Origin of the sequence: Campylobacter concisus (genome assembly GCF_002913545.1) — a bacterium.
GTDB classification, from domain to species: Bacteria; Campylobacterota; Campylobacteria; order Campylobacterales; family Campylobacteraceae; genus Campylobacter_A; species Campylobacter_A concisus_AV.
The window spans coordinates 1-43,268 of sequence record NZ_PPBR01000110.1 but is presented as its reverse complement, the minus strand read 5'-3'; the positions used below and the strand labels follow the sequence as shown (position 1 = coordinate 43,268).

43 protein-coding genes and 1 tRNA gene are annotated in these 43,268 nt (G+C 40.4%); 19 read left to right on the top strand and 25 right to left on the bottom strand.

Features of this window, described 5'->3' with window-relative positions; genetic code table 11:
- Positions 1-123: 123 nt before the first annotated feature.
- The 5 genes from CYP05_RS07520 to yedE form a co-directional block, all read right to left on the bottom strand.
- Positions 124-669 (bottom strand): hypothetical protein, encoded by a 546-nt coding sequence (locus tag CYP05_RS07520; protein WP_103642491.1) that lies wholly within the window; start codon positions 667-669, stop codon positions 124-126.
- The gene (locus CYP05_RS07515; RefSeq protein WP_103602643.1) at positions 647-949 is read right to left on the bottom strand and encodes a hypothetical protein; all 303 of its coding nucleotides are present in this window, start codon (positions 947-949) and stop codon (positions 647-649) included. The genes CYP05_RS07520 and CYP05_RS07515 overlap by 23 nt, the downstream gene beginning before the upstream one ends.
- A gap of 535 nt (positions 950-1,484) precedes the next feature.
- Complete coding sequence (locus tag CYP05_RS10195; RefSeq protein ID WP_223232641.1) at positions 1,485-1,709, bottom strand: hypothetical protein; 225 nt, start codon at positions 1,707-1,709, stop codon at positions 1,485-1,487.
- A 257-nt stretch (positions 1,710-1,966) separates the two neighbouring features.
- A tRNA-Met gene (locus CYP05_RS07505) sits at positions 1,967-2,043 on the bottom strand.
- Positions 2,044-2,158: 115 nt separating this feature from the next.
- Entirely contained in the window at positions 2,159-3,217 is a 1,059-nt protein-coding gene (gene yedE, locus CYP05_RS07500; protein ID WP_103642490.1) for a YedE family putative selenium transporter, read from the bottom strand.
- Between the two features lie 136 nt (positions 3,218-3,353).
- Between yedE and CYP05_RS07495 the strand changes: the two genes are divergently transcribed.
- The gene (locus tag CYP05_RS07495) at positions 3,354-4,553 is read left to right on the top strand and encodes a molybdopterin molybdotransferase MoeA (RefSeq protein WP_103642489.1); all 1,200 of its coding nucleotides are present in this window, start codon (positions 3,354-3,356) and stop codon (positions 4,551-4,553) included.
- 72 nt (positions 4,554-4,625) lie between these two features.
- On the opposite strand, the gene CYP05_RS07490 is transcribed toward CYP05_RS07495, so the two are convergent.
- Positions 4,626-5,687 carry a TRAP transporter substrate-binding protein gene (locus CYP05_RS07490; protein ID WP_103574330.1) on the bottom strand — a complete coding sequence of 354 codons (1,062 nt, stop codon included), beginning with the start codon at positions 5,685-5,687 and terminating at the stop codon, positions 4,626-4,628.
- Between the two features lie 92 nt (positions 5,688-5,779).
- Here CYP05_RS07490 and pyk point away from each other — a divergent pair, with 92 nt between their 5' ends.
- A complete protein-coding gene (gene pyk / locus CYP05_RS07485; protein WP_103642488.1) occupies positions 5,780-7,231 on the top strand; it encodes a pyruvate kinase in 1,452 nt (483 codons plus the stop codon).
- Between the two features lie 774 nt (positions 7,232-8,005).
- Here pyk and dnaJ read toward each other — a convergent pair.
- Positions 8,006-9,154 carry a molecular chaperone DnaJ gene (gene dnaJ / locus CYP05_RS07480; RefSeq protein WP_103642487.1) on the bottom strand — a complete coding sequence of 383 codons (1,149 nt, stop codon included), beginning with the start codon at positions 9,152-9,154 and terminating at the stop codon, positions 8,006-8,008.
- 123 nt (positions 9,155-9,277) lie between these two features.
- Between dnaJ and CYP05_RS07475 the strand changes: the two genes are divergently transcribed.
- From CYP05_RS07475 to CYP05_RS07430, 10 genes are all read left to right on the top strand, one after another.
- Positions 9,278-9,949 (top strand): response regulator transcription factor, encoded by a 672-nt coding sequence (locus CYP05_RS07475; protein WP_021084939.1) that lies wholly within the window; start codon positions 9,278-9,280, stop codon positions 9,947-9,949.
- Entirely contained in the window at positions 9,946-11,202 is a 1,257-nt protein-coding gene (locus CYP05_RS07470) for an ArsS family sensor histidine kinase (RefSeq protein ID WP_103642486.1), read from the top strand. Before CYP05_RS07475 ends, CYP05_RS07470 begins: the two co-directional genes overlap by 4 nt.
- Positions 11,199-11,771 (top strand): recombination mediator RecR, encoded by a 573-nt coding sequence (gene recR / locus CYP05_RS07465; RefSeq protein WP_009294391.1) that lies wholly within the window; start codon positions 11,199-11,201, stop codon positions 11,769-11,771. Before CYP05_RS07470 ends, recR begins: the two co-directional genes overlap by 4 nt.
- An 83-nt stretch (positions 11,772-11,854) precedes the next feature.
- Positions 11,855-13,471 carry an anthranilate phosphoribosyltransferase gene (gene trpD, locus CYP05_RS07460; protein WP_103642485.1) on the top strand — a complete coding sequence of 539 codons (1,617 nt, stop codon included), beginning with the start codon at positions 11,855-11,857 and terminating at the stop codon, positions 13,469-13,471.
- A complete protein-coding gene (locus tag CYP05_RS07455; RefSeq protein WP_103642484.1) occupies positions 13,458-14,069 on the top strand; it encodes a phosphoribosylanthranilate isomerase in 612 nt (203 codons plus the stop codon). The genes trpD and CYP05_RS07455 overlap by 14 nt, the downstream gene beginning before the upstream one ends.
- A complete protein-coding gene (gene trpB, locus CYP05_RS07450; RefSeq protein WP_103642483.1) occupies positions 14,062-15,243 on the top strand; it encodes a tryptophan synthase subunit beta in 1,182 nt (393 codons plus the stop codon). Before CYP05_RS07455 ends, trpB begins: the two co-directional genes overlap by 8 nt.
- The gene (trpA, locus tag CYP05_RS07445) at positions 15,236-15,985 is read left to right on the top strand and encodes a tryptophan synthase subunit alpha (protein WP_103642482.1); all 750 of its coding nucleotides are present in this window, start codon (positions 15,236-15,238) and stop codon (positions 15,983-15,985) included. The genes trpB and trpA overlap by 8 nt, the downstream gene beginning before the upstream one ends.
- Before the next feature lie 77 nt (positions 15,986-16,062).
- Positions 16,063-16,482 carry a chemotaxis protein CheX gene (locus CYP05_RS07440; protein WP_002942548.1) on the top strand — a complete coding sequence of 140 codons (420 nt, stop codon included), beginning with the start codon at positions 16,063-16,065 and terminating at the stop codon, positions 16,480-16,482.
- A complete protein-coding gene (gene fliN, locus CYP05_RS07435) occupies positions 16,479-16,796 on the top strand; it encodes a flagellar motor switch protein FliN (protein WP_002942551.1) in 318 nt (105 codons plus the stop codon). Before CYP05_RS07440 ends, fliN begins: the two co-directional genes overlap by 4 nt.
- Positions 16,793-17,671: an excinuclease ABC subunit A gene (locus tag CYP05_RS07430; RefSeq protein WP_103642481.1), complete on the top strand. Its 879-nt coding sequence runs from the start codon at positions 16,793-16,795 to the stop codon at positions 17,669-17,671. Before fliN ends, CYP05_RS07430 begins: the two co-directional genes overlap by 4 nt.
- A 1,173-nt stretch (positions 17,672-18,844) precedes the next feature.
- On the opposite strand, the gene CYP05_RS07425 is transcribed toward CYP05_RS07430, so the two are convergent.
- The 14 genes from CYP05_RS07425 to CYP05_RS07360 form a co-directional block, all read right to left on the bottom strand.
- Positions 18,845-20,293 carry a Ppx/GppA phosphatase family protein gene (locus CYP05_RS07425; RefSeq protein WP_103642480.1) on the bottom strand — a complete coding sequence of 483 codons (1,449 nt, stop codon included), beginning with the start codon at positions 20,291-20,293 and terminating at the stop codon, positions 18,845-18,847.
- Between the two features lie 3 nt (positions 20,294-20,296).
- A complete protein-coding gene (locus CYP05_RS07420) occupies positions 20,297-21,514 on the bottom strand; it encodes a sensor histidine kinase (protein ID WP_181001192.1) in 1,218 nt (405 codons plus the stop codon).
- 38 nt (positions 21,515-21,552) lie between these two features.
- Positions 21,553-22,224, bottom strand: a complete 672-nt coding sequence (gene hsrA / locus CYP05_RS07415; RefSeq protein ID WP_002942555.1) for a homeostatic response regulator transcription factor HsrA — start codon at positions 22,222-22,224, stop codon at positions 21,553-21,555.
- Positions 22,225-22,300: 76 nt separating this feature from the next.
- Positions 22,301-22,627: a dihydroneopterin aldolase gene (locus CYP05_RS07410; RefSeq protein WP_002942574.1), complete on the bottom strand. Its 327-nt coding sequence runs from the start codon at positions 22,625-22,627 to the stop codon at positions 22,301-22,303.
- Positions 22,624-23,235 carry a glycerol-3-phosphate 1-O-acyltransferase PlsY gene (plsY, locus tag CYP05_RS07405; RefSeq protein WP_103571452.1) on the bottom strand — a complete coding sequence of 204 codons (612 nt, stop codon included), beginning with the start codon at positions 23,233-23,235 and terminating at the stop codon, positions 22,624-22,626. The genes CYP05_RS07410 and plsY overlap by 4 nt, the downstream gene beginning before the upstream one ends.
- Before the next feature lie 59 nt (positions 23,236-23,294).
- Entirely contained in the window at positions 23,295-25,583 is a 2,289-nt protein-coding gene (locus tag CYP05_RS07400) for an ATP-binding protein (RefSeq protein ID WP_103642479.1), read from the bottom strand.
- A gap of 8 nt (positions 25,584-25,591) precedes the next feature.
- Complete coding sequence (locus CYP05_RS07395) at positions 25,592-26,674, bottom strand: PilZ domain-containing protein (protein WP_009294380.1); 1,083 nt, start codon at positions 26,672-26,674, stop codon at positions 25,592-25,594.
- A gap of 122 nt (positions 26,675-26,796) precedes the next feature.
- The gene (locus CYP05_RS07390; RefSeq protein WP_002942572.1) at positions 26,797-27,396 is read right to left on the bottom strand and encodes a peroxiredoxin; all 600 of its coding nucleotides are present in this window, start codon (positions 27,394-27,396) and stop codon (positions 26,797-26,799) included.
- 197 nt (positions 27,397-27,593) lie between these two features.
- A complete protein-coding gene (locus CYP05_RS07385; protein WP_103642478.1) occupies positions 27,594-28,598 on the bottom strand; it encodes a beta-ketoacyl-ACP synthase III in 1,005 nt (334 codons plus the stop codon).
- A 3-nt stretch (positions 28,599-28,601) separates the two neighbouring features.
- Complete coding sequence (gene plsX / locus CYP05_RS07380) at positions 28,602-29,591, bottom strand: phosphate acyltransferase PlsX (protein ID WP_009294377.1); 990 nt, start codon at positions 29,589-29,591, stop codon at positions 28,602-28,604.
- Positions 29,592-29,594: 3 nt separating this feature from the next.
- The gene (gene rpmF, locus CYP05_RS07375; RefSeq protein ID WP_002942540.1) at positions 29,595-29,741 is read right to left on the bottom strand and encodes a 50S ribosomal protein L32; all 147 of its coding nucleotides are present in this window, start codon (positions 29,739-29,741) and stop codon (positions 29,595-29,597) included.
- 11 nt (positions 29,742-29,752) lie between these two features.
- The gene (locus CYP05_RS07370; RefSeq protein ID WP_103571456.1) at positions 29,753-30,112 is read right to left on the bottom strand and encodes a hypothetical protein; all 360 of its coding nucleotides are present in this window, start codon (positions 30,110-30,112) and stop codon (positions 29,753-29,755) included.
- Positions 30,113-30,126: 14 nt separating this feature from the next.
- Positions 30,127-30,540: a nucleoside-diphosphate kinase gene (ndk, locus tag CYP05_RS07365; RefSeq protein ID WP_002942517.1), complete on the bottom strand. Its 414-nt coding sequence runs from the start codon at positions 30,538-30,540 to the stop codon at positions 30,127-30,129.
- Positions 30,541-30,642: 102 nt separating this feature from the next.
- Complete coding sequence (locus CYP05_RS07360) at positions 30,643-30,927, bottom strand: NADH-quinone oxidoreductase subunit I (RefSeq protein ID WP_002942606.1); 285 nt, start codon at positions 30,925-30,927, stop codon at positions 30,643-30,645.
- A gap of 173 nt (positions 30,928-31,100) precedes the next feature.
- Here CYP05_RS07360 and uvrA point away from each other — a divergent pair, with 173 nt between their 5' ends.
- Positions 31,101-33,929: an excinuclease ABC subunit UvrA gene (gene uvrA, locus CYP05_RS07355; RefSeq protein ID WP_103642477.1), complete on the top strand. Its 2,829-nt coding sequence runs from the start codon at positions 31,101-31,103 to the stop codon at positions 33,927-33,929.
- Between the two features lie 119 nt (positions 33,930-34,048).
- Here the strand turns inward: uvrA and rpmA are convergent, their stop codons facing one another.
- The 3 genes from rpmA to CYP05_RS07340 all read right to left on the bottom strand — a co-directional run bounded on the left by rpmA (position 34,049) and on the right by CYP05_RS07340 (position 35,702).
- Positions 34,049-34,306, bottom strand: coding sequence for a 50S ribosomal protein L27 (gene rpmA, locus CYP05_RS07350; RefSeq protein WP_002942569.1), 258 nt, complete (start codon positions 34,304-34,306; stop codon positions 34,049-34,051).
- 11 nt (positions 34,307-34,317) lie between these two features.
- A complete protein-coding gene (gene rplU / locus CYP05_RS07345) occupies positions 34,318-34,632 on the bottom strand; it encodes a 50S ribosomal protein L21 (RefSeq protein ID WP_002942523.1) in 315 nt (104 codons plus the stop codon).
- 107 nt (positions 34,633-34,739) lie between these two features.
- A complete protein-coding gene (locus tag CYP05_RS07340) occupies positions 34,740-35,702 on the bottom strand; it encodes a hypothetical protein (protein ID WP_103642476.1) in 963 nt (320 codons plus the stop codon).
- A gap of 143 nt (positions 35,703-35,845) precedes the next feature.
- On the opposite strand from CYP05_RS07340, the gene flhB reads away from it, so the two are divergent.
- Positions 35,846-36,919, top strand: coding sequence for a flagellar biosynthesis protein FlhB (gene flhB, locus CYP05_RS07335; RefSeq protein WP_103642493.1), 1,074 nt, complete (start codon positions 35,846-35,848; stop codon positions 36,917-36,919).
- A 92-nt stretch (positions 36,920-37,011) separates the two neighbouring features.
- Here flhB and CYP05_RS07330 read toward each other — a convergent pair whose 3' ends face one another.
- Positions 37,012-38,691 (bottom strand): anaerobic C4-dicarboxylate transporter, encoded by a 1,680-nt coding sequence (locus CYP05_RS07330; protein WP_103642475.1) that lies wholly within the window; start codon positions 38,689-38,691, stop codon positions 37,012-37,014.
- A 205-nt stretch (positions 38,692-38,896) separates the two neighbouring features.
- Here CYP05_RS07330 and larA point away from each other — a divergent pair, with 205 nt between their 5' ends.
- The 5 genes from larA to CYP05_RS07305 form a co-directional block, all read left to right on the top strand.
- On the top strand, positions 38,897-40,147 hold the full coding sequence (gene larA, locus CYP05_RS07325) for a nickel-dependent lactate racemase (protein WP_103642474.1): 1,251 nt from the start codon (positions 38,897-38,899) through the stop codon (positions 40,145-40,147).
- Between the two features lie 2 nt (positions 40,148-40,149).
- The gene (gene larC, locus CYP05_RS07320; RefSeq protein WP_103642473.1) at positions 40,150-41,340 is read left to right on the top strand and encodes a nickel pincer cofactor biosynthesis protein LarC; all 1,191 of its coding nucleotides are present in this window, start codon (positions 40,150-40,152) and stop codon (positions 41,338-41,340) included.
- Positions 41,312-42,085, top strand: a complete 774-nt coding sequence (gene larE / locus CYP05_RS07315; RefSeq protein WP_103642472.1) for an ATP-dependent sacrificial sulfur transferase LarE — start codon at positions 41,312-41,314, stop codon at positions 42,083-42,085. Before larC ends, larE begins: the two co-directional genes overlap by 29 nt.
- Complete coding sequence (larB, locus tag CYP05_RS07310) at positions 42,082-42,828, top strand: nickel pincer cofactor biosynthesis protein LarB (RefSeq protein ID WP_103642471.1); 747 nt, start codon at positions 42,082-42,084, stop codon at positions 42,826-42,828. The genes larE and larB overlap by 4 nt, the downstream gene beginning before the upstream one ends.
- Before the next feature lie 103 nt (positions 42,829-42,931).
- Positions 42,932-43,268, top strand: a 337-nt coding sequence (locus tag CYP05_RS07305) for a DUF2809 domain-containing protein (RefSeq protein ID WP_258031541.1), incomplete at its 3' end; no start/stop codon positions are given.

The window sequence follows — 43,268 nt, the reverse complement described above, 5'->3', positions numbered from 1 at the left end:
GATGAAGCGCTTTTAACGCTTCTTATATCTCGCATTGTAGCCCTCGGCAGAGCAAGATTATACAAGGTATGAAAACGAAGTGTCATACATTGTATGTGTCTTGCTATTAGAAAAATTTGCTTACTACTGAACATTACCACCACCATTTTTGTTTAGCCATTTAGTAAAATCTTCACTAGCTTTTTGACTATCTTGGTTGTAGATATGGATGATAAAGCCTTTAAGGTTAGACATATCATAAAGTGCTTTATCTAGCCTGCTTTGTAGTGCAGATTTGGTTTCGTTTGTCTTATGGCTATCATAAAACAAGTAGCCAAAAAAGAAGATCACTTCTATAAATACAAAGGCAATTAATGCAGATACTATCTTCTTCATCAAAGAGCTAAAATATGAGTTGATCTTCGATATAGTTTTATCTGCACCTTTTAGAGTGTTATGAAAGTCGTTTTGAATATCTTCTGTCGCATTTATAAGTTCAGCACCTCCTTGCTCTATAAGCTCTATTTTTTCTTTAAAGCTTTTATCAAAGATATCTGCGGTTTGATTAAAAAGTTCAATATTATTTCTAATATTTTCACTAGTCTTATTGCCCATTTCGATATATTCTTGTAGAGCAATTACGGCATTTGCCGCAACTGCTGTATCGCTACTCTTGGTTATTAGTGCCATTGCTTAGCTCCTCGTCTTCTTTTTTGCCTTCTTTGGGTACGAGAATATGACATGCATCAGTGGGTTGATTGGCTTTTGTTGCCTCATACTCTTTTCTCCATTTGGAAAACTCCTTATTTGATAGCTTTACGCTAAAATTTTTTTCGATTAGTAACTTGCACTCTTTGAGTGTTGCTTGTTGTGGAAACAAGACTTCAATACACGCTTGTTTAATCTCATCCTTTTTCTTGTTTTTTCTAATGATTTTTAAATCATTTAAAAGTGTATTTTTGCTTGCCATATTTTTCTCTTTCTATTTTTTAAATTTTTATAAAGATAGTGATAACTATCTCACCAAATAGGCATACTTATAGTGTGCCTTTTATTCTGATATGGTAGATGTTGATAGGTTTTTATTTAAGTAGTTTAAAAGTAGAGAACTATTACAATAGGAGTCCTAACAACCTATCGTAGAGGTTCTCTTTTAAATACTTAAATAGAGCCTCTACTTTTAACTGGTTTTAATCATCTTAACCTCCTTGAGTAAAATATTTTTTTAAATTTGCGTGTATTATAGGATATTTTGGTGGCTAAATCGTTTAAAGTGGTAAATAATTGTTGACTTTTATTTCAGAAGCACGATATACTAGGGTTTTCCTGGCTTTATAGCATAAAAATACTTATAAATTACTTAATGCTAGTATATATATTAGGAATCGAAACAAATATCTTAAAATTATAGACCATGAATGGCCTTATTTTCAAGTAACAAAGATAAAAATGTTTTATTAATAACATGTATTTCTTTAAAAAGATAAACGAAAAATATTACATAATTATAAACTGCATTCTAGATAGTCCCTAAGCAATTTCTCAAATTTCACCCTTAGATACTCAGGCTCTTTTATCTTGATAAATGGTAGCCAGTATTTGACCACGCGCAGGATCTCGTAATGCTTATGTAGTCTATCTCTATTTTGTGTGTTATTGCTAGGAAATATGAATGAATCATAATCATCAAAAATATTTTTTAGCCCATGTTCAATAGCTATAAACGCCATTTTTACTACACATCTATACTCATTTTATTTAAGTTATGGTAAAAATTTAACCCGGTAGAGTGACAGATTATATCATAGTAGATGATTCGTCAAAAAATTTTACTTGTTTTTTAAAATTTTACAAAAAAACGTGTTAAAATTACTGCAAGCTTAAAAATTTGCTACATAAAATTTTATTTTGCTACAAACTTTAAGCTATATTTTATGAAAGGTGACTGCAATATAATATTGTAGAAACATCGTAGTTTAGGTATTTATGGTGTCACGGGGGAGACTTGAACTCCCGACCTCCGGCTTATGAGAGCAGCGCTCTAACCAGCTGAGCTACCGTGACAACTTAAAATAAGTTTTGGATTATACAACCTAAGAACTTATTTTTAGCTAAAATTTATCTCACACAAATTTTATAGATAAAAAGCAAATTTGACTGCAAAAGCAGCCAAATTTATTTAAGCTTTTTTAGTGAAAAATCCAACGTAAATAGCGTAGATAAAGCCGATCACTACGGCATACGGGGCAAAAGGTGTGATGCCAGCTCCTGAGCTCGCTAAGATAAAGTTGTGACTTATAGCAGCTCCTGCGCCCATGCCTAAAACAAATACAGCTGAGCTTAAATTTCCAGCTCCCATTTGCACTAGATGCTTGCCAGGGCAGCCGTAGCTTAGACTAAAGCAAAGGCCAGCGAGCGTCATACCTAAGAAATTCCAAAGCATATCATTGTGAGCGATAGGTTGTCCTTCAAAGCCAAATTTGTATTGATTTAGCACTAAATTTGTGATGCTTGCGCAGACGATGATAGAGATGACGCCATAAAACATCGAGAAGTCACGCTCAAAAATTTTGCTGATAGCTCCCACTGAGCAAAATTTACTTCTTTGCATAAATGCGCCTATTATGATCGCACAAATAAGCGAGATAAATAAATTTGCATGCTGTGAGCCTGGGCCTTTTTCTGAGCTAAACAATGCGCCATTTTCGCCAAGTTTTAGACCAAAGACAAGTGCCAGTAAAAGCAAAATAGCGATGATCAGTGGCAAAAATCCGATAGCTTTTGCAGTGGTTTCGCTCTCAGGTAAAATGTAGCCATTTTTCTTAAAAGCACGTCCCACAAAGACGCCAGCAAACAAGCCAACAAGCCCCGCAATAGCGGTCATATCACCGCCTCCAAGACGCAAAAAAGCTCTCCAAGGGCAGCCTAAAAATATGAGGCAGCCTATCATCGCAAACACGCCTAAGAAAAACCTAGAAAATGCCGCGCTACCAGATACTGGAGTGAAATTTCTACTCCAAAGCATGCTAGCTAGAAAGCCTCCGATGATAAGCCCTAAAATTTCAGGCCTTAGATACTGCACGACTTTGGCCTGGTGAAAGCCAAGCGCACCCATGCTATCTCGTAAAAAGCAAGCCGCACAAACGCCCATATTTGCTGGGTTGCCAAAATGAACGAGCACCGGACCAAGTATGCCAAGGCTCGCACCTGCGATGATGTAAAGTAGTGTTTTGTTCATGTAAATTCCTGTGTAAGGGTAAAACCAGACTGGTTTCTTAAACGACATTTTAATAATCATTAAATAAAACAAAGATTAATTTTTTGTAAAACAGAAGTGGCTAAAATATGCAAAAATTTCATAAAAAGGACAAAAAATGAAAGATTTTATGAGCTATGCAGATAGCTTAAAAATTCTAAAAGATACGATAAATGCGTGGGAAAAGGTCGAAAAAGTAGCTATCACAGATGCGCTTGATAGAAATATCGCCTACGATGTCACAGCCGCTGAAAACTACCCAGCAAAGCCAGTTTCGGCGATGGACGGCTACGCTTTTGCCTTTAAAGATGGACTAAACGAGCTTGAGCTCATCACAGACCTTCCAGCAGGTAGTGACAAAGGGCTACATATAGAGGGCAGCAAATGCGTCAAAACCTTCACCGGCTCACTAATGAGCGAAGGTACCAACACTCTTGTGCCAGTTGAAAATGTCGAGGTAAGCGGCTCAAAAATAATCATCAAAAAGAGCGTGCCAAAGGGCTTTGCCGTGCGTGCAGTGGGTGAGAGCTACAAAAAAGGCGAAATTTTAATAAAAAAAGGCACACGTCTAACCTACGCTGAGATAGCACTTCTTGCGGAGCTTGGCGTCTTTCACGTAAGCGTCTTTATCCGTCCAAGGGTGGCGATACTTGCAACTGGCAGCGAGATAAAAGACCTTGGCGAGCCGCTTGATAGTCCAGCACAAATTCACAGCTCAAATCACGTAGGCATCGCTATGCAGATACGCAAAATGGGCGCGGAGCCGATCCTTTGTGAGATCGTAAGAGATAAGGCCGAGCTTGTCGAAAAAGCGATCATAAATGCACTAAAATCAGCCGATATCTTGGTGACGACTGGTGGTATCAGCATGGGAGACTATGACTTTGTAAAGGGTGCTTTAAATGAAAACTTTAAGCTCATCATCGAGGGCGCTGCGATAAAACCAGGCCGCCACATCAGAGTGGCAAAATCAGGCGACAAATACATCTTTGCGCTGCCGGGATTCCCTTACTCGGCGATGGTTATGTGCGTGCTTTATGTAAGAGTGCTTATAAACACTTGGTTTAGCCAAGAAGAGCCAAAGATCACGGCGATAATGGACGAAGACTACAAAAAACGCTCGCCATTTTTGGAATTTACAGCGGTAAATTTAGAAAACAGAGATGGCAAGATCTTTGTAAATTTAAACGGTAAAAAGCTTGGTAGCTCAGCGATCGTAAATAACCTAACTAACGAAGCGGCACTGCTTATCATCCCAAAAGAGACAGAATTTATCGCAAAAGGTGAAGTGGTAGAAGTTTTAAAGATGCCTTGCTAAGGGTAAAATTAAATTTGCCAAAGTTGCTTTGGCAAATTTAGAGTAAAAAGCAGGGAGAGCTCCCTGCTGTGGTTATTTCTCTTCGTTTGTTTTGATGTAAGCGTAGTCAGAAATTTTAGTCCATTCTCTTGCTTTTTTGAGGAAAGCTCTTTGAGACTCGACGATTTCTTTAAATAGTGGATCTTTTGCGCTCTCTTCATCAAGTAGCTCATTTGTAGCCTTTTTAAGAGCTGCGATGACCTCTGGTGGGAAAGATTTTACTTGGATGTCTGGATACTCGGCCTTCATCTTGTCCCAGTACTCTACATTTGCGTAAAATACCTTAGTATTCACATCTCTTGCTACTTCAGCAGCAGCCGCTTCAAAGATCGCTTTTAGATCATCTGGAAGTTTTTCATACGCATTTTTGTTGAAGAAAAACTGAGTTTCGCCGTTTGGCTCTTGCCAGCCTGTGTAGTAGTATTTTGCCACTTTGTGGAAGCCAAGTGCCATGTCATAAGCTGGGCTGACCCACTCGACTGAGTCGATCGTACCCATCTCAAGTGCCATGTAAAGCTCGCCAGTTGGGATAGTGTTGATATTTGCGCCAAGTTTAGCGTAAATTTCACCGCCAAAGCCTGGAATTCTGATCTTTAAGCCTTTTATATCATCAACTGACTTGATCTCTTTTTTAAACCAGCCGCCCATTTGCATGCCAGTGTTGCCAGCTCTAAAAATTTTGATGTTATATGGATCAAAAACTTTCGCCTCTAGCTCTTTGCCGCCACCAAATTCATACCAAGCTGTTTGCTCGTCGGTATTCATCATAAATGGTGTTGCTGTAAAGAACATTGTCTTAGGGTCTTTGCCCTTGTAGTAGTAGCTAGCTGTGTAGCCGATGTCGTACTGACCACTCTTTGCAAAGTCAAGCATCGCAAAAGGTGACTTGTGCTTTGATGGGTAGTCAATCCTGATCTCGATGCGGCCGTTACTCATCTTTTCGACCTTCTCTTTTAGCTCTTTTGGCACGTCACCAAGCACTGGCATAGTGCTCTCCCATGAGGTTGCAAGTTTGAGCTTATAGACTTTGTCATCTCCCATGGCAGCGCAGGCAAGAGCCGCTAGGCCAAGAGATGCTAATAAAAATTTATTCATACTCTCTCCTTTAAAAATTTTGCATATTATACAAAAAATTTACATTATTAAAATGTGTTATAATCGCAAAAATCAAATTACAGGGCATAAAAATGATAAAAAAGACGAAAATTGTAGCGACTTTAGGGCCAGCAAGTGACAACGAAGAGACGATGGAAGCGATGGTTAAAGCAGGGGTTAATGTTTTTCGTTTAAATTTTAGCCACGGAACACACGAATACCACAAATCAAACATCGACAAGATAAGAAACATCGAAAAAAGACTAAACAAACGCATAGGCATCTTGCAAGATATCTGTGGTCCAAAGATCAGAGTTGGCAAGCTTAGCGAGCCATTTTACTTAAAAGCTGGCGACGAGCTTAGCATTTATGCCGAGGATATCGTGGGCGAAAAGATCGAAAAGGGCGTTTATAGAGTGAGCCTAAATCAGCCTCAAATTTTACCTATGCTAAAGGCTGGCGAGTACGTCTATCTCTACGATGGCTCGATCAGAGCAAGAGTTACAGGTGAGGGCAAAGATGTGGTAAAAACCATCATCGAAAATGACGGAATTTTAAACTCAAACAAAGGGGTAAATTTCCCAAATACCGCACTTGGCATCGACATCATCACGCCAAAAGATAAAGAAGATATGGAATTTGGCGCAAAACACGGGGTAAATTTCGTTGCCATTAGCTTTGTGCAAGACGCAAATGACGTGATAAAAGCAAGAAATATCTTAAAAGAATTTGGCTCCAAAGCTGCTATCTTATCTAAGATCGAGAAATTTGACGCGGTCGAAAACATAGACGACATCATCGCAAAGAGTGATGGTATCATGGTAGCTCGTGGCGATCTTGGCATAGAGGTGCCATTTTATAAGGTGCCAACGATACAAAAACTCATTATCAAAAAGGCAAATGCAGCCAGCAAGCCAGTCATCACAGCGACTCAGATGATGCTAAGCATGGCAGAGCATGAAACTGCCACAAGAGCGGAGATCAGTGATGTGGCAAATGCCGTGCTAGACGGCACTGACGCAGTTATGCTAAGCGAGGAGAGCGCGATCGGCAAAAACCCAGTCGCAGTCGTAGAGGCGATGAGCAAAACGATCATCCAGACGCAAAGCATCTATCCATACAATAAATTTGACGAATTTGACTTTTTTGACGAGACAGACATGGTCGCAAATAGCGCAGCTTCGCTAGCCGTGCGTATCAAGGCAAATGCGATACTCTCTATCACAGGCTCAGGCAAATCAGCCATAAAGCTAGCTAGAAACCGCACAAACATCGGCATCATCGCCATCGCGCACGACGAGCAGACAGCTCATATGCTGACCCTTGCTTGGGGCGTGACGCCAGCGCTTGTGCTTGAAAAGACAAAGCTAAATGTCCTACTTGCAAATGTCATCAAAAAGGCTTATGACGCTGGATACGTCGAGCATGACAAGACCTATCTCGTCACAGCTGGCCACCCAACAGGCGTAGAGGGCAGCACAAACCTTATACGTATCATCAGACGCGACCAGCTTGATTATTACCTAGACCTTGCAACTGAGTAAATTTATGGATTTTAGTGCCTGATATTTTGGCACTAAAATTTCTTTTAAATTTATGCGCTTTTATGCACTCGTTTTAATTTATATTTATACATTTTTAGCACTAAATTTATAAGCGTGATATGCCGGATCTAATTTTAAAATTTGCACGAGTTTTTTAACCGCATGCAGTGCTTTAGCACTGACGCATGCCACCTCTAACGTGCGAGGGGTTTGGGGGATTTAAAAAGGGGGATAAGGGGACGGACTTCGTGTCTGCCCTGCAGTTGCGAGCCTACGAAGCAAAATTCAAGTCCCCCTTGTCTACATTTTTGAATAAAAAGAAATTTACAAATTTAATAAAGCTTTTTGCAAATTTTAAAACTTTACTCACTCGCCTTAGCAGACTACTAAATTTAGGGCCGTGATATGCTCGCTAATAAATTTTAAAATTTGTCAGAATTTTCTAAAAATGAACCGCATGCAGTGCGAAGCACTGAAGCATGCACTTCTAACGTTGTCGGAGTTAGGGGATTATTAAGGGGGAAGCTTCTTTGCTTCGCAAGCTCGCAACTGCAAGCAGACCGTAATTCAAGCCTCTTCCCCCTTAACAAAGAAATAAAACTTTAAATTTTTAAAAACTTTAATTTACAAATTTAAAAATTCCATTCACTTACAAGAATTGGCTACTAAAATTACTCGCTCATAAATTTCAAAATTTGTGTGAATTTTACTTGTAAAAATTAGGATATAAAATTTATTTTAAAGAATTTGTGACGCCAAATTTAGCGTCACAAATCAAATTTGTTTTTTCTTTTTGCCTTTTGGCTCGTCGCCTTTAAACCAGCTTTTTATCTTATCAAAGACGCTCTCATCGGTGCTTGATTTGCCTGAAACTATGCCAAAGCTAGCTTGAAGCTTGTTTAAAAGCTCTTTTTGCTCGTCGCTTAGCTTATCAGGCGTTTGGATAGAAATTTGAGCTATAAGTCTGCCTTTTTTGCGTGAATTTACGCCCTTGATGCCCTCATTTTCAAAGATAAATTGCTGCTTATCTTTCGCGCCAACTGGTAGTTTTAGCTCGGCTTCACCGCGAAGTGTTGGGATTTTTATGCTCTCGCCAAGAACAGCTTGAGTAAAAAATACTGGAATTTCTATATAAACATCGTCATTGTGGCGGATGAAGTGTTTGTCCTCTTTTACATTTATGCTCACATAAAGATCGCCTTGAACGCCGTTTGCACCGATGTTGCCTTTGCCAGCGACCCTCATCCTCATGCCACTATCAACGCCCTCTGGGATCGTGATCTTGACGCTTTGTTGCTGGATTTTATAGGCTTTTGCGTTGCAGTCAGGACATGGCTCGCTTATCACTTCGCCAGATCCGTGGCAGTATGGGCACTCTTGAACGATATTCATAAAGCCATTTCCACGTGTGATCCTGCCGCTTCCGCCGCAGTGCTGGCAAGTTTTGTTTTTGCCATCTTTGCTACCTGTTGCGTTGCATGTTGGGCAAGGCACTTTTTGATCAAATTTGATCTCTTTTTCGCAGCCAAAAACAGCTTCGTTAAACTCTAAATTTATAGGAATTTCAAGGTCGGCTGAGTATTTTTCGCTTCGTCTTTTTCTCTGTCTAGATCCACCGCCAAAACCGCCACCAAAAAACGAGTCAAAAATGTCTGAAAGGTCAAAATCAGCGCTAAATCCGCCCCCGCTGCCAAATCTACCCTCAAGCCCTTCTTTGCCGTATCTGTCGTATATTGAGCGCTTTTGCTCATCGCTTAAGACCTGATAGGCTTCGTTTATCTGTTTAAATTTCTGCTCAGCCTCTTTGTCGCCAGCGTTTCTGTCTGGATGGTATTTTAAAGCGAGCTTTCTAAAGGCTTTTTTTATCTCGTCGCCACTTGCATTTCTTGAAATTTCAAGGATCTCGTAATAATCAAACTCCACATTTTTCCTTGTTTATTAAGCTTATTTTAAATGTGAGATTTTATCCAAAAAAGTTTAAATTTAAAAAAAATTTTACATTTTTGCCGTATAATCTCTACTATTTTTCAATGAAAAGGATGATTTATGATTAACGTTTTAATGATAGAAGACGATCCAGAATTTGCACAAATTTTATCTGAATATCTTGATAGTTTTAATATAAAAGTGACTAACTTTGAAGACCCATATCTAGGGCTAAGCGCAGGGATAAAAAACTATGATCTGCTCATACTTGACCTTACATTACCTGGCATTGATGGTCTTGAAGTTTGCAAAGAAATTCGCCAAAAATACGACATTCCTATCATCATAAGCTCAGCTCGCAGTGACATCAGCGACAAGGTCGTTGGACTTCAGCTTGGAGCGGATGATTATTTGCCAAAACCATACGATCCAAAAGAGATGTATGCTCGTATCACAAGTCTTATTAGAAGATATAAAAAGACAAACGAAGTTCAAGAAGAGGTCCTTGATAGCGCATTTAGGATAGACGACAAGCGCCATGAAATTTACTTTAATAATGAAGCCCTTGCTCTAACACCAGCTGAGTATGAAATTTTAACCTATCTCATCAAACAGCACAGCTTTTCAGTGTCTCGCGAGCAGCTAGTTTATAACTGCAAGAGCCTAAAAGATAAGGACTCAAAGAGCCTAGATGTCATCATTGGACGCCTTAGAACAAAGATCGGCGATAGCTCAAAAGCGCCAAAACATATATTTTCAGTTAGAGGCATAGGATATAAGCTTATCGGATGAAATACTCCATAACCACCAAGATAACTATCATCTTTGCCATCGCTTTCTCGCTGATGTGCTTGCTCTTTGTGACATTTGCAAATATTCAGCAAGAAAGTGCGCTTGAGAAGCTAAAAGATAAGCAAATAAGCGCTATGAACTATCTTGTGGCGCTTTACGAGCGTGGCAATCCTCCAAGAGATTTGGAGCACTACTTTAAAAATTTCAACCTAGAATATGTCGGCAACAAAAATTTAGCCACCTCTGTTACTACAAGCGGAAACGCCATTTTCACGCAGCACACGCCTCTTGGCATGATGCAGTCGGTTAATTACAAAGGTGATTTGTATCTGCTCATCAAAAATCCATCTTTCATGCTGCTACTTGAGAGTAACGACGCAAGACACGTAAATGACCCGCTTTGGGTGGCATTTTTGATCATCTCGGCTCTGCTTATCTCGCTTTATGTCTCGGTGCTTAGAAGCCTTTTGCCGCTTAGAAGACTTAGCAAAGATATCAGAAAATTTGCCAGCGGAAACATGGAGATGGCGATGACTGCTAGGCTAAATGAAAACGAGCAAGACGAGATCGGACAAGTCGCTGTTGAATTTGACAACGCCGTTTGCAAGATTAGAGAGCTCATTCGCTCAAGGCAGCTATTTTTACGTGCGATCATGCATGAGCTAAAGACGCCTATAGGCAAGGGTAGGATCGTATCTGAGATGGTGGCAAACGACACCCAAAAGATGAGGCTCATAAACGTTTTTGAGCGCCTAGATATGCTTATAAATGAATTTAGCAAGGTCGAGCAGCTCCTTTCAAAAAGCTACGCGCTAAACTATCAAGAGTGCCATTTTTCACTCATTTTAGAGCAGGTGCAAGATATGCTCATGCTTGATAAATTTGAAGAGCGAGTGAGCTGTGATATCAGAGATGACGTCATACTAAGAGTGGATTTTCAGCTTTTTAGTTTGGCGATTAAAAATTTGATAGATAATGCCCTAAAATACGCGGAGGACAAGAAAGCCATTTTGATCTGCGATAGCGAATTTATAGCGGTTAAAAATTTAGGCAAAAAGCTAAATCACCCTATCGACTACTACAAACAAGCCTTTGTTAGGGGCGACAAGGTTAGTGCGGGAAGTGGCATGGGGCTTGGACTTTACATCATCGAGCAAATTTGCCAGATGCAAAAATTTGAGCTTGCTTATGACTACGAGGACGGCTATCACGTCTTTAAAATTTTACTTCGAGTAAAGGCAAAACGCGCATGAAAAGGGGTTTAGAGAAATTTAACGAGCTAACTGAGTCTTTTGCTAAGCTCCCAGGTGTCGGTAAAAAATCAGCCGCAAGATTTGCCTACTTTGTCTGCATGCAAGATAGCTTTGCAGGGCTAAGACTCGCGCAAAATATAGAAGACGCGGTGAGGTTTATCAAGCGCTGTGAGCGTTGCGGTGGGCTAAGCGAAAATGAAATTTGCGACATTTGCAGCGACGAGAGCAGGGATAGCGAGGTCATCTTGCTGGTTGAGAGCCCAAAAGATATCTTGGTTTTTGAGCAAAATGGCATCTACAACGGCCTTTACTTCGTGCTTGACGAGATCGACGAGGACGCCATAGAGAGGCTAAGAAGTGCTATTAAGCAAAATGGCTCAAAAGAGGTCGTCTTTGCCTTTACGCCAGGGCTAAATTCAGACGCGCTCATGCTTTACGTCGAGGATAAGCTTGGCATGAGTGAAATTTCATTTAGCAAGATCGCTCAGGGCGTACCAACTGGCGTAAATTTAGAAAACGTCGATATGCTCTCACTCTTAAAAGCCTACGAGAGCCGCACAAAAGCCTAATTAAAATTTCTTTTAGTTATAATCTCACCTAAATTTATAATATTTAGTCCGCGCAGCAGCCGCTAAATTTAAAAGGATAGAGATTGATTTTACTTATAGATAACTACGATAGTTTTGTCTTCAACGTCGAGCAGTACGTAAAAGAGCTCACAAATGAAGAGGTTAGATGCGTTAGGAACGACAAGATAACGCTTGAAGAGATCAAAAAACTAAATCCAAGTAAGATCATCCTAAGCCCAGGGCCAAAACACCCAAAAGATAGCGGAGTTTGCTTAGAGATTTTGCAGGCAGACCTTGGCGTGCCAGTGCTTGGCATTTGCCTTGGACACCAAGCCATAGGGCTTAGTTTTGGCGCAAAGATAAAAAGGCTAGACGACCCGCTTCACGGCAAGACCTCGTTTATCAACGTAAAAAACAAAGAGCCGCTCTTTGCAGGGTTGCCTGAACGCTTTGAGGTTATGCGCTACCACTCGCTCTATGTCGATGAGCTACCAGCTAGCTTAAGTGCTGATGCGGTGAGCGATGATGGCGTAGTCATGGCACTTAGCGTAAAAGATAAGCCGATATTTGGCATCCAGTTTCACCCTGAGAGCTACTTCACGCAATACGGCAAAAAGATCGTTGAAAATTTTGTAAATTACAAAGCAAAAGAAGAGGTAAAAGAGCCAAAAATTCGCTCACTCAAGCCATATCTTATCAAGCTTCAAGAAAACATCCCACTTGATGATAGCGACTTTGAGCAAATTTGCGAGATAATAGCCAGCAAAGAGTATGAGATCGTGCAGCTTTCAGCCCTTTTAGTGCTAATTAGCGAAAAGAGCCTCTACCCAAAAAGCCTCGCTGCGCTTGCAAAAAATATCCTAAAATACTCGCAAACTTACCGCGATGATACGCCTATGATCGATCTTTGTGGCACTGGCGGCGATGGCTTTAAGACGATAAATATCTCAACTACAGTGGCATTTATCCTCGCAAGCCTTGGCATAAAGGTCGCAAAACACGGTAACAAGGCAGTTTCAAGCAAGTCAGGCAGCTCTGATGTGCTTGAAATTTTAGGCGTAAAAAGTGAAAAATCACTGGCAAAACAGCGTGAAAATTTAGCAAATAAAAATTTGGCCTTCTTTCACGCGCCATTTTTCCATCCGCTAGTTGGTGAGGTGAGAGAAGTGCGCCAAAGACTTGGCATAAGAACCGTCTTTAACGTGCTTGGACCGCTTTTAAATCCAAATTTAAACCTTACAAATCAGCTAGTTGGCGTCTATCACAAACCAGTGCTAAAACTCTACGCCCAGACTCTTAAGATCCTTGGCAGAAAGCACGCTTTGGTCGTTCGCGGCGATGACGGACTAGATGAGATCACGCTTTGTAGTGAAACAAGCGTTGTGGAGCTAAAAAATGGCGAAATTTTTGAATACAGCATCACGCCAGAGCAGTTTGGCTTTAAAAGAGCGCTTCACAGCGACATCGAGGGCGGCACACCTGAAGAAAACGCCAAAACCTTGATCCGCACGCTAAAAGGCGAGGAGCAGGGGGCAAAATTTGACATAGTGGTCTTTAATGCGATGTTTGCACTCTACGCGGCTGATGGCGCAAAGAGCCCAGACGAGGCCAAAAAAATGGTACTTGAAGCGATAAATTCAGGCAAAGCGTATAAATTTTATGAAGAGTTTATAAAGGCTGGGGCTAATGGCGCTAGTTAAAATTTGCGGTATCAAAACGCTAGATGAGGCAAGTGCGGTTTGCGCTTTGGATGTTGATTTTATCGGGTTAATATTTGCTAAAAGCAAAAGAAAGGTCGAGCTAAATTTAGCTAGACAGATAGCGAAATTTGCTCACAGCAAGGGCAAAAAAGTGGTTGGTGTTTTTGCGGAGCAAAGTGATTGCGAGATAATGGAAATTTGCCAGTTTGCTGGCCTTGACGTGGCTCAAGTGCATGGAGTGGTGAGTGAAAATTTAGAGGCAAATTTGAAAGATATGGGGCTTGAGATTTGGCAGGTTTTTAGTGTGAAAGATAGCTTGCCAGAGGTTGGTTTTAAGCATTTTGACATGGCGCTTTTTGACTGCAAGGGCGAAAATGCTGGCGGAAACGGCACTAGCTTTGAGTGGGAAATTTTAAAAGAGGTTAAATTTAAATTTGGCATGGCTGGAGGCATAGGCGAGCACAACATAAAAGAGGCGCTGAAATTTAAGCCATATCTAGTCGATATCAACTCAAAAGTCGAGGACGAAAACGGCATAAAAGATGCGCAAAAGATAGAGAGAATTTTAAAGATCATAGGTGAGGTAGAAGATGAATAGTAAGGCGTATTTTGGAAAATTTGGCGGGCAGTTCGTGCCTGAGACGGTGATGTTTGCCCTTGATGAGCTAGAAAATGCTTATGAGAGCATCGCAAAGACAAAAGAGTTTAAAGACGAGCTTGATGATCTTTTGAAAAACTACGTTGGTAGGCCTAGTCCGCTCTTTTTTGCAAAGCGTCTGAGCGAGCACTATGGACATGAAATTTACCTAAAAAGAGAGGATCTAAACCACACGGGCGCGCATAAGATAAATAACGCCCTAGCTCAAGCTCTGCTTGCTAAAAAAATGGGTAAAAAGAAAATTTTAGCTGAGACTGGAGCTGGTCAGCACGGCGTGGCAACAGCGACTGCAGCGGCACTTTTGGGCTTAGAGTGTGATGTCTATATGGGAGCTACAGACGTGGCTAGACAGCAGCTAAATGCCTTTCGTATGCAGCTTCTTGGCGCAAAGGTGGTGAGCGTAGAAGATGGCTTAAAAACGCTAAAAGAGGCTACCACAGCGGCCATACAAGCGTGGGTAAATGAGATAGAAAGCGCGTTTTATGTCATTGGCTCAGCCGTTGGCCCACATCCATATCCAAAGATCGTGCGTGATTTTCAAAGCGTGATCGGCACAGAGGCAAAAGCTCAGCTTGCAGACTACGGCAAAAAGGCCGACTACGTCATCGCCTGCGTTGGCGGCGGCAGTAATGCTATTGGCATTTTTGGCGCGTTTTTGGACGATAAGAGCGTAAATTTAGTAGGTATAGAAGCTGGCGGTCTTGGCATAGATACCCCTTATCACGCAGCTACGCTTAGCAAAGGCAAAACTGGCATCATCCACGGCATGAAAACGACTGTGTTGCAAGATGAGTACGGTATGATCTCGCCAGTGCATAGCATCTCAGCGGGTCTTGACTACCCAGGCATCGGCCCAGAGCATGCCCACCTAAACGACATCAAAAGGGTAAGATACGAGGCCGTGACTGACGATGAGTGCATAAATGCCTTGTATTTTCTAAGCAAGATGGAGGGCATCATCCCAGCCATCGAGAGCGCGCATGCGGTGGCGTATCTGGAGAAACTTTGCCCAAAACTCGATAAAAAAAGCATCATCGTCGTAAATATCTCAGGCAGGGGCGATAAGGACATAAACACAGTCATCGGCTACGAAAAAGGAAAAATTTATGGATAAGGTAAGAAGCGCATTTAACGGCAAAAAGGCAAACATCGGCTACATCGTGGCTGGATATCCAAGCTTAGAGAAAACTAAGGAATTTTTAGAAAATTTAGATGAAAGCACGCTTGATCTACTTGAGATCGGCATCCCGTACTCTGACCCGCTGGCTGATGGCAAGCTCATCGCGCAAGCTAGCTTTGAGACGGTGCAAAATGGCGTAAACACTGACGTTGTCTTTGATATGCTTGAGGGCTGCAAAGCAAAAGTGACAAAGCCACTTGTTTTTCTAGTTTATTACAACATCATCTTTGCTTACGGCGTGGATAAATTTCTAAAAAGATCACGTGAAGCTGGAGTTAGCGGCTTTATCGTGCCTGATCTGCCTTGTGAGGAGTGCGAGGAATTTGCTCTAAAATGCAAAGAGTTAAATTTAAGTCTGATACCACTTATTAGTGTCACTTCTGGGGGCAGGGCAGATGGAATTTTAAAATTTGGCTCAGGATTTATTTACGCTCTTGGTGCGATTGGCGTTAGCGGTTCAAAAAGGGCTGATGAAGATAGGATAAAAAATTTGGTCCTAGAGCTTAAAAAAAAGAGCGATCTGCCAGTGGCTGTGGGCTTTGGTATAAAAAACAAAGATGATGTTAATGAAGTAAAAAAATATGCTGACGGAGCAATCATAGGCACGCAAATAGTCAAGCTTTGTGCTAAATTTAGCGCAAAAGAGCTAGTTAAAGAGGTCGATAAACTCTTTTAAAATACTTAATAAATTTATAGCTAATTTAGTAAAGCCAAAGTATAATTAACGCGCATTTCAAGTCTTAAGGAAGAGATATGAGAAAAGTTATAGATGAAGCCACGAGCTATCTTTGCAAGGATACTTTGGGGTTGGATTTAGAGTTTGGCAAGAGCCTTGGTAAGGGATTTTACGGGGCAAGCATACCAGTTTATAAGGGCAAAAGCGAGTATCAGTTTTATCTGTTTTTTAAAAAAGATACTCTAAAAATTTTCATGAATGCCTTTTTTGGTCACGAAGATGTCGATGGTGGCGATCTGGACGATCTTTGCAAAGAGATAGCTAATCAGATCATCGGCAAGGCTAAAAATCTGCTAAATGAAAAAGAGCCAAATGCTTATAAACTCGGAACGCCTGAATTTTTGGGCGAGGTTGAGAATTTTGGCATAAAGCTAAAAGAGAAATTTATATATAAGATAAAAAATAGAACATTTCAAATAGGCTACAAGATACAATGAACGACGAAGGTGCGATAGAGACACTAGAACAGCTAGGGCTTTTTAAGAGCTATGATGAGCTTATGGATATAAGCGTTGATTTTATAGCTGAGCTAGGAACTACCACAGTTAGCATAAATGAGCTTTTGAAATTTGAAGCTGGCTCGGTCATAGACCTCGAAAAACCAGCTGGCGAGAGCGTGGAGCTATATATAAATAATAGAATTTTTGGAAAAGGCGAAGTAATGGTTTATGAGAAAAATTTAGCCATCAGGATAAATGAAATTTTGGACTCAAAGTCAGTTATTCAGTACTTCAAAAAAGAACTTTTATGAAATTTATACTATTTTTTGTGCTTTTTGCTACGCAAATTTTAGCTTCTAATCTGCTAACATACAACATCTATGAGCGCACCGACAGGGTCGATATCATGCTTAGCTTTGATGCGCCTTACGAGGGCAACATCTTTCAAAAGCGTGAAAAAGATACGACCTCTTTGATACTAAATTCACTAAGCTACGATCAAAGCGCGAGCAAGGACATAAATTCAAAGATCATTCAAGAGCTTGAGATAGAGCCAAAGCAAAACTCTTTGGTCTTAAATTTACGCTCAAACGATGCGATCATCGTAAATGCATCAAAGACAACAGATAGCTTCGGACTTCGCATCCGCGTAACACTAAAAAACACAAAAACGCAAGTGCAAAATATGCCTCAAGCTAGCGCAAAGATAGAAACTGCTAGCACGCCAAAGACAGAAAATGAACCTATGGTTAATATTGATTCAAGATACTTCATAGTCCTAAGTGTGCTCATCGCGCTTCTTATATTTTTATATGTTTTTAAAAGATATATCACTTCAAAAAGTAGTGACTTTAGTGGATTTAAAACGCCGCAAAATCAGCCGCAAAATGACACAAAGTCGATGAACTGGCTACTTAAAAATCAAAATAGCGGTGTCAATATCATCTACGAAAAATACCTTGACCGCATAAACAAGCTAATGCTTCTAAGCTACGAAAATAGGCGCTATCTAGTGATAGTTGGCAGCTCAAACGTCATGCTTGATAGCTTTGGCGAGGACAAGATCCAAAATGAGCAGGACTTTGCGGTATTTTTTGAAGAAAATAAGAAAAAACTTGGCTCATTTTTGCAAGAGCGTCAAAATAGTCTAAATAACTACAAAGATAAAATGAGCGGAGAATTTTAACTCCGCTTCGCTACTAAATTTAAAAATTTAGAAGAGTGTTTTCATAAATTTTAAAAGTGGCTTCGTATCCGCCATGAAGTTGCTAGCCTGTGAAGTAAAATTTGAGACCTTTCTCGCCTTTTTGGATAAAACAAATTTACAAATTTAATAAAGATCTTTTGCAAATTTTAAAATCTTACTCACTCGCCTTAGTAGACTACTAAATTTAGGCTGCACTTCATTTAGCACTAAATTTAGAGCCGTGATATGCTCGCTCATAAATTTTAAAATTTGCCTGACACTTGCCAGATAATAAACCGCATGCGACGCAAAGCGCTATCGCATGCACCTTGAAACGTGCTAGGGGTTTTTACTTCGGCTTCGTCTCGTAACTGCAAGCAGACCGTAATTCAAGCCTCTTCCCCCTTAACAAAGAAAAAACTTTAAATTTCTAAAAATATATTTTGCAAATTTTAAAATTCCATTCACTCGCAAGAATTGACTACTGATTTTAGGTCTCGCAAAGCTTGCCACTAAAATCAGAGCCGAAATTACTCGTTCATGAAATTTTAAAATTTGCCTGACGCTTGTCTGATTTGACAAAGTAAATTTACAAATTTTAAAATCTTACTCACTCGCCACTAAATTTAGAGCCGTGATATGCTCGTTCATAAATTTTAAAATTTGCTTGACACTTGCATGATGATAAAACGCATGCGGCGCAAAACGCTATCGCATGCCCCTTGAACGTGCGAGGAAAAAGGGGGATAAGGGGACGGACTTCGTGTCTGCCCTACAGTTGCGAGCCTGCGAAGCAAAATTCAAGTCCCCTTGTCTCCCTTCTGAATAAAAAGAAATTTACAAATTTAGTCAAGCTGTCTTTGCAAATTTTAAAATTTCACTCACTCACAAGAATTGACTACTAAAATTTGGCTTCGCTTACCGCTTAGCTCAAATTTTAGAGCCGAAATGACTCGTTCATGAAATTTTAAAATTTGTTTCACACTAAGAACATGGCACTTTGACACTATTGCATACTTTGAACGTGTGCTGAAGGATAAAAAGAGTGGGGGGGGGGGACTTCGTATCTGACTTGCATTGCGAGCCTACAAAGTAAAATAGAAGCCTTTACCCCCCCCCTTTTTTTTTATTTTTAGAAAATAAATTTATAAATTTGACCACTAGCTTTTTGATTTACACAAACGAAATGGCAAAAATTTCAGGTTTTGCGATCTTTTTTATTTCTTCTTTTGCCATGGCAAATTCTTTTGCACCCTCTATTTTTAGCGTGTGGCCGCTAAACTCAAAGCTTAAATTTAGCTTCTCACAGGTTATATCAAGTGCCTTGGCTAGCGCAAGGATGAAGCTTAGCCACCTTATACACTCAGCCTTTGGTAATAAATTTTTATACTTTTCAAACTCATAAATATTTTTCTTGCCATTTGTGCCGATGACTGCGGCTATTAGTGCCTTTTGCTCATGCGAGAAGCCGTAGTTTAGGGAATTTAGTATGATATAGGCCGAGTTTTTGTGATCGCCGTAAAAGCCTATCTCTTGACCGACGTTGTGGAGCTTTGCAGCAATTAGCAGCGTCTCAAGATAGCTATCATTTAGTCCATGAAGCTTTTTAAGTGCCACAAAGATGTCCTTTGCATATCTTGCCACGGCTCTGTTGCAAGAGAGGATGAAGCGATCTTGTAGGCTTTTAACGCTTGGGTTAAAATTTTCTGGAAATTTAAGACTTGGACGCAAAAAGTCTTTTAAAAAGACGCCCTCTCTTACTCCAACGCCACTTGTGATGATGTTTTTGGCATTTAGCGCCTTGGCAAGGGCTAAAAATATATGCGCACCCTCTCTGATGGTGTCATATCTATCTTTTTTTATAGGGAATTTATTTAGTTCAAGCACGCTAACGTTTGCAATGCTCTCGATGTAGGCTTGCTCGTCGCTAAGCTTGTAGCAAAAGCCATGCAGTGATGAGAGCGGATATAAATTTTTGCTCATTATGGCCGATGAGATCGCTCTTAAAGAGCCGCCGATCGCTATTAAATTTGGACACTTAAATCGCTCATCTATCTGCGCCGTGATCTGCGATAGAAACTTTGGTAGTTTGTTTAAATTTTTCTTATCAAAAAATAGCTCTTTTAGTCTCACTGTGCCTATATCAAGCGAGAGGACATCGACAATTTTGCCGTTGCTTATCCTGGCAAGCTCGGTTGAGCCTCCGCCGATGTCGATAGTGACGCACTCGGCTAGATCGTGAAGTAAATTTTTAGCCGCTATCGCTCCAAAAGTAGCCTCTTCTTTGCCGTCAATCACTTTTAAATTTATGCCAAGTTTTTTTCTTAAAAGAGAGATCAAAACGCCTGAGTTTGGTGCATCTCTAAGCGCTGAAGTGCCGACACATAGGACTTTGGAGCATTTGTAGCTTTTTATGATGTTATCAAATTCGCCAAAAGCTTTGATGGCTTTTTGCATTGAAGCTTCTGAAATTTCGTTGTTTGAACCGTATCCGCCTTCGCCTAGTCGCACTTTGGTTTTGTATTCAGCTAGTATAAAAAATGCTAAGCGTGACGTGCGCTCAAATATCGCCATACGCATAGAATTTGAGCCAAGATCGATCACTGCGGTTCTCTTTGCCATTTTTTATCCTTTTAAATTTAAAACGAGGCTTGCAACTGCTCCGCTTGCACCCTCTCTATTTTTGATAGATATCTCAGCGCCAAGCGCCTGTGCTGCGCCCTTTGCGAGAAATAGTCCAAGTCCAGCACCACCTTTGTTGCCGTATCTTTTAAATGGAGCAAACAAGTCCTTGCTCTCGTCTATGCCCACTCCCTCGTCGGTTACTTCAATGATAAATTTGCTCTTTTCAAGCCTTGAGCTAATCGTAATTGTGCTATTTTTTGGAGAAAATTTGATAGCATTTTGGACGAAATTTTGCACGATGTGAGTTAGCAAGCTGGTTTGGATATTTAGGTTAAAAATTTCAGGTTTTAGATCGAGTGCGAGATTTTTTTCTTCACCTTTTGCGAGCACCTCGTAGTTTTTGCCTAGTTTTTTCAAAAATGCGATCACGTCGGTATTTACCGGCTCTTCAAACTGCGCGCCCTCTTGACGACCTATCTCAAGGACAGAGCCTATCATAGCGTTCATGCCGTTGATCGCTTCGTTGTTTGATTTTAGCGCTTCTATATATTTTTCGCTCTCGCGTGGTTTTAAAAGCGTAACTTCGTTTTTGGTTTTCATGACAGCAAGTGGAGTTTTTAGCTCGTGTGCAACGCCTACAAAGAGCTCTTTTTGGTATAAGACAAAAGTTTGTATGCGAGAAATTAGCCTATTTATGCTATTACCAAGTGGCAAAAACTCGTCTGGCAAGCTTTTGATATCGATCTCTTTTAGAAATTTCTCATCTAAATTTGTAAGCTTGTGACTTAAAATTTTTATAGGTATTAAAAGCATTCTTGATAAAAATAGTGCATAAAATAGCACCAAAAGTATCGCTGTGACGTTTACGATTATAATATCTATAAAAATTTCTTCGACTATCTGGCTTTGAAGCGTCGTCTCTTTTTCTAGGACTAAGTAGCTGCTGTCATCTAGCCTTGTTGTTAGAGTGGTTATGCTCTCATTTTTTATCTTTTGCATCACAAGGTAGGGCTTTTCACCTTTAAGCTCGCCCGCTTTTACGGTGGCTAGAGTTTTGTTTGGGATTTCTATAGTAAAAGTTTTTAGATTGTTAGGATTGAAATTTTGTGGATTGTTTTTGTAAGCTGTGGCTTGCTGGTTTAGCTCACTAACTACGCTTTGAAAAACGGTGACTCTTATGTAGTGATAGAGCATCACCGAAACAACTGCAATTAGCATCATCGCACCAGATGCTAATTGCAGTATAAATCTATTTCTTAAGCTTTTTTGGGAAAGCAAAATCTATATCCGCGTCTTCTAACAGTTTCTATTGTCGAAATATTTAGCGGTTTGTCCATTTTTTGGCGGATTTGGTTGATAGCAACCTCGATAACGTTTGGAGTTACGAGCTCTGGCTCTTCCCAGATAGCGTCAAGTAGTTGCTCTTTTGATACGATCTGATCTGAGTGTCTTGCAAGGTGAGTTAGTACCTCAAATGGCTTGCCTTTTAGCTCGATGTCGCGGCCAAGATATGTGATCTTCTCTTCGTCAGGGTTGATGATAAGCTCGTCTATCTTGATGATATTTGTGCCACCAAAGCGTAGTCTAGCCTCTAGTCTGGCTACTAAAATGTCAAAATCAAATGGTTTTTTGATGTAGTCATCAGCGCCAGCTCTAAGTGCTTTTATCTCGCTCTCTTTGTCGTCTTTTGCAGAAAGAACTACAACTGAAGTGCGTGGAGATTTATGTTTTATGATGTTTATAAGATCAACGCCGTCACCATCTTGAAGCATCCAGTCAGTTAAAACTAAGTCGTAGTTTCTGATGCCGATGTAGTACTCAGCGTCTTTGAAATTTTCAGAGCTATCTGTCTGATAACCAAACTCTTGCAACCCCTCAGCAATAGTCTTATTTAGCGTTACTTCGTCTTCTACTATTAAAATACGCATTTCTTTTCCTTAAACTAAAATTTATGGTCGATTGTATCATAAATTAAGAAATATTTCAAGATACTTTAATAAATTTTTAAAAAACAGTGCTGATTTTTGCACCGACAATTGCATTTGGTAAAATTTCGGTTTTTAAAATCTCCATATCCAAACTAGTAAGCGAGCTAAACCTCTCTTTTAGCGCTTTGCAGGTAGCTTCTAGCGACTCTTCTACGCTTTGAAATTTCATCTCATTGTAAAATTCTTTTATAAAATCCGCCACCAAAACATAATCAATCAAGCTAGTTGAGCGAAATTCTAAGCTTACTTTTACCTCTTGCTTTGCAACTCGCTCAAAGTCAAACATCCCGATAACAGTTTGAAATTTATAATCTTTAATGATCGTTGTTATTTCACTTTTCATACGACTTTTTGCTCCTTGCCTGAAAGCAGGCGAACGATATTTGGTATGTGTTTATAAACTACCAAAAATGCAATGATAAGTATCGGCGCGTGAGTGTAAATTTCATCAAGCTCTGGGTGGATGATAAAGCTTGATGCGATGAGAGCTATCAGCGCGCATAGCGATGCTAGAGAGCTTATCTTTAAAAATTTACCGACCAAAAACCAAACGACAAGAGCGATTATGATCTCAACTGGCAAGAAAAATGCTAGCACGCCAGCTCCAGTTGCCACGCCCTTGCCTCCTTGAAAACCTAAAAATATAGAAAAACAATGTCCCGCAACGCTTAAAACTGCCATCGTCCAAAGCACGCTTTGGCTAGCTCCAAGAGATGAGGCTATGATGAGTGGCAAAACGCCTTTTAAAACGTCACAAACTACGGTTAAAATGGCTAGTTTTTTGGCTAGTTTTGGGTTTGTTTGCTTTAAAACCCTTAAAACATTTGTCGCGCCTATGCTTTTGCTGCCCTCTTTTTTTATATCAACATGTCCAAAAATTTTTGCTAGTATGAGCCCTGATGGGATGCTACCAAGCAGGTAGCTAACGGCATAAAGTATTAAATTTTGCATATTTTACCTTTTAAATTTAAAGAGAAATGATATTAAAAAAATACTAATTTTTTTATAAATCATCTCCACAGAAGCACGATTTTTTCGTCGTAGATGTCGCTTTTCTTTGGCGAAATTTGCGTTTCGTTTATCGTGATGTTCTTAACATCATTTGCCTCTTTTAGCGCGTCGCACTCTTGTGCAAATTTCTCCTCAAGCTCGCTTATGGCTAAATTTATATCATTTACGCTTTGCTCACTAAGCTTGACGTCGCTTCGCTCTTTTAAGACCTTATTTGCACTTCTTGCACTTGATGCAATCTTGCCCGCGTTTTGGCGAGACAAGAGCTTATTGCCAAATATCGCTCCAAATATGCTTGCGCCTATATTTATAGCTGCGTCAAGGCCGCTTGTAGTCATCTCTTTTTGCTCTTTATCAAGCTTTGCAAGGGTTTTATTTAGCTTATCTTGCAAGCTCTTTTGCTCTTTTTCAAATTTAGCCGTGAGTTTTGCGGTTTGCTCCTCTAAAATTTCGTTGCACTTATCCTGAAGCCTTATAAAAAACTCCTCTTTTGACTCGTTTTCTTTTGAGTAAATTCCCATCGCCTCAAAGGTGTTAAATTTGAAATTTCTATACAAAAACTCTTTAAAATCTTTCTCTAAAGCGTCAAAATTTTTAGCGCTCGTTATGAAATTTGGCACAGCAGCAAAGCTTGCGCCGTTTGGTTCATTGCCGCTCGCATCAACGTGCATGCCTTCGCTAGCCTCGCTCCAGTTTGGCTCTTTGTCATTTTCACTAAGCTCGTAAAGATAGTTTGCCTCACAAACGCTGTCTATGCCCTTTTTAGCGTCGTAAATTCTCACTTTTGCGCTTGCTAGTAAATTTGGTGTGAGGCTTTTTGAGTTAGCATAAAGCTGCGTGATCGCACTTGAGATGATAGGTTTTGCGCTAAATTTCATCTCGCTTTTATCTACGTCTTGGCTTCTTAAATTTTCTTTTTTATCTTTCATCAAATTTGAAATTTGCTCGCGGCTTAGCGGACCTTTTAGATAGCTAAGTGCCCAGCGCGTGGAGATGACGTTTAGGCCGTCCTCGTTTATATTTTTGAGTAAGAAATTTCTTTTGGCTAAATTTGATATGAGATTTTCAAGTGAGGCTTTGTCTAAGCTTGAGCCTGCGATGCCGCTTAGCCCGTCGATCACGCGTGCTTTGTCCTGCGCTGTTTGGAGGCGGCCGATGAACCAAGTGCCAATGTTGCTAAGGCCTTTGTAGTCAAGATCGACTGGGTTTTGCGTGCTTAATACGCAGCCCAAACCAAATGCACGGGCTTGTTTTAAAAGTGTGAGCATAGGTGTTTTTGACGGCGGATTTGCGTTTGGCGGAAAGAAGCCAAAAATTTCATCCATGTATAGGATCGCTCTAAGTGAGCTAGTGCCCTCAGTGTCTCGCATCCACGCGATGATCTCGTTTAGTAAAAGGGTGACAAAAAACATCCTCTCAGCGTCATTTAGGTGCGAGATCGTAAAGATATTGCACTTTGCTTTGCCATTTTCGTCAAAAAGCATCTTTGAAATTTCAAGTCTAACGCCCTGTGTCCAGCCCTTAAAGCTTGGGCTTGCGATGAGCGCGTTTATCTTCATAGCAAGCTTTAGGCGCTCACTGCTTGGATAGAAGGTATCCACGTCAAAAACGCCTATCTTTTTAAACGGCGGATTTGCTATGAAATTGATAAGCTCTTCGATGCTGACGTCTTTTTGCTCTTTAAATTTGCTCTCAAATATAGTGGAGATAAGCAGCTGCTCTTTTGAGCTCATATCCTCAGAGCTCATGCCAATGAGTGATAGCACCGACGCTGCGAGTGAGTTTATATAGTTGCTAAAAATTTCTTCGTCACTAATATTTGGGCAGGCAAAGTCGCTAAGTAACGCCACACCTATGCCAGCTGAGCTTTTTGGCGTATAGATATTAAAGCTAGCACTATCTTTTAAAATTTTTACTCGCTCGAGGTCTTGAAAGCTCGACTCTATGCCGTTTCTCCAAAGCTCGGCCTGAGCGGCGGCAAATTCCTCTACGCTTTGACCTTTGTTTGCCGCTTCTGCTTCATCGACATAAGGTAAAAAATCCTCCGCTCTCATCTGTGGAAAGGTGAGGGCTAAATTTGTGATATCGCCCTTTGGATCGATGATGATAGATGGGATGTTGTCTATGCAGGACTCTTCTAAAAGCGTGATGCCAAGACCTGTTTTGCCGCTTCCAGTCATACCGATAATGGCTGCGTGGGTGGTCAGGTCTTTGTTTTTGTAAAAAAATGGCTCTTTATCTTTTAGTCCGATGTAAAAAAGTTTTAAATTTTCTTGTACGGTTTTCACTAATTGCCTTATTCGTATAAATTTATGCGTGAGCGAAGCTCGTCAAGTGTCTCTTTGACGCGCTTTTGTGTGAAGTCTTTTATCGTTTTGTCATCATCAACTAGCTGCATGCAGTATCTGATGTAGCCCTTGTATGCTAGCTCAGTAACGAGCCTTAGCTTTAAAGATACGTTTTTTACTTCATCTGGTGAGAGCATGATGTCAAAATTTGCCTCCAACTCTTCGCCGTCTTTAAAATTTGTAGCTTGTGAGCTTAATATGCTCATGCCGCCCTCTGAGATGTCATAAAGGCTACCAACAAGCTCGCCTTGCTCTCCTTTTAGAGAAATTTTGGTAAAGCGGTTTGGCAAGACGCGTTGAAATTTTCTCTTATTTGCATGCATGGTCGCTGTGCGTGAGAAATTTGAAAGAGTGACGCTTTTATCGGCGATATTGTAGTCGATGATGTCGGCGCGAAGTTGCTTTGAGAAGAAGCTATTTGGCAGGATAAAGCCCTTGCCATCTTGTTTCATGGCTAAAATTTGCATCATATCTACGCGAAAAACGACGCTATCTTCTTTAACCTCTAAAATTTCAGCTTCGTATTTTATATTTAGTCCATCGTATAAATTTAAAAACTCAGGGCGGACCTTGGCATTTTTCATGCGTGTAAATGTGTTGATCGGATCTTCATAAAAAAATGAGCCAGTATCGATCATCGTTTTTACCGTGGCTTCTTGGTGATCCTGCGTGTTATATAAAATTTCTTTCATCCTTGAGACGGCATTTACAAAATAGCCCACATATACTGCATCGTCGCAGGCGTGACTAAAATTTAGTGTCAAATTTAAGAGCAAAAAATTTACTAGCTCATCTTTTGCATTTAGTTTTGGTATTAGGCTGTTTAAGTCGTCGCGAATTTGTGTGGCATTTGGCTTTTGGATGAGTAGCGCATCAAAGATACTCTCAAGGCAAATTTTCATCTGCTCGTGTGGCACTACAAGGGTTAGTTGTCTGCAAAATTTGATGCCCTCATCTATAAATTTAGCTCTTAAACCAAGTATGCAATCCTCGCAATTTTCGACAAGTTCTTGCCTGCCCTTAAACTCCATGGGGTCTCCAAAAAAGGTTGTTTATTAAAACATCGCTATCATATATAAAGTTATATTAAAAAAATATTTAAATTTGTGTAGAGAGGAAATTTCTAGGCAAAGCTGCCTAGAAATTTGAATAATTATAGTTTGCTTTCGTTGTGTGAAAGGTAGTCGGCAACGCCTTCTGTGCTTGGTTTCATACCAGCGTCACCTTTGTGCCAGCCAGCTGGGCAAACTTCGCCGTGCTCATTTGTAAATAGCATAGTGTCTACCATTCTAATCATCTCGTCGATGTTTCTGCCAAGTGGTAGGTCGTTTATAACTGCGTGGCGAACTGTGCCATCTTTGTCAAGTAGGAATGATCCGCGAAGTGCTACGCCAGCGTCTTCTAGAAGTACGTCAAAGCCACGAGCGATTGATTTTGTCATGTCAGCTACGATCGGGAAGCGAACTTTGCCGATACCGCCTTTGTTTACTGGAGTCTCTTTCCATGCGAAGTGTGAGAACTGGTTGTCGCAAGAAACTGCGATAACTTCGATACCGCGTGACTTGAACTCGTCATATCTTTTGTCAAACGCGATGATCTCGCTTGGGCAAACGAATGTAAAGTCCATTGGATAGAAGAATACAACAGCGCCTTTTTCGCCGATGTTTTTGTAAAGGTTGAAATCATTTACAATTTGATTGTTTCCTAAAACTGCTGCAGCTGTAAAGTCAGGTGCTTTTTTTGTTACTAACATTTTTTCTCCTTAATAATAAATTTTATTGATTGCGAAATTATATCCATAAAAATTTAAATTCTAATTAAATAGATCTAAAAATTTAAAACAGTGTAATTTTAATATGCATTTGAAAATGAATGGAAATTTTTAAAAATTTATAGAAGATGTTGTAGAAATTTTATTAAATTTAGAGTTTTGGGTGCAGAAGCGGTTAATTACAGGTCGCTAAAATTTCTTCCGCCAAATTTTAGTATCGCCGAACCCCAAGTAAAGCCACCGCCAAATGCATCAAGAAGCAAAACAGAGCCATTTTTGATGCGCCCATCTTCGTAAGCATCATTCATCGCCATTGGGATCGAAGCAGAGCTTGTGTTACCGTATTTTGCAACCGTCAAAACGCACTGCTCGTCAGTGAAATTTAGTCTATTTTTTACGGCGTCTATTATCCTGATATTTGCTTGATGAGGTATGAAAAAGTCGATATCTTCGCTTTGCATTTTGTTTGCGTGTAAAATTTCTATCACGCTTTTGCTAAGCGTTTGAACCGCTATCTTAAAGACCTCATTTCCGCTCATGTGGATGAAATTTAGTCTATTTTTTAGCGTCTCATCGCTAGCTGGAAATGCACTGCCACATCCTGGAGTTATCAAAAGCTCAGCCTGTCTGCCATCGCTTGCAGTGTGGATGTCGATGATCTCGTTTTCTTCGCTAGCACTTATTACAGCAGCACCAGCTCCGTCGCCAAAAAGTATGCATGTGCTTCTGTCTGTGTAGTCGATTATCGAGCTTAGTTTTTCAGCTCCTATGATCAAGACATTTTTCTTAGCACCACTTACGATAAGAGAATTTGCAAGCTCTAAAAGATAGATAAATCCTGTACAAGCTGCACTTATATCAAAAGCTGTAATGCCAAAATTTAAGCCTAAATTTGAAGCTATCTTGCAAGCAGTTGAAGGCATGCAAAGATGATCTGGAGATATCGTAGCGCAGATTACCGCGTCGATTTGTGATTTTTCAAGCCCTGAGCGCTTTATAGCTAGCTCGGCAGCTTTTGTACCAAGATCGCTTGTTATCTCAGTCGTTGCGATATGTCTTTGCTCTATACCGGTTCGCTTCACTATCCACTCATCGCTCGTGTCAACCATTTTTTCAAAATCAAAATTTGTTAAAATTTTTTCTGGGACATATGACGCAATGGAGATCAATGAAGCTTTTGGCATATTTTACCTTGCAAAGTGTGAAAGTTCTTCTTCTATAACTTTATTTATATTTGAGTTAGCAAATTTAATTGCTTGAAAGATTGCATTTTTTATAGCTTTTGAGTTGCTTTTGCCATGACTTATGATGACGCAGCCATTTACACCAAGAAGCGGAGCACCGCCGTACTCATCGTAGCTGACCTGTTTTTTTAGGGTTTTAAAGACTTTCCTCATAAGCACTGATCCAGCCATAGCAAGGGGCGATTTTTTGACTTGTTTTTTGATGATCTTGCCTATGGCATCAGCGACACCTTCGCTTGTTTTTAGCAGGATATTTCCCATAAAACCGTCGCAAACCATGACATCAATGCTGCCATCAAAAATTTGATTGCCCTCTGCATTGCCAACAAAGCTATCAAGCCTAGAAACTAGTTTAAAGGCCTCTTTACTGACTTCATTGCCTTTGCTCTCTTCTTCGCCGTTTGATAAAAGACCTACTTTTGGCTCTTTTCTGCCTAAAATTTCTTTTGCATAGGCTTCGCCCATTATGGCAAACTGAAAAAGGTGCTCGCTTCTGCAATCAACATTTGCACCAACGTCCAAAACCAAAGTAGCTGTCTCTTTTGAATTAGGCATAAGTGTTGCGATCGCTGGACGAGATACATTTTTTAATCTACCAACTCTTAACGTAGCTAAACTCATAGTAGCACCGCTGTGACCAGCAGAAACGACAGCATCGACTTCTTTTTCTTTTAAAAGCTCAACAGCTTTGTAGATCGTGCTATCTTTTCTTTTTAGTGCGTCTGTCGCTCCGTCAGCCATAGAGATGACTTCAGTAGCTTCTATAAATTCTATATTTTTTAAATAGGGTTGTGGGATGAGTGGTTTTATGGCATTGCTATCGCCAACTAATACAGCTTTAAATTCTGTCTCTTTTAGTGCTTCAATAACGCCAGATATTATAGGATCTGCACCAAAATCACCACCCATAGCATCAATAGCAATGCGAATCATATTTTAGTATTCACCTGTTGTTTTGTTTATGCGGTGAGGCATTTTCCAAGAACCATCTTTGTCTTTTACAGGCACTGGAAGTGTAACTTTGTAATGTGTTCTACGTTTTGCTGCACGAGAATGACTCACTCTTCGCTTTGGTACTGCCATTTTACTCTCCTTTATAAATTTTTACATTTTTCACAATAAAAATAATCGCTCTTAAAAGCTTCTAGCTCGCTTTCAAAAACTTCTTTTAAATCAATATTGCCATCAAAAAATTCAACCGTATCGCTAAGCTCATTTTCTCTGTCTTTATAGACACCGTCACTTAAATTTAGCTCTACGTCTTGATCGATAGGTAGCATAAATTCATCACCACATCGATCACAAATATATTTTATCTCACCCTTTATAGTGCCTTGGCATTTTACCAAAAAAGGGTCTTTTCTTTTTAAAATTCCACTAAAAATTAGATCATTATTTCTTACTAGCTCAAAGTTTATCTCTTTGTTTGCTATTTTAGAAAACGGAATAATCAAATTCTAGTCCAAAATTAGCAAATTTCTCTTGAAGCAAAGAAGAAATTTATCTCATTTACAGCGTTTTCTAGGCTATCGCTTCCGTGAACTGCATTTGCGTCAATGCTATCAGCAAAATCGGCTCTAATAGTGCCAGGAGCTGCTTCTTTTGGGTTAGTTGCACCCATTAGCTCGCGGTTTTTAGCAACTGCATTTTCGCCCTCTAAAACCATAACTACGACTGGTCCGCTTACCATAAAATCAACTAGATCGTTGAAAAAAGGTCTATCTTTATGAACTGCATAAAATGCTTTTGCATCGCATTTGCTAAGTTTGATTTTCTTTGCAGCTGCGATTCTTAAGCCATTGCTTTCAAATCTATCTATAATCTTTCCAACAACATTTTTCTTAACAGCGTCAGGCTTAATAATAGAAAGTGTTCTTTGCATAAATTTTCCTTAAAATTTAGGTTATTTAAATGAAGTTGGCAATTATATCAAATAAAGCTTAAAAATAAAATAGGCTCAAATTTGAGCCTAAATTTTGTAAATTTATTGGATAACTGGAGTGCTGCCAGTGCGAGCGTCAGCACCGATTTGATCACGTGAAGGTTGTCCTGCTACTACGGCATCCCAAACGATGCAACCATCAGTTGGACAGGCAGATGCACAGGCTGGCTCGTCGTTGTAACCTACGCACTCAACGCATTTGTTTGAATAAACATAGTATGTATCTGCTCCAGTTGGGTTGTCGCTATCATCAACAATAGCTGAAACTGGGCACTCATCGATGCATGAACCACAGCTTATACATATATCGGTTATTTTTACAGACATTTTTTCTCCTTAAATAAAATTTTGGCGTAGAATATCAAAAAAAACTGAAAATGATATAAATATACTCTTAAATTTTCACAGCACACTTAATTTCTCTAAACTACTTTATAAAGTTTTTATCACTTTTAGACTAAATTTACAGATTAAAATTTTAAAAAGGTCGTATAAATTTAATGAATGATACTATAAAAATAACTGGCGCACGTGAGCACAATCTTAAAAATTTAAACCTTGAAATCCCAAAAAACAAACTAGTAGTTTTTACCGGTCTTAGCGGCAGTGGCAAGAGCACACTAGCCTTTGACACGCTCTACGCCGAGGGGCAGCGCAGGTATATGGAGAGCCTTAGCAGCTATGCTAGGCAGTTTTTAGACCGCGTGGGCAAGCCTGATGTTGATAAGATCGAGGGTTTAACGCCTGCAATCGCGATCGATCAAAAGACAACTTCAAAAAATCCTCGCTCAACGGTTGGCACGATCACTGAAATTTATGATTATCTAAGGCTTTTATACGCAAGGGTTGGCGTGCAGCACTGCCATAAATGCGGCAAACCTATCTCAAAAATGAGTGCGAGCGACATCATAAATGAAATTTCAAAGCTCCCACTTGGCACAAAAGTGATCATCTATGCGCCGCTAGTTCGTGAGAAAAAGGGAACATGGGCGGATCTGATCGAAAATTTACGTCAAAAAGGCTTTGTTAGAGCACATATAGATGGCGTGGTGGTGAGGCTTGATGAGGAGATTGAGCTTGCAAAAACGAAAAAACACACGATCAAAGTTATCGTTGATAGGATCGCCATCGACGAGCAAAATCACGAACGTCTTGCAAGCGACGTCGAAAAGGCGCTAAATGAGAGCTTTGGTGAGGTCGAGATAGAGATCGCAAATGCTGACGAGCTGGGCTTAAAAGAGAGTTTTATACATTATAGCGAGCACATGGCTTGTTTTGACTGCAAAATTTCATTTACGCCGCTTGAGCCGCTAAGCTTTAGCTTCAACTCACCAAAGGGCGCTTGCGAGCACTGCGACGGACTTGGCATAAGATATAGCCTAGATATGAGCAAGATCATCGACGAGGAAAAGTCGATAGAAAACGGCGCTATCAAGCTACTTTATGGCTATAACATGAGTTATTACTATAAATTTTTACTTGCTTTTTGCGAGCAAAACGGCATCGATATCAAAAAGCCATATTATGAGCTTAGCGAAGATGAAAAGAGGCTCGTTTTATATGGCAACGTCAAGGATGTTGAGTTCTTTTGGAAGCGAAATAAGCTGCTTAGAAAATTTGATGGCGTGGTTAAAATTTCACACGGGCTTTTGAAGGATTATAAAGATTTTGATGAGTATATGAGTGAGAAAATTTGTGACGCTTGTAATGGCCACAGGCTAAAGCCTCAAAGCCTAGCGGTCAAGGTCGCTGGCCTTGGGCTTGGTGAAATTTTGGATATGAGCATAGAAAACTGCACCACATTTTTTTCAAATGAGAAAAATTTTGCCTATCTTAGCGACTACGACAAGGCGATCGCAAAGCCTATCTTAAAAGAGATCAACGAGAGGCTTTTCTTTTTGTATGATGTGGGACTTGGCTACTTGTCGCTTGGGCGTGATGCTAGGACGATCAGCGGTGGCGAGGCACAGCGCATCAGGATAGCTAGCCAGATAGGAAGTGGGCTAAGTGGCGTCATGTATGTGCTTGATGAGCCAAGCATCGGCCTTCACGAGCGAGATACGTTAAAACTCATAAAAACACTTAGAAATTTGCAAGCCAAAGGCAACTCCGTGATTGTCGTCGAGCATGATAAAAAGACGATAGAGGAGGCTGACTATATAGTAGATATCGGCCCTGGAGCTGGTAAATTTGGCGGTAGTGTGGTTTTTGCAGGCACGGCAAAAGAGCTTTTAAACTCAGACACTCAGACTGCACAATACATAAATGGTAAGAAAAAGATCGACTATCAAAAAAATAGAAAGGCTGAGAAGTGGCTCGAAATTTCAAATGTAAATATCAACAATATCTCAAATTTAACCGCTAAATTTCCGCTTAGAAACCTTGTGGGTATCACTGGCGTTTCAGGATCTGGCAAGAGCTCGCTAGTGCTTCAGACCTTGCTCCCAGAGGCGCAGGAGCAGCTAAATAGAGCTAAAAAAGTGAAAAAGATAGCTGGGGTAAATTTAAGCGGACTTGAGAATTTAGACAAGGTCATATACCTCGATCAAAGCCCGATCGGCCGCACTCCACGCTCAAATCCAGCAACTTACACTGGCGTTATGGATGAGATAAGAAATTTATTTGCGCAGACTAAAGAGGCAAAGCTTAGAGGCTATAAAATAGGACGTTTTAGTTTCAACGTCAAAGGTGGGCGCTGCGAGAAGTGCCAAGGCGAGGGTGAGATCACGATCGAGATGCACTTTTTGCCTGATATAAACGTGGTTTGTGACGTTTGTAATGGCGCTAGATATAACGCTCAGACCTTGGAAATTTTATATAAAGGCAAAAATATCGCCGAGGTGCTAAATATGAGTATAGATGAGGCGGTTGAGTTTTTTAAGGCTGTGCCAAAGATCGCTTCAAAGCTCACCACGCTGCAGGACGTAGGGCTTGGCTACATCACACTTGGACAAAATGCAGTCACACTTAGTGGCGGCGAGGCGCAGCGCGTGAAGCTAGCAAAAGAGCTTAGTAGAAGTGACACTGGAAATACGCTTTACATCCTTGATGAGCCAACGACAGGACTTCATTTTGCAGATGTTGATAGGCTGGTAAAGGTACTAAATCACCTAGTTGATCTTGGAAATTCAGTCTTTGTGATCGAGCATAATATGGATGTTATCAAAAACTGCGACTATATCGTAGATATGGGACCAGAAGGCGGTGCAAAAGGCGGTAAAGTGATAGCTTGTGGCAGCGTTAAAGATGTAGCTAAAAATTACAAAAAAACTGGCAGCTACACAGGGGAATTTCTAGCGCAAGAGCTTGCTTTGTTAAAAGCGAAATAAAATAAATTTAGTAGTTTGGTATTTGTCTAAAATGCCAAACTATATATAATAAGTAAGATAAATTAAAATTGCTAAATTTTAAGTGGATTTAAAAAGAGAAGGGGCGAATGCCCCTGGGGTTATGCAGCTGGATAAACAGATACTTTTTTTCTGTTTTTATCAAGTCTTTCAAATTTTACAAAGCCATCGACTAATGCAAAAATAGTGTGATCTTTGCCAAGACCTACGTTATTTCCAGCGTGAGTAGCTGTTCCTCTTTGGCGGATGATTATATTTCCAGCACGAACGAACTCGCCACCAAATTTCTTAACACCTAATCGGCGTCCGATACTATCACGGTTATTCTGGGTTGAACCTTGACCTTTTTTGTGTGCCATATCTTATCTCCTTAAGCTGCGATACTTACGACTTTTACACGTGTGAATTGTCTTCTAAAGCCGCGTTTTAGTTTTGAGTCTTTACGTCTGCGTTTTTTGTAGATAACTACTTTTTTGTCTTTGCCTTCATTAACGACCTCAAGAACAACTTTTGCACCCTTAACAAATGGCGCACCTACCTTTACTTCGCCGTCATTTACAGCTAAAACTTCTGTAATCTCAACGGTTGATTTAGCTTCAGCACTAAAGTGATCTAGCTTAAGGAACTCGCCTTCGCTAACACGATATTGCTTACCGCCATGCTTAAATATAGCGTATTTTGACATACTCTACCTTTCTAAAATTTGGTAAGACCAAAAAGCACTTTTTTGCAAAAGATTTATGGAGCTTTGTTGGTTGTAAGGTGTGAATATTAGCCAAAAGTTTATAAATTCTACTTTAATGCCCCTGATCTTATGATCTCATCAGCTAAATTTCTTATCATAGATGTGTGATCTAATAAAAATGTTTTATCACTTGGCAAATGTGGCTGATATATCAGCGTTTTAGCTACTGGCGCGTTTAAGATCACATTTATCAGTTTAAATTCAGGCGGAAAAGTAAAATAAAGTTTTGGCTTGGGAATTTCATTTTGAAAGAGCCTATTTGCGTAAAATTTACTGAAATTTTCATTTTTTGGTAGCTTTATCTCTTTAAAGAGTTCAAGCGGTAAAAAGTAGCGCGCCAAGGCGTGAAGTCCGTGCGCAAAAATGTAAAGTCGTTTTTCAAATTTAGGCGCATCTGTCCTACCAAAAGTGGAGCAAAATTTCTGCAAATGCTCGCTCATAGCAGCCGTATCTTTTTCATGCAAGGCAAGCACAAATTTAACCGCCTCTCTTTCATTTGCTGGCTTTTTAGACTCTGCAAAAGTGCGAGCTTTTTCTAGGGCAGGGGCAAGTAAATTTTCATCTTGCCAAAGCATCGCCGTGAGCAGATCATGCATAACGCATAGAAATTTATAGCCGTTTTTGCTAGGTGGCAGGCCTTTTGGAAAGATGCTTGCCATACTATCTGTGTCGCCACAAGCGATAGCAAAAAACGCTGGTATGAGCTTCTCGCACTGATCATATCCGCCGCTGCATCCTGGGAGTAAATTTAGCTTAGCGTATTGAAAGATGAGATCATTTAGCGCCTCGGCGTCGCCATCAGCTAGGCACTTTTCAAGACAAAAGTCGTAGCGTCTAGCTCTTGAAAAAGAGAGCAATCGTATGAGCTCACATAAAAAGTCGTATTCGTTTAAATTTTTCTCTTTTATCTGGGCGTAAATGCTTGCGTACTCGTCTAAAAGTAGCTCTTCATCGCTTTTTGGTGGTTTTTTGGTTTTGAAAATGTTAAATAAGCCTTCTAAAAATGACATTTTACGTCTCCTTATTTTTGCTAATTTTAGCCAAAAACGCCTAAAATAGCTTATTTTTTTGAATTGCAAAATTTAAATTTAGCGGATAGTTTAACCGCATTTTGGCTATAATCGCCCCAAATTTAAGCGAGCTTAGGACAAAGATGGCAGGCGAAGATCAGGAAAAAACCGAAGAAGCGACCCCCAAAAAGATAGAAGACGCCAAAAAGGACGGCAACGTCCCAAAAAGCCAGGACCTATCAGGCTTCGTGACCTTAGTCATTGCTATTGGTGTGCTGCTTGCGATGCTAAATTTTATGAAAGATCAGGTCATCTCGCTTTACATCTATTACTCTAAATTTATAGGTCAGCCACTGACTTTGCCAACGGTAAAAATGATCGTTGCAAATACCTTTGGCAGGGCTCTTTTGATGATCCTGCCAGTTTGTATCTGCGTCGCGGTAGCCGGCATAATCGCAAATGTAATGCAGTTTGGTTTTATATTTACCACAAAGCCTATAACGCCAAATTTTGGCAAGATAAATCCACTAAAAGGGCTAAAAAACCTCTTTTCAATGAAAAAGGCGATCGAGAGCGTCAAGATCGTCGTTAAGGTAAGCATCGTCTTTGGCGTTGGATTTTACTTTTTCTTGCAGTTTATAAAAGAGCTTCCGCACACGCTCTTTTTTTCTATGTTTGATCAGCTCGCGTGGCTAAAAGAGAAGCTCATCATCCTAGTTAGCGTCATGCTTTTTATACTTTTTGTGATCGGCCTTGCTGACCTGCTTATCGTGCGTTTTCAGTATTTTAAGGACCTTCGTATGAGCAAGCAAGAGATCAAGGACGAATACAAGCAGATGGAGGGTGACCCGCAGGTTAAGGGCAGGATCCGCCAAGCGCAAATGCGTGCAGCCAAGCGCCGAATGATGCAAAATATCCCGCAAGCTGACGTCGTCATCACAAACCCAACTCACTATGCCGTGGCGATCAGATATGACAAAAGCCGTGACGAAGCACCGATAATACTAGCTAAGGGGGTTGATTTCTTAGCGCTTCAGATAAAGAAAGTGGCTGTTGAAAACGGAGTGCAAATTTATGAAAATCCACCTCTTGCAAGGGAGCTTTATAGAGTTTGCGAGGTCGATGATACGATACCAGCGCACCTTTTTAGGGCTGTGGCTGAAGTGCTAAGCTTTGTTTATATGAGTAATAAGCAGAAATTTCAAGATAAACTTTGAGAGCATTAAGCCAAAAAATTTTATAAAAATAGTAGTAAATTTTGTATAAAAAAGACAAGCTGCCTTTAAAACAGCTTGTCAGAAATAAAATCTTAGTTAAGATATCCGTATATATTTGCTAGCACCCAGCCAACAGCACAAGAGCTAAATACACCTATGAAACCAGGGATGATAAAGCTGTGGTTGATTACATATTTACCAATATGTGTTGTGCCTGAGCGGTCAAACTGCACGGCTGCAAGGTCGCTTGGATATGTTGGAAGGATGAAGTATCCATAGCAAGCAGTGGCAAATGCAACAATAACGCCTGGGTGAACGCCTATTTGAACAGCGAGTGGCACGAAAGTCGCAGCTGCAGCAGCTTGAGAGTTTAGGAATTTTGATATAAGCATACCAACTACTATATACATCCAAGGATATGCTTTCATAACCTCGCCAAGTGAGCCTTTAAGCATATCAATGTGAGAGTGGAACATTGTCTCAGCCATCCAACTAATGCCATAAATCGCAACAAGTGCAACCATACCGCTGTGGAAGATTTCATTTTGACCGATCTTGGCTGCTTTGATGCCTGAGTAGATCATCATGATAGATGCTGCTAAAAGCATGAAAATTTGGATCGTATCAACCATGCCAAGTGGTGCAGTCTTTTTCATGGTATCTTTTACTACAATGCTCGCATTTGCGATAGTTTCGCTTTTATCGCCTGCAGTGATAACAACATCAGCGCCGTTTGAAACAATGCTTTGTGTTACTTTATTGTCTTTATCTAGCACTTGAACGCTTGTAAATTTAGTAGCGTCTTTTACTTTATTGTCTTTTACGTTTGAAACGATTTTGCTATCGCCAACCATAGAAACAACTTGTCCGTCTTTAACAGTGATGTTTTTAACTGTTTTTTTATCTACGATTATTTCTATTGATTTACCAGGAACATTGCTTGTCCAGCTTGGGCGAAGTTGTTTGTAATAGCCTAGAACCGCAACAACAGCAATCGTAGCAAGGAATATCCACATAACATTCCATTGTTTTTTTGGCAAATGAACACCGATTAATGAATGTGCCTCATCAGAACCATATATATATTTTCTTTGCTCTGGATCAGCTATTTTTGCTTGGAATTCTGGATCTTTATCAAGATCTTTACCTCTAAATACTGAGTAAGTTCCTATACAAAGCACGCCCAAAAATGTAGAAGGAATGGTAACTTTTAATAGATCAACATAGCTTGTAAAGCCCTCAATATGAACTGTGCCAGTACCAAGAAGAACAGCAACCATAGACACACCAGCAACTGAAACTGGGCTTGCGATAATAGCAAGTTGTGATGAGATCGTAGTAGCTGCCATCGGACGTTCTGGACGGATACCACTTTTCATTGATACGTCATAGATGATCGGTAAAAGTGTATAAACTGTGTGACCTGTACCGCAAAGCACTGTTAGTGTCCAGCCACAAATCGGTGCAAGATAACAAACTGTTCTTGGATGTTTTCTAAGCGCTCTTTCAGCGATCTGAAGCATAACATCAAGACCACCAGCTGCTTGAAGTGTAGCACTTGCTACAACAACTGCGAGAATAGTTAATATAACATCAATAGCAGGCTTACCTGGTTTTAAATCAAATGCAAACACCAAAATAACAAGACCGATGCCGCCAAGGACACCAAGTGCCATACCACCTTTTTTTGCTCCGTAGAACAAACAGCCGAGCACGACAATCAATTGTAAGAAAAACTGCGTACTCTCAGACAAACTTGTAAGAAATTCCATGATTTCTCCCTTTTCGAAAATTACACGCGGAGTATATAAATATTAAAATTAAATACTAATTAAAAAAGATATGTAGAATTTAATATTACATTTAATTCTTGTTATCTTATCTATATTTTTGTGGAAACATTAAATATATTTAAAAGAAAGATTGAGATAAAATCCTAAAAGCAAACAACTAATAGTTACATTTAAGGAGAGAAGCATGCAAATCCCTATCGCTTATGGCAAAGATGACCATATAAATTTAAAAATAGACGAAAAAAATCTGCTTGGTGTTTTTGACCCAAACAAGGTCGCTAAATTTGACGAAGTAGCGCTTATCGCAAAGGCTTTAGCAAATCCGATAAATCAAAAGAGCTTTGATGAGTTTATCGCTGGCGATGAAAAGATCGTTATTATCGTAAATGACGGCACAAGACCTACGCCAACTGCTAAAATTTTAAAGCAAATTTACCCAAAGCTTCGCGATAAAAATAAAATTTTCATCATCGCCACTGGCTGTCACAGAGAGGGCACGCTAGATGAATACAATATGATATTTTCTAAAGAAATTTACCCAGAGATCAGAGCTAAAAACGAGGTTCACGACCACGACTCAAAGCACGATGAGATGGTCTTTTTAGGCGAGAGCAAAAACGGCACACAGATGTATCTAAATAAGATCGTAGCTGAAGCTAAAAAGGTGATCGTTATAGGTTCAGTCGAACCCCACTATTTCGCAGGCTACACCGGCGGTAGAAAGGCCTTTTTGCCAGGCACTGCCTCATACGAAAGCATCACGCAAAACCACAAACTAGCACTTAGTCCTGACGCTCAGGCACTGCGCCTAGAGGGCAACCCTGTGCATGAAGATATGATCGATGCGATGAAAGTTCTTTCAAATATCGATGTATTTTCTATACAGACTGTGCTTGATAGCGAGGACGGCGTCTATTATGCGAGTGCTGGCGATCTGAACGATAGCTTTTATGACTGCGTGAAAAAGGCTGATGAGGTTTTCTGCGTAAATATCCCACAAAAGGCTGACATCGTGATCTCGGTGGCACCATATCCTATGGATGTCGATCTTTATCAGGCGCAAAAAGCCCTAGATAACGGCAAACTAGCGCTTGCGCAGGATGGAATTTTAATAATGGTCGCAAAATGCCGCACAGGCATCGGTCCAAAACCTTTCTTTGACCTTATGGCATCGGCCGATACGCCAAAAAAAGTGCTAGAAAAGATAAATTCTGGCTTTAAGCTTGGTTATCACAAAGCTGCAAAAATGGCTGAAATTTCGCTTTGGGCGCAGACTTGGGCTGTGACTGATCTAAGCGACGATGAGATGAGAGCTGTGCATCTAAATCCGTATCACGACCTACAAAAAGCCGTAGATGAGGCGCTAGCGCAAAAAGGCAATGACGCAAAAATAATCATCTTGCCGTTTGGCTCTATGACCGTGCCTAAGGTGTGAGTTTGGCTAAAATTTTATACTATGACGCAAGCTCTGGCATTAGCGGCGATATGAATTTAGCTGCTCTTGTCGGGCTTGGTGTGGATTTTGGCTATCTTTGCTCTGAGCTAGAGAAGCTAAATTTGAGCGGAGAATTTCGCTTAGAGCAAAAAAACGTAGTAAAAAACAGCATAGCTGCGACCAAAATAGACGTCGTGCTACTAAAATCTCAGCCTCACGCTAGAAGCTACGCTGATATCAAGCAAATTTTGGCTAGCTCAAATTTGAGCGAGATTTGCAAGAAAAAGGCCGCTGCGATATTTCATGTGATCGCACAGGCTGAAGCGAAGGTGCATAAAGTTAGCATCGATGAGGTGCATTTTCACGAGGTTGGAGCGCTTGATAGCATAGTAGATGTCGTTGGAGCGGCGGTCTGCTTTGAGTATTTGTCTAAAAATTTTGGCATTTCTAGGGTCGTTAGCTCAAAGATCGAGCTTGGCGGCGGCATAGTAAAGTGCGACCACGGCTATCTTAACGTCCCAGCGCCAGCGGTTTGTGAAATTTTAAAAGATGTGCCAGTTAGTCTTGGGCGAGCAAATTTTGAGATGACTACGCCAACAGGTGCTGCGATACTAAAAGCATGCGCAGATGAGTTTGTAAGTGAGATAAATTTCAAAATAGAAAAAGTAGCTTACGGAGCCGGCGAAAAAAATGCGCCAAATTTTGCAAATGCCCTTCGTGCGATGATCTGCGAGGTGGATGAGAGCCAAAATTTAGTGCAAAAAATGATATCTACAAACATAGACGATATGGACGCAGAAAGCTTTGCTTTTGCATGTGAAATTTTACGTGAAAATGGCGCTCTAGACGTCTTTAGTCACTCTATCTATATGAAAAAAGGACGCATCGGCTTTGAGTTAGACGTCTTGTGTAAAAGAGAAGATGCGAAAAAGCTAAAAGAGCTTATATTTACGCACACGACGGCCATTGGCGTTCGCGAGATAGATGTCGTAAAAACCGAGCTAAAGCGAAAATTTGTAAGTGTTGAGACGAAATTTGGCGATATAAGGCTAAAAATCTCAGGCGAGGATGAAAAGGCAAAGCCTGAATTTGACGAGTGTAAAAACGCTGCACTTATGCATAAAACATCGATATTTCATGTAAAAAAAGAAATTTTTAAAAAGTATGACGAAATTAGAAATTCTAAAAAATGATATAAAAAAGCTAGGAAATTTAGCCGTTGCATTTAGCGGCGGTGTGGATAGCTCACTACTGCTAAAGGTCGCTGCGGACGTGCTTGGCGAAAATGCGCTAGCATTCACGGTAAAATCGCCATATATGTCTTTGCGCGAGATAGACGAGGCAGCAAAATTTGCTAAATTTTATGGCATCAGGCACGAGATATTTGAAGTGGGTATCGCCGATGAGATAAAGCTCAATCCGCAAAATCGCTGTTATCTTTGTAAAAAAGCAGTTTTTTCAAGGCTTATCGCACGCGCAAACGAGCTTGGTTTTACAAATTTGGCTGATGGCACAAACAAGGACGATCTTGGCGAATATCGCCCAGGTTTAAAGGCAAAAGAGGAGCTTGGTGTGCTTTCGCCTCTAATAAATTTACGTAAATTTGAGATCCGCGAGCTCTCACGTGAGCTAAATTTAGCAACAGCAGACAAGCCAAGCTACGCATGCTTGCTAACTCGTTTGCCTCATGAAAAAGAGATAAGCGCAGATGGGCTAAATTTAGTAGAAGCGGCTGAAAATTTACTGATAAAAAGCGGCTACGCAAATGTGCGAGCAAGGCTTGATGATAGAAAAATGAAGCTACAAATGCCATTTTCTAGCATGCAAAGCTTTTTAAATGACGTGAAATTTAAGTCTATCGTTAAAAAGCTAGTTGCACTAGGAGCAGCAGAGGTGACGCTTGATCTAAAAGGGCTTAGAGAGGATGTTTTAGCATGAGTGAGGCTGAAATTTTAGAATTTATCGCTGGTATAAAAAACGGCAAGATGAGCGAGCAAGATGCGCTAAAGTATCTAAAAAACTACCCATTTAACGACATTGGATGCGCCAAGATCGACACTCAGCGTGCTTTGCGAAATGGCACTGGAGAGGTGATATATGGGGCAAATAAAACAGATGATGAAATTTTGCAAATCGCTAGTGCGATCGGCGAAAAAAATGAAAATATCTTAATCACAAGAACAAATGAGAGCGTTTTTAAACGCATTCATGAGATCTTTCCACAGGCAAATTTTAACGCTCGTGGCAGGGTGATCAGCGTCAAATTTCAAGAGTCTGCGCCTACAAAAAGCTATATAGCTATCGTCTCTGCTGGCACTGCTGATGGTACAGTCGTGGAGGAGGCTTATGAGACGGCAAAATTCTTAGGCAATGACGTGAGAAAATTTACCGATGTCGGCGTGGCAGGGCTACATAGGCTGGTCGCAAAGCTTGACGAGATACGCGGTGCAAAGGTCGTGATTGCCGTTGCTGGCATGGAGGGCGCACTTGCTAGCGTGCTAGCTGGGCTTGTAAGCTCTCCAGTGATCGCAGTGCCTACTAGCGTGGGATATGGGGCAAATTTTGGCGGATTATCAGCACTGCTAGCCATGCTAAATAGCTGTGCAAATGGCATAAGTGTCGTAAATATCGACAACGGATACGGCGCTGCATATAACGCGAGCCTGATAAATCATTTGTAATTTTATGCTTGTAGCACTGAAAAATAGACTAAATTTAAAGAAAAAGAGTTGTGAGAGTTAAATTTAAGCTGGAGAAAAGAGGCTTTAGCAAAAAAGAGAAAGTTTGCGGTCGAGGCTAGCATTTTTGGCTATAGCTGGTGTGATCTTAGTAACTGAAATTTACATCGCAGTTTGCGTAAAGGGTGGCTTTGTGCGGCACTACGCTGGCGACGTTTTGGCTGTTATCTTGCTTTACGCTTTGGCAAGGGCTATTTTTAGCGTGACGCCGTCAAATTTAGCGCTTAAAATTTTTGCTTTTGCGGCGGCTTTGGAGATTGCGCAGTATTTTGGAGTGGTGCAAATTTTAGGCATAGAAAATAAAATTTTAAAGATAATGATCGGCGGGACGTTTGATCTTACCGATCTACTCTGCTACGCGGCTGGCTGTATTTTAGCGGGCG

Bases quoted from the DNA above. Each gene is read 5' to 3' on its own strand.
- CYP05_RS07440 (WP_002942548.1), top strand. From the start codon at position 16,063: ATGAGAAAAGTTATAGATGAAGCCACGAGCTATCTTTGCAAGGATACT.
- CYP05_RS07470 (WP_103642486.1), top strand. From the start codon at position 9,946: ATGAAATACTCCATAACCACCAAGATAACTATCATCTTTGCCATCGCT.
- rpmA (WP_002942569.1), bottom strand. From the start codon at position 34,306: ATGGCACACAAAAAAGGTCAAGGTTCAACCCAGAATAACCGTGATAGT.
- CYP05_RS07430 (WP_103642481.1), top strand. From the start codon at position 16,793: ATGAAATTTATACTATTTTTTGTGCTTTTTGCTACGCAAATTTTAGCT.
- CYP05_RS07330 (WP_103642475.1), bottom strand. From the start codon at position 38,691: ATGGAATTTCTTACAAGTTTGTCTGAGAGTACGCAGTTTTTCTTACAA.
- plsX (WP_009294377.1), bottom strand. From the start codon at position 29,591: ATGATTCGCATTGCTATTGATGCTATGGGTGGTGATTTTGGTGCAGAT.
- hsrA (WP_002942555.1), bottom strand. From the start codon at position 22,224: ATGCGTATTTTAATAGTAGAAGACGAAGTAACGCTAAATAAGACTATT.
- fliN (WP_002942551.1), top strand. From the start codon at position 16,479: ATGAACGACGAAGGTGCGATAGAGACACTAGAACAGCTAGGGCTTTTT.
- rplU (WP_002942523.1), bottom strand. From the start codon at position 34,632: ATGTCAAAATACGCTATATTTAAGCATGGCGGTAAGCAATATCGTGTT.
- CYP05_RS07425 (WP_103642480.1), bottom strand. From the start codon at position 20,293: ATGGCAAAGAGAACCGCAGTGATCGATCTTGGCTCAAATTCTATGCGT.
- CYP05_RS07360 (WP_002942606.1), bottom strand. From the start codon at position 30,927: ATGTCTGTAAAAATAACCGATATATGTATAAGCTGTGGTTCATGCATC.
- pyk (WP_103642488.1), top strand. From the start codon at position 5,780: ATGATAAAAAAGACGAAAATTGTAGCGACTTTAGGGCCAGCAAGTGAC.
- CYP05_RS07410 (WP_002942574.1), bottom strand. From the start codon at position 22,627: ATGAAAAGTGAAATAACAACGATCATTAAAGATTATAAATTTCAAACT.
- CYP05_RS07520 (WP_103642491.1), bottom strand. From the start codon at position 669: ATGGCACTAATAACCAAGAGTAGCGATACAGCAGTTGCGGCAAATGCC.
- plsY (WP_103571452.1), bottom strand. From the start codon at position 23,235: ATGCAAAATTTAATACTTTATGCCGTTAGCTACCTGCTTGGTAGCATC.
- rpmF (WP_002942540.1), bottom strand. From the start codon at position 29,741: ATGGCAGTACCAAAGCGAAGAGTGAGTCATTCTCGTGCAGCAAAACGT.
- larE (WP_103642472.1), top strand. From the start codon at position 41,312: ATGACGAAATTAGAAATTCTAAAAAATGATATAAAAAAGCTAGGAAAT.
- ndk (WP_002942517.1), bottom strand. From the start codon at position 30,540: ATGCAAAGAACACTTTCTATTATTAAGCCTGACGCTGTTAAGAAAAAT.
- CYP05_RS07455 (WP_103642484.1), top strand. From the start codon at position 13,458: ATGGCGCTAGTTAAAATTTGCGGTATCAAAACGCTAGATGAGGCAAGT.
- CYP05_RS07390 (WP_002942572.1), bottom strand. From the start codon at position 27,396: ATGTTAGTAACAAAAAAAGCACCTGACTTTACAGCTGCAGCAGTTTTA.
- larB (WP_103642471.1), top strand. From the start codon at position 42,082: ATGAGTGAGGCTGAAATTTTAGAATTTATCGCTGGTATAAAAAACGGC.
- CYP05_RS07515 (WP_103602643.1), bottom strand. From the start codon at position 949: ATGGCAAGCAAAAATACACTTTTAAATGATTTAAAAATCATTAGAAAA.
- CYP05_RS07340 (WP_103642476.1), bottom strand. From the start codon at position 35,702: ATGTCATTTTTAGAAGGCTTATTTAACATTTTCAAAACCAAAAAACCA.
- CYP05_RS10195 (WP_223232641.1), bottom strand. From the start codon at position 1,709: ATGGCGTTTATAGCTATTGAACATGGGCTAAAAAATATTTTTGATGAT.
- recR (WP_009294391.1), top strand. From the start codon at position 11,199: ATGAAAAGGGGTTTAGAGAAATTTAACGAGCTAACTGAGTCTTTTGCT.
- yedE (WP_103642490.1), bottom strand. From the start codon at position 3,217: ATGAACAAAACACTACTTTACATCATCGCAGGTGCGAGCCTTGGCATA.
- trpA (WP_103642482.1), top strand. From the start codon at position 15,236: ATGGATAAGGTAAGAAGCGCATTTAACGGCAAAAAGGCAAACATCGGC.
- CYP05_RS07385 (WP_103642478.1), bottom strand. From the start codon at position 28,598: ATGCCAAAAGCTTCATTGATCTCCATTGCGTCATATGTCCCAGAAAAA.
- CYP05_RS07490 (WP_103574330.1), bottom strand. From the start codon at position 5,687: ATGAATAAATTTTTATTAGCATCTCTTGGCCTAGCGGCTCTTGCCTGC.
- CYP05_RS07495 (WP_103642489.1), top strand. From the start codon at position 3,354: ATGAAAGATTTTATGAGCTATGCAGATAGCTTAAAAATTCTAAAAGAT.
- trpB (WP_103642483.1), top strand. From the start codon at position 14,062: ATGAATAGTAAGGCGTATTTTGGAAAATTTGGCGGGCAGTTCGTGCCT.
- flhB (WP_103642493.1), top strand. From the start codon at position 35,846: ATGGCAGGCGAAGATCAGGAAAAAACCGAAGAAGCGACCCCCAAAAAG.
- CYP05_RS07475 (WP_021084939.1), top strand. From the start codon at position 9,278: ATGATTAACGTTTTAATGATAGAAGACGATCCAGAATTTGCACAAATT.
- larA (WP_103642474.1), top strand. From the start codon at position 38,897: ATGCAAATCCCTATCGCTTATGGCAAAGATGACCATATAAATTTAAAA.
- CYP05_RS07420 (WP_181001192.1), bottom strand. From the start codon at position 21,514: ATGCTAATTGCAGTTGTTTCGGTGATGCTCTATCACTACATAAGAGTC.
- uvrA (WP_103642477.1), top strand. From the start codon at position 31,101: ATGAATGATACTATAAAAATAACTGGCGCACGTGAGCACAATCTTAAA.
- CYP05_RS07395 (WP_009294380.1), bottom strand. From the start codon at position 26,674: ATGGAGTTTAAGGGCAGGCAAGAACTTGTCGAAAATTGCGAGGATTGC.